At 45.3% G+C, this 57,671-nt stretch carries 41 protein-coding genes, 2 pseudogenes and 1 riboswitch (2 of these 44 cut by a window edge); of the genes and pseudogenes, 40 read left to right on the forward strand and 3 right to left on the reverse strand.

The genetic code is table 11. The features are described from left to right. The 3 genes in view from NST26_RS16390 to NST26_RS16400 are tightly spaced (at most 41 nt apart) and all read left to right on the forward strand, a layout consistent with a single transcriptional unit that may run on beyond the window. A protein-coding gene (locus tag NST26_RS16390; RefSeq protein ID WP_340979469.1) for a sensor histidine kinase crosses the window boundary here: on the forward strand, positions 1 to 1,688 show its 3' portion. 166 nt of this gene lie to the left of the window's left edge; the window shows 1,688 of its 1,854 coding nt (coding positions 167–1,854); its start codon lies beyond the left edge, outside the window; its stop codon occupies positions 1,686 to 1,688. Beyond that, positions 1,669 to 3,297, forward strand: a complete 1,629-nt coding sequence (locus tag NST26_RS16395; RefSeq protein ID WP_340979470.1) for a response regulator — start codon at positions 1,669 to 1,671, stop codon at positions 3,295 to 3,297. The genes NST26_RS16390 and NST26_RS16395 overlap by 20 nt, the downstream gene beginning before the upstream one ends. A gap of 41 nt (positions 3,298 to 3,338) precedes the next feature. Then, on the forward strand, positions 3,339 to 4,688 hold the full coding sequence (locus NST26_RS16400) for an FAD-dependent oxidoreductase (protein WP_340979471.1): 1,350 nt from the start codon (positions 3,339 to 3,341) through the stop codon (positions 4,686 to 4,688). Positions 4,689 to 4,816: 128 nt separating this feature from the next. Here the strand turns inward: NST26_RS16400 and NST26_RS16405 are convergent, their stop codons facing one another. After that, positions 4,817 to 5,560 (reverse strand): suppressor of fused domain protein, encoded by a 744-nt coding sequence (locus NST26_RS16405; RefSeq protein ID WP_340979472.1) that lies wholly within the window; start codon positions 5,558 to 5,560, stop codon positions 4,817 to 4,819. Between the two features lie 183 nt (positions 5,561 to 5,743). Here NST26_RS16405 and NST26_RS16410 point away from each other — a divergent pair. Beyond that, positions 5,744 to 5,878: pseudogene (locus NST26_RS16410) on the forward strand (3'-5' exonuclease); the annotation flags it as partial. A 19-nt stretch (positions 5,879 to 5,897) separates the two neighbouring features. On the opposite strand, the gene NST26_RS16415 reads toward NST26_RS16410, so the two are convergent. Next, positions 5,898 to 6,365 (reverse strand): hypothetical protein, encoded by a 468-nt coding sequence (locus NST26_RS16415; RefSeq protein ID WP_076075093.1) that lies wholly within the window; start codon positions 6,363 to 6,365, stop codon positions 5,898 to 5,900. 205 nt (positions 6,366 to 6,570) lie between these two features. Continuing rightward, positions 6,571 to 6,734, reverse strand: a riboswitch (cyclic di-AMP (ydaO/yuaA leader). Positions 6,735 to 7,371: 637 nt separating this feature from the next. Here NST26_RS16415 and arsC point away from each other — a divergent pair. The 3 genes from arsC (at position 7,372) to NST26_RS16430 (ending at position 15,893) form a co-directional block, all read left to right on the forward strand. Further along, complete coding sequence (gene arsC / locus NST26_RS16420) at positions 7,372 to 7,791, forward strand: arsenate reductase (thioredoxin) (protein WP_076075075.1); 420 nt, start codon at positions 7,372 to 7,374, stop codon at positions 7,789 to 7,791. 467 nt (positions 7,792 to 8,258) lie between these two features. Further along, positions 8,259 to 10,235, forward strand: a complete 1,977-nt coding sequence (locus tag NST26_RS16425) for a sigma-70 family RNA polymerase sigma factor (RefSeq protein ID WP_340979474.1) — start codon at positions 8,259 to 8,261, stop codon at positions 10,233 to 10,235. 306 nt (positions 10,236 to 10,541) lie between these two features. After that, entirely contained in the window at positions 10,542 to 15,893 is a 5,352-nt protein-coding gene (locus NST26_RS16430; protein ID WP_340979475.1) for a sugar-binding protein, read from the forward strand. A 136-nt stretch (positions 15,894 to 16,029) separates the two neighbouring features. Here the strand turns inward: NST26_RS16430 and NST26_RS16435 are convergent, their stop codons facing one another. Continuing rightward, on the reverse strand, positions 16,030 to 16,884 hold the full coding sequence (locus NST26_RS16435) for an alpha/beta fold hydrolase (protein ID WP_339225190.1): 855 nt from the start codon (positions 16,882 to 16,884) through the stop codon (positions 16,030 to 16,032). Between the two features lie 123 nt (positions 16,885 to 17,007). On the opposite strand from NST26_RS16435, the gene NST26_RS16440 reads away from it, so the two are divergent. From NST26_RS16440 to NST26_RS16595, 33 genes and pseudogenes are all read left to right on the forward strand, one after another. After that, positions 17,008 to 17,898 carry a LysR family transcriptional regulator gene (locus tag NST26_RS16440; protein ID WP_340979476.1) on the forward strand — a complete coding sequence of 297 codons (891 nt, stop codon included), beginning with the start codon at positions 17,008 to 17,010 and terminating at the stop codon, positions 17,896 to 17,898. A gap of 111 nt (positions 17,899 to 18,009) precedes the next feature. Then, positions 18,010 to 18,222, forward strand: coding sequence for a hypothetical protein (locus tag NST26_RS16445; protein WP_339225192.1), 213 nt, complete (start codon positions 18,010 to 18,012; stop codon positions 18,220 to 18,222). Between the two features lie 512 nt (positions 18,223 to 18,734). Next, a complete protein-coding gene (locus tag NST26_RS16450) occupies positions 18,735 to 19,598 on the forward strand; it encodes a hypothetical protein (protein WP_339225193.1) in 864 nt (287 codons plus the stop codon). Between the two features lie 68 nt (positions 19,599 to 19,666). Beyond that, positions 19,667 to 19,930 (forward strand): annotated as a pseudogene (locus NST26_RS34050) (GNAT family N-acetyltransferase); the annotation flags it as partial. A gap of 33 nt (positions 19,931 to 19,963) precedes the next feature. After that, complete coding sequence (locus NST26_RS16455; RefSeq protein WP_340979477.1) at positions 19,964 to 20,452, forward strand: NUDIX hydrolase; 489 nt, start codon at positions 19,964 to 19,966, stop codon at positions 20,450 to 20,452. A 786-nt stretch (positions 20,453 to 21,238) separates the two neighbouring features. Then, positions 21,239 to 21,415, forward strand: a complete 177-nt coding sequence (locus tag NST26_RS16460; RefSeq protein WP_340979478.1) for a hypothetical protein — start codon at positions 21,239 to 21,241, stop codon at positions 21,413 to 21,415. 307 nt (positions 21,416 to 21,722) lie between these two features. Then, a complete protein-coding gene (locus NST26_RS16465; RefSeq protein ID WP_340979479.1) occupies positions 21,723 to 21,980 on the forward strand; it encodes a hypothetical protein in 258 nt (85 codons plus the stop codon). A gap of 104 nt (positions 21,981 to 22,084) precedes the next feature. Continuing rightward, positions 22,085 to 23,053, forward strand: coding sequence for a hypothetical protein (locus NST26_RS16470; protein ID WP_340979480.1), 969 nt, complete (start codon positions 22,085 to 22,087; stop codon positions 23,051 to 23,053). A gap of 397 nt (positions 23,054 to 23,450) precedes the next feature. Further along, positions 23,451 to 24,116, forward strand: coding sequence for an NUDIX hydrolase (locus NST26_RS16475; RefSeq protein ID WP_340979481.1), 666 nt, complete (start codon positions 23,451 to 23,453; stop codon positions 24,114 to 24,116). 18 nt (positions 24,117 to 24,134) lie between these two features. Further along, positions 24,135 to 25,004 (forward strand): sugar phosphate nucleotidyltransferase, encoded by an 870-nt coding sequence (locus NST26_RS16480; protein WP_340979482.1) that lies wholly within the window; start codon positions 24,135 to 24,137, stop codon positions 25,002 to 25,004. Between the two features lie 12 nt (positions 25,005 to 25,016). Continuing rightward, positions 25,017 to 26,162, forward strand: coding sequence for a hypothetical protein (locus NST26_RS16485; RefSeq protein ID WP_340979483.1), 1,146 nt, complete (start codon positions 25,017 to 25,019; stop codon positions 26,160 to 26,162). Further along, positions 26,159 to 26,761, forward strand: a complete 603-nt coding sequence (locus tag NST26_RS16490; protein ID WP_340979484.1) for a hypothetical protein — start codon at positions 26,159 to 26,161, stop codon at positions 26,759 to 26,761. The genes NST26_RS16485 and NST26_RS16490 overlap by 4 nt, the downstream gene beginning before the upstream one ends. Positions 26,762 to 26,765: 4 nt before the next feature. Beyond that, a complete protein-coding gene (locus tag NST26_RS16495; protein WP_340979485.1) occupies positions 26,766 to 27,659 on the forward strand; it encodes a hypothetical protein in 894 nt (297 codons plus the stop codon). Beyond that, entirely contained in the window at positions 27,622 to 28,830 is a 1,209-nt protein-coding gene (locus NST26_RS16500) for a hypothetical protein (protein ID WP_340979486.1), read from the forward strand. Before NST26_RS16495 ends, NST26_RS16500 begins: the two co-directional genes overlap by 38 nt. Before the next feature lie 929 nt (positions 28,831 to 29,759). After that, positions 29,760 to 30,362 carry an MBL fold metallo-hydrolase gene (locus NST26_RS16505; protein ID WP_340979487.1) on the forward strand — a complete coding sequence of 201 codons (603 nt, stop codon included), beginning with the start codon at positions 29,760 to 29,762 and terminating at the stop codon, positions 30,360 to 30,362. Positions 30,363 to 31,080: 718 nt separating this feature from the next. Further along, positions 31,081 to 32,061 carry an ABC transporter permease gene (locus tag NST26_RS16510; RefSeq protein ID WP_340979488.1) on the forward strand — a complete coding sequence of 327 codons (981 nt, stop codon included), beginning with the start codon at positions 31,081 to 31,083 and terminating at the stop codon, positions 32,059 to 32,061. Next, positions 32,061 to 32,948, forward strand: a complete 888-nt coding sequence (locus NST26_RS16515) for a carbohydrate ABC transporter permease (RefSeq protein ID WP_340979489.1) — start codon at positions 32,061 to 32,063, stop codon at positions 32,946 to 32,948. The genes NST26_RS16510 and NST26_RS16515 overlap by 1 nt, the downstream gene beginning before the upstream one ends. A 35-nt stretch (positions 32,949 to 32,983) precedes the next feature. Then, the gene (locus NST26_RS16520) at positions 32,984 to 34,498 is read left to right on the forward strand and encodes an extracellular solute-binding protein (protein ID WP_340979490.1); all 1,515 of its coding nucleotides are present in this window, start codon (positions 32,984 to 32,986) and stop codon (positions 34,496 to 34,498) included. A gap of 80 nt (positions 34,499 to 34,578) precedes the next feature. Then, a complete protein-coding gene (locus tag NST26_RS16525; protein ID WP_340979492.1) occupies positions 34,579 to 36,900 on the forward strand; it encodes a helix-turn-helix domain-containing protein in 2,322 nt (773 codons plus the stop codon). 18 nt (positions 36,901 to 36,918) lie between these two features. After that, positions 36,919 to 38,613 carry a glycoside hydrolase family 2 protein gene (locus NST26_RS16530; RefSeq protein ID WP_340979493.1) on the forward strand — a complete coding sequence of 565 codons (1,695 nt, stop codon included), beginning with the start codon at positions 36,919 to 36,921 and terminating at the stop codon, positions 38,611 to 38,613. Next, complete coding sequence (locus tag NST26_RS16535; protein ID WP_340979494.1) at positions 38,613 to 39,593, forward strand: Gfo/Idh/MocA family protein; 981 nt, start codon at positions 38,613 to 38,615, stop codon at positions 39,591 to 39,593. Before NST26_RS16530 ends, NST26_RS16535 begins: the two co-directional genes overlap by 1 nt. Before the next feature lie 486 nt (positions 39,594 to 40,079). After that, entirely contained in the window at positions 40,080 to 40,817 is a 738-nt protein-coding gene (locus NST26_RS16540) for an ABC transporter permease subunit (RefSeq protein WP_340979495.1), read from the forward strand. A 140-nt stretch (positions 40,818 to 40,957) separates the two neighbouring features. Then, a complete protein-coding gene (locus tag NST26_RS16545) occupies positions 40,958 to 42,706 on the forward strand; it encodes a sensor histidine kinase (protein WP_340979496.1) in 1,749 nt (582 codons plus the stop codon). Next, complete coding sequence (locus NST26_RS16550) at positions 42,703 to 44,289, forward strand: response regulator (RefSeq protein ID WP_340979497.1); 1,587 nt, start codon at positions 42,703 to 42,705, stop codon at positions 44,287 to 44,289. Before NST26_RS16545 ends, NST26_RS16550 begins: the two co-directional genes overlap by 4 nt. A 120-nt stretch (positions 44,290 to 44,409) precedes the next feature. Next, on the forward strand, positions 44,410 to 45,393 hold the full coding sequence (locus NST26_RS16555) for an ABC transporter permease (RefSeq protein ID WP_445323325.1): 984 nt from the start codon (positions 44,410 to 44,412) through the stop codon (positions 45,391 to 45,393). Then, positions 45,387 to 46,274, forward strand: coding sequence for a carbohydrate ABC transporter permease (locus tag NST26_RS16560; RefSeq protein WP_340979498.1), 888 nt, complete (start codon positions 45,387 to 45,389; stop codon positions 46,272 to 46,274). The genes NST26_RS16555 and NST26_RS16560 overlap by 7 nt, the downstream gene beginning before the upstream one ends. A 57-nt stretch (positions 46,275 to 46,331) precedes the next feature. Beyond that, the gene (locus NST26_RS16565; RefSeq protein ID WP_340979499.1) at positions 46,332 to 47,981 is read left to right on the forward strand and encodes an extracellular solute-binding protein; all 1,650 of its coding nucleotides are present in this window, start codon (positions 46,332 to 46,334) and stop codon (positions 47,979 to 47,981) included. 205 nt (positions 47,982 to 48,186) lie between these two features. Continuing rightward, the gene (locus NST26_RS16570; RefSeq protein ID WP_340979500.1) at positions 48,187 to 49,698 is read left to right on the forward strand and encodes a response regulator transcription factor; all 1,512 of its coding nucleotides are present in this window, start codon (positions 48,187 to 48,189) and stop codon (positions 49,696 to 49,698) included. Further along, a complete protein-coding gene (locus NST26_RS16575) occupies positions 49,698 to 51,440 on the forward strand; it encodes a sensor histidine kinase (RefSeq protein ID WP_340979501.1) in 1,743 nt (580 codons plus the stop codon). The genes NST26_RS16570 and NST26_RS16575 overlap by 1 nt, the downstream gene beginning before the upstream one ends. Positions 51,441 to 51,582: 142 nt before the next feature. Beyond that, a complete protein-coding gene (locus NST26_RS16580) occupies positions 51,583 to 52,560 on the forward strand; it encodes an ABC transporter permease (protein WP_340979502.1) in 978 nt (325 codons plus the stop codon). A gap of 17 nt (positions 52,561 to 52,577) precedes the next feature. Then, complete coding sequence (locus NST26_RS16585) at positions 52,578 to 53,495, forward strand: carbohydrate ABC transporter permease (RefSeq protein ID WP_340979503.1); 918 nt, start codon at positions 52,578 to 52,580, stop codon at positions 53,493 to 53,495. A gap of 116 nt (positions 53,496 to 53,611) precedes the next feature. Further along, positions 53,612 to 55,186 (forward strand): extracellular solute-binding protein, encoded by a 1,575-nt coding sequence (locus tag NST26_RS16590; protein ID WP_340979504.1) that lies wholly within the window; start codon positions 53,612 to 53,614, stop codon positions 55,184 to 55,186. A gap of 107 nt (positions 55,187 to 55,293) precedes the next feature. Continuing rightward, positions 55,294 to 57,671, forward strand: partial view of a discoidin domain-containing protein gene (locus NST26_RS16595; RefSeq protein ID WP_340979505.1) — the start only. 3,730 nt of this gene lie beyond the right edge of the window; only the first 2,378 of its 6,108 coding nucleotides appear in the window; its start codon is at positions 55,294 to 55,296; the stop codon falls past the right edge of the window.

Genomic DNA, 57,671 nt, shown 5'->3' on the forward strand with positions numbered 1-57,671 from the left:
CCATGAACTCCGCGTTGGAGTTTGTTGACCTGACCTTAAAAAGCATCCACAATCTGTCCACCTTGATCGCAACTGATACCAATTTATCCGCCCTGCTGTCTCATCAGGAGAAGACCCTGACCTCCGGGGCAATTATGGACTTCACGCGTGTCATGAAAGAGCTTACGAATATAACTATGGTCAATGAATATTTAAGCGACACCATGATTTATCATCGTCCTTCCAACTCACTGATCACAACAAAGCTCGGGCTGCTGCACCGTGAATCCCAAGGCCCTGAGCCATGGTACGGTGAGGCTCTGAAGGCAAATGGCGCAAGCATATACTACTTGTCAGAACGCCATGAAGAAAATTTGTCCGGAATCCCGGATCCTATCTATAACCGGAATCAGCTTATTATGATGAGACTTATGGATTTCTATCGCGGCGAACAAGGCGAAAATGTCCTCATGCTGTCGATTTCGAAAAATCAGCTGCTCCGCTCGTTGTCCCATTTGCTGGCGAACAGCAGCTCCAAGGTCTATCTGTTTGATGCCCGGGAGCGGTTAATCGTATCGAGTGCTCCTGCAGAAACATTGTCTTTCGAATGGAGGGACGTCCAGCCAGGCAGTGTGTTTGTCCGGGAAACCCCGGAAACGGATGAGAAAAATTTGATTCTGCGGGTGACTTCTCCCCGAAGCGGATGGTCGCTGCTGCTGATCCAGCCCGAGCGTGAGATTTATGATAAGTCGAGGCCGCTGCAAATTTTTGCGTACTGCATTATTGCACTCAGTGTCGTGCTTGCCGTCTGGATTGCCTGGTTTATCTACAGCGGAATTGCTTCTCCGATATCAAGACTTGTGTCCGGCATGCGGCAGCTGCGTAAAGGCAATCTGAATATCAGGCTGGAGAACGGGCGGCAGGACGAGTTGGGGTATTTAACGGAGGCTTTCAACGAAACGGCGAGTCAGCAGCGTCATCTGATCAAGGACATCTATGAGCAACAGCTCAGAATGACCAAGACGGAGCTCAAATTTCTGCAGGCTCAGATCAATCCCCACTTCTTGTACAACACGCTGGATTCGATTTATTGGACGGCCAAAAATTATGAAGCGGAAGAGATCAGTACGATGGTGCTTAACTTGTCGAACTTCTTCAGGCTGAGTTTGAGCAAAGGGCAGGAGTCGTTTACGGTGGAGGAAACATTCAAGCACCTTCAATACTATGTTCGGATTCAGCAAATCCGTTTTGCCGAGCGATTTACGGTGGAGTACTGCGCTTCTGAGGATAGCCAGCATTTGCATATTCTGAAGCTGCTGCTTCAACCGCTGGTTGAGAATGCCATATTGCATGGCTTGGAGAAACGAAAAAAAGGCGGAGCATTAAGCATTCGCACCGATGTGTCTAATGACCGGCTGATCATCCAGGTAACCGATAATGGAAGAGGGATTCCAGGGCCAAGGCTTATGCGGATTCAACAGGCCCTGGCAAGAATCAGGTTCGGGGATTACACGGCCCCCCCTGAAAAGAAATCCGAGTTTTTTGCGCTGCTCAATGTCCAGGCTCGAATCACCATTTACTATGGGGAGACGGCGGAATTGAAGATCGTCAGCGGGGAAGGGAACGGAACGACGGCGATCATCGATTTGCCGGCAGAGCGCTGCCGGGAGGAGAGAGGGGAACCGGAACATGAATCTCATGATTGTTGAAGATGAAATTCGAATATTGAATAGCCTGGCCAATAATATACCGTGGAATGAGCATGGCATCGAAGTAGTGGCGCTTGCCGAGAACGGCTTAGAAGCGCTGTCCATGATCGGGCGCAGGAAGCCGGATATCATGCTGCTCGATATCGAGATGCCGGAGATGGACGGGTTGACCTTGGCGAAAACGGTGCTGCAGCAGGAACCGAACATGAAAATCGTGATTTTAAGCGGCCATGACGATTTCCCGTATGCGCAGGCTGCTGTGGGGCTTGGCGTCATGAAGTACTTGCTGAAGCCGGCCGGAGACGATGAAATTTTGAAGGCTATTCTTGCGGCTGCGGAAGAGATACGAGAGGAACTGATGGAAAAGCACAGCATGATTGAGCTGGAGCGGAAATGGCAGGATCGCCTGCCTCAGCTCCAGGATGATTTTTATAGAAACTGGATACAGGGCCGGTATGCGGACTGGGAGCTCAAGAAGCATATGGAAGAGCTGAATCTGGAGCTTGCCCTCTATACCTGGTTTGCAGTAGCCGTATGTGAAATTGATCCGATTCACGAGCAAGGAGAACGATTTACGTCTTCGGATCAGGCGTTGCTGCAGTTTTCGCTGGGATGCATAGCGGCTGAATGTTTACAGCATGAAGACTGCCGGGTCTTTAATGATGCGGATGGAGCAACCGTGCTGCTCTTTTTGGGACAACCGGAAGAATCGGCTCCAGATATCATCCAGCGGATCAATGTTCACGTTCCCCGTCTCTTCAACATTGTTAAAGAGTGTCTGAAGCTTACCGCCAGCGCCGGACTGGGGACCCCAGGCTCATGGGATCATGTTTCGCTGTCCTACGGGCAGGCACGCCGTGCGCTGCAGGAGCGGGCCATTTACGGAAATGAGGTGTTCGTTCCTTACCTGGACGTAACCAACATGGAGCAGCCGTTTCACTATGACGCTGAGTTCGAAAAGCAGCTGGAGATCGCGGTTCATACGGATCACGCGGCAACGGTTGCTGAACTGATAGACTGCTACTTCAAGGACGTATACTCCCAAGCGGTCTCAACCCAAAAGGTATACGAGCATTTGCTGTATTTGAGCAGCTTATTTACACGTATGATTCAATCGCGGGGCTGGTCGATGCAGGAGGTGCTGCAAGAGGATTATTCGATGCTTCTATCCTTTGAATCCCTGCTATCCAAAGAGCAAATCGTGGAATGGTCCAAAAGAGTGGCCAGCCGCATTACCCAATACCGGGAACGGGAGCGAAAGCATTCCAGCCATCGGCTCGTTAAACAAATGATCGAGGCCGTGGAGGAAATGCTGGGGAAAGAAGAACTGACCTTGCACACGCTGGCCGAAAGATTATATGTCAATCCCTCTTACCTTAGCCGGCTCTTTAAGCGGGAGGAAGGGAAATCCATTTCGGAATATCTCCTGAAGCGGAGTATGGAGCATGCCAAAGAGCTCTTATACAGCGGCGTTAAGGTGTATGATGCAGCAGAAGCGGCAGGATATCGTGATGTCAGCTATTTTGCCAGAGTGTTTCGTAAATATTGGGGTGTAGCCCCGAGTGAATTAAAGAAACAAGAGCGTTCAGTCTCACCGCGGTTGATGTAAGTTAAAACTACAATGGAAGAAAACAGGTGGAGGTGGTCAGAATGACCGATATGGCACTAACCGTTAAAATACCCGAGCGTGATATCCCTGTCTACACGGAGGTGGATGTTGTCGTTGCCGGAGGAGGACCGTCAGGAGTAGCAGCAGCGCTCGCAGCAGCAAGAAACGGGGCATCTGTATTGCTGATAGAGCAAAGAGGATACCTGGGCGGCATGGCGACGGTCTCTCAGGTTCCTGCATTTTGCCCGTATACCGATCAGATCAAGCCGGTAATCCGTGGGATTGGGCTGGAAATTCTGCTTGCTATGAAAAGCAAGATGGAGGAGACGTTTCAGGAAGCATGGAAGGATCGGCTGGATTGGGTGCCGATTGATGCGGAAATTTTAAAGCGCATATTGGATGAGAAGATGATGGAGGCTGGCGTTAAAGTGCTGTACCATACCTTCGTCAGTCAAGTTCTTCAACAGGACGGCATCATTGAAGCGGCGATCATTAATAACAAGACCGGAACCCAGGCGGTGAAGGGGAAGATATACATTGATGCAACCAGCGATGCGGATCTCACCTATCTTGCGGGCGGGCAGCTCGCCAAAGGTGGAGATGATGGAGAGCTGCAGCCGGGGACGATGTGCTTCGTCCTGAATAACCTGGACCGGAACAAATTTCTCTCAAGTGCTGAGACGCACGGCCACGATCTGAAACATGCGATCAACAAAGCGAAGCACGAAGGGCGATTGCGCGTCGCGAGAGATTGGGCCGGTATTTCCTGGCTAAACGATCATACGGCAGGCTTCAATTTCGGGCATGTATTCGGGATAGATGGTTCAAACACGGATGATCTGACTCGCGGTGCGATCGAAGGCCGCGCACTTGTTGAACACATTACCGGTTGGCTGCGGGAAGCGATTCCCGGATTCGAGAACGCTTTCCTGACGTTGACGGGCGAACAGATCGGCATTCGGGAAACCCGCCGGATCATCGGCGATTATATCGTCACCGCCGACGATTTTCTGGCGTGCCGTTCGTTCCCGGACGACATTGCCCGCAATGCCTACTTTATTGATATTCATATGGCAAAGCCTACGAGCGGCATGACGATGGTACGTCTTTCGCCGGGAGAGTCGCACGGCATTCCTTATCGTGCCTTACTTCCGGTTGGTATTCAGAACGTAATCGTAGCCGGCAGAGCGATATCAACCGATAGAGCGGCCCAAGGCTCCACCCGGGTCATGCCGAATTGCTTTGCCATGGGCGAAGCCTCCGGTACGGCCGCGGCGATTCTGGCCAAGACAGGTTCGCGGGAAACGCGCAGTATCGACATCACGGATCTGCAGCGCAGACTTGTCCGCCAAGGCGCATGGTTAGGAGAGCAGATCAATGAGCGGTACTAGGAAGGTCGAACTAAATTACAGTCAACAGTGAAAGAAAGCTAACTAGTATCAAAAGGCTGAGCCCAAAGTCATATCCTTGACTTAGGCTCAGCCTTTTCAAGCTGTTTCAAACTTGTTCATCCGGGCAGTTATTTACAAGCGTTGTGTCTATTCGGATTCAGAATGAGGAAATCCTCTGGAAGCTCGAACAGCTTGGCGACCAGTTCGTCCATGCCGGACTCCAGCTTGAACTCCATTTCCTCCCGGTACAGCGGAACCAGGAAATAAACCTGAACCTGATTGCCATCTTTCGTATGGACGGTGCTAACCTCTTCCGGCAGAGCATACAGGATCACACCGGACAGCTCCGTGTTATCCGCGTAAGGCTCGTAATCTTCCGTGTTGGGGATCGTATGTCCGTATCCAAGCCACGTCTGATACATATGCGGGAATCGGGCAAGCATCTTCATCAGCCGGATCGGCCAGTAGTTCTCCTCTGCTTCGAAATCCTCCTGCGTAAGCGGCCAGTCCGCCGGCAAAAACATCATCAGCTCCGCGCGTTCCAGATGCTTGTACTCTTTACGGATCTCCTGAGGGAGCGTCAGCGGCAGATCGCTCATCCCATTGGTGTACAGCACCCAGTAGGGCTCATCAGGTGTAGCTTCCATAATATTCACATCAATATGTACGATGTCTGAGATCAGTTCGTGGAACACGCCGGTTTCCCGGTTTGGAAAGACCCGATTGAAATGTTCGTTTAAATCTTCCATGTACAAAATATTGGCGGGAGGTGTAACCTGCTGCTCATCCGAAGCGTCATAACCATAAATGGTGGTACCATCTTCCGATTTGCCCATTTCCTTACCGCCAAACAGTTTTTTGAAAAAGTTCATGTCTTTGCGCTCCTCTGTGTGGGTTTATATTAAAGTGCGAAATGAAGTATTTGAAACCTCACTTGGAAGTATAACAAAAGACATAGCCCCGGAGCGATGGGTCTATCGATTCGAATTTCAAAAGGAGCAGATATGAACTATATCATTTTTGATCTGGAAGCCACCTGTTGGGAAAATGACCGCAAGCGGGGCGTAGGCATGGAGAGAGCCTTGTCTATGCTTGAATTGCCGCTTGAAGGTACTCACCATAGAGGTATCGATGATGCCAAGAACATTGCGAAAATCTTCGTTAAGATTTTTGATCAACTGGAGTTTTGATAATTTAAATTGATCATGTCTATAGCAGTGAATAATAGGATACCGATTCTGCAAATAAAATGGTTGGATTCAGATGACTCTTCACCGTATTAATTGAATGGATTCTTTGCTCTGTCCTTTGATGGCGATACCGCTCCGATCCGGCTCCTACCTTCATTCGGATTTGGTCATTTTGAATGAACATACTATCGAGTGCAGTCTTGATCATGTTAAGTTGATTGGGAGCCCATTCTTGTCCGTGCATCCGGACGTATTCTGTGGCTTCTTCTGCAGTACAATGACATATCTCTTTCAGAAAAGAGCCCCATTTGATTAAATCCACCGCATTGTCACCCGCACAAAGAATGCAATTCCCATAGCTGATCTGTCCTCCGAAGGTTAACTTCAACACCCCATACCAGCATCCGTAAGGCTCTGAAATATGCAGGAAGGAAGGGCGGCAGCTAAATGCGAACAACTCGATTCGTGACAGTCTGGCGTTAATCATGAATAATGCCTCCTAGGTTGTCTATAGATTTCATATAACGCTGCAGATTATGGGTCTGCTCAGCTGTGGCTACATAGGCTGTCAGTTCAGTTTCATTCTCACATACAGCAGCATGCTCAAGCCAAACGGAATATTTGGTTTTCTGTACGATGGATAAGTGTAATGGAAAGGTTTTGCGGGATCGCAGCAAAAAAGCATGGTTAATGCAGGCTCTCTCCAGTGCTTACGAGGTTAGCTGACGGATTCGGACGGTGAGAGTCGTCCTACCAGTGAAGAGTTCAATCTTCTTTGGATTCACCCCATTTCGGCTGGTCACAGCCATTTGGTTCCCCCGCTTCCCGCCTGACGGGAATTCAGCATTTGTTAAAAGGAATCTTACGCTGAGCATCACTGTTTGTAAAATGCTGAAAGTTCTCTAGGAGACTAAATAAGACTCTATAGGATATAAAAATGAAGAAAATCCCTTGTAATCTAGCATTCATCCCCGATTTTCTGAAGTTATCGCGTATTTATTAACTTTTTAATGCAACCTAAATGGGGCTAAATGAATCTTAATGCTTCTTTAATCATGATTATAAAAAAGAGAATCGGAGAGATTGAGACTGGTTGCAGAGAAACTAAGAGGTTTATTGTCTGCCTTTACAGGTGAACATGTGCGAGAGCCCGATTAATTATTTGCTTGTATGGAGTGCCGCCATTATGAATCCAATATTGGAATGGATTGAGAATAAATGTTCTGGTATAATCAACTGAGAACATCAGTTCTGTTATCAAATGCCATTTGCCGTAAGTTGCATGGCAAGAAACATCGGATTGGGATAAGATCCTCAAGAGTGCAAAATGGACGCCTATATAAAGCTTTATGGGAGCAAATGCTAGGGGCGTTGTGCTTACCGATACTTGGACATACTAACACTTTGAACTTGTAGGTTTACCTTTTATTCCGAGAAAAAATGAGTTTATATATAATATTGACCTTATTTAAAATCAAAGGAGAATGCGACTCATGGATAAGAAAACCATTTACTTTTTGTGTACAGGAAACTCCTGCCGGAGTCAGATGGCCGAAGGCTGGGCCAAGAAATATTTGAGCAATGAATGGAATGTGTATAGTGCAGGCATTGAGGCTCATGGGTTGAATCCGAAAGCCGTTCAAGCGATGAGTGAAGTAGGTATAGATATCTCAGGTCAAACATCAGATATTATTGATCCGCAGCTGCTGAACAGCTCTGATCTCGTCATTACTTTATGTGGAGATGCAGCAGATAAGTGTCCCATTACCCCGCCTCAGGTGAAACGTGAGCATTGGGGATTCGACGATCCGGCAAAAGCGCAAGGAACAGATGAAGAGAAGTGGGCAGTCTTCCAGCAGGTTCGTGATCAAGTGGGAGAGCGCATCAAACAATTTGCTGAAACGGGTGAATAGTCACGATAGTGGAGTAACTGCTGCTAATGAGACAGGAGAGAAACTATAATGGTAAATTATCATGAACTGATTGAAGGTAAAGTATAATAGATCTTTTTTGCTAAAACCCCAAATTAAACCCGACCTTTATTACTAGGTCGGTTTTTTGGGTGCGCCTGGCATGGATGATAACTTGGCGGTGAAACGAGCTTGCCACATAAAGCGAAGTTCAATACTGCCCGAATCCCAGCATGTATATGTGGTGGTCTAACAAAGGACTGTGTGTTCTCCAATATCCGTACCGGGCTGGAAGAACTGCTTCAGTTGATGAAGGAGCTTCAGCAGGAACACGCCAAGAGTGACTCCTCTTTGGCACCCATGCTTGCCGCATGCGGGTGGTCCCTTGATCGGTCAGTTCCAGAATAATGTTACATTAATTAAATCCAAACCCCCAAGTTAGCTGTCTATATAACAGGAGGTGAACGACAATGATCGATGCACAGCAACAAATCAACGCCGCACAAAACGGAGATCACGATGCCTTCGTTTCTCTTATAAAGGATCGGACGGATAAGCTGCACCGAGTGGCCCGCCATTATGTACGGGAGTCCAAAGATGCGGAGGATATCGTTCAGGATGCCCTGGTTAAGGCTTATGAGTCACTGCATACGCTGCAGCAAGCCGAAGCGTTTGAGAGCTGGCTTACCAGAATTGTGGTGAACCGGGCACTCAATCACTTGAAGAAATCCAAGCGTGTTCACCTGAGCGAAGACCCGCAAACGCAAGAGCCATTGGTCGTTAATGATATCGATCAAACCCTGGATCTGGAGCGTGCATTGGCCAGTCTGAATCCGAAGCTGCGTCAGCTCCTGTTCTTAAAATATAAGAAGGACCTGACCCAGCAGCAAATCGCCCATCTCCTGGACATGCCATTAGGTACTGTAAAAACACAATTACGGAAGGGGCTGGAGCATTTGCGCAACGAAATGGCTCAAGATTTTCCCGAACGAGACCTGGATACATTACGCCTGCAGTTAAGACAACAGGCAGAGCACCAGTTTGCCGTTTCACCGGATTATGATCTGATCGTCAATGATTATCAAGAGAACACCATGAGGGGAACAGGGAAGGGAGAAGCGGGATTCTTATGGGTTAAAACGGGGAGTGATGACGCCGTTTCTGCTACGCTCTCCAGGGACGGCAACTTGCTAGACTATGCCATTTCCTGGGCCTCATTGGACAACGGGACACGGCTATCTGAGGATGAGCTCAAACAGCAGGCAGAGCAATTCCTGGAAGATCATTATCCCGGCGCACTGCGTAATTTTCCGTATTGTGAGATGGAGTGGATGGAAGGGATGTTTGGGTACACACGACAGCAGAAGGCGATGGGGCTGCCGCTTCCTGAGACGGGATGCCTCATTATGGTTCACCCCAGCGGTCGCGTGGTCGGATTTAGGTACTACGGAACCGTTCCAGGGCCAGCACTCCCAACCATGATCACACCAGAAGAGGAACAGTTGGCGTGTATGAAGGAGAATTTTTTGCTACATGTGGAATATTGCGTATTGGACAAAGCCGTGTACACGGATGGTGACGATCAGGTCCATCTTGTTTACGCCCCCCGAAGTAGAGGACTAATCTATACTGCATCATCACAGGAGGAAGTTCCGACAGACTATAGGGCAGAAGCTGTCCCTTCTGACCCAAGAACTCTGGACGAGTGGCCAGGTGAGTTCCCGCCCGCACGAAGCCTAGAAGAGTGGATTGGCGTAGACAAGGAACAATTTCAGTTAGTACAAGACGACAATATTGGCTCGAACACCAAGTTGATGGTGTGGAAGCAACAGAATGAAGAGCGTCCAGCCAAGAATGACCGGTCTTGGAAGGCCTATTGGGCTGATCAGATGGAGGGAGCGGTTAAGGCGCGAGTAGACAGCCAAACCGGACAACTGATTGACTTTGTTTCGCATGTTAAGCCAGATCAACTAGCTCCATTAACCTGGGATCGAGACGCATGTATAGAAGTAGCTATGGACTATGTCCGAGGACTAGCAGCCGAAATGTTGCCGTATCTCAAGCTTCTAACTGAAGAGACCGACGACGAAGATCGTTTGGAAATCATTCGCTTTGGTGTATATGTTCAAGACGTATCTGTCAGGGATGAATGCTATCAACTAGCTGTTGACCGCTCTAATGGGAGGGTCAAAAGTTTGATGTCCCCCTCCATAAGGCCAGAACAGTTAAAGAAGCTGGAGACCGTGCCTTCATTTGATTCCCAGACAGCCATCCTCCGATGGACGGCACAGGCCAAGCTGCGTCTGCAATGGGAACGGATGCACAATGCTAGGGCGGAAGAGGCCCCGTACGAACTAGTGTATCGGATGATTGGTAGCGAGTACGAGCGGACGCCCGAAGTGCTTGATGCGCATACGGGGAAATTATACGAAAATACTTTTTACTGACGAACAAAAACATCTTTTGTCAGTGGACAAGAAAATAGCACTATTAGAACCCGCGCCCAGCGTGGGTTTTCTGTTTTAAGGGATCAAGTTCTTGTCCTTTTCTCAGGACAAGAACTATAACAACACTGTAGATTGATATTTGAATAAACTGTGAAATTCTGCATAGGGTGAAATAATAACAAATTTATGGAGGAGAAAATATGAAAGCGCTATTATATTCGCTGCGATGAAGTAAGCTGTTGAAGCCTTGGTGTTTACGATATGGGTAAGCCGTGGGTGCACGGATCGAAAAAAGGAGGATTTTCAATGATATCAAAACGATTTGGCAAAATGCTCGTGTTCCTATGTTGCTTGCTAATGGTGGCGTCACTAATGCCTGCCAGCTTTGCCGCCGCCACTGACAACAACGAATATACAGAAGCACTTAATAGCGACAGCAGTTCTACAGATCTTACAAGCTTGCAGACAAATGAAACGCCTACCGCCATTTTTGGCACTCCCGAACTCGGGGCAAACGACCCGCTGTGGGCCCTGACAATGGAGCATCTCATCAACAAAAGCGCTGTGCCCGGCGACCCCAGGCCCCATTCCACAGGTACAGCCAGGATCCTTTGGGACCAAGATTACCTGTATGCCCGTGTAGTCGTGGAGGACAGCAATCTATATCAGGGACCCGGCAATGATTATCAGTACGACGGCCTGGAGTTTTATGCCGGCGCTGGAACCCAAGGCGCGAATCAATGGCGTATCAGCGCGACGGGCGTGTTTTCAGGGCAAAACGCTCCGGGCAGAGCTGCGTGGACTGAGATCACGGACACAGGATATATCGTGGAGATGAGAATACCTAAAAGAACCTTGAACTTGCAGGCAGGCCCTTTTACCTTTGAAGTATATATCAATAACTCGTCGGAAAAGGGCGGTGACCGCTATGAAGTCGTTTCCTGTTTCGGAATTCCGGATGCGGCTTACAACAATGCTGCCTCTTATACAAACAGCCTGAATCTCATTGAAGCCAATGAAGCGGACGAGAGATTCTCAATCACCGCTACGGCGGAATCGGGCGGCCGAATAACTCCGAACGCACCCGGCAATGTTCTGAGAATAGCCAGCGGCTCAGACACAACCTTTACGGTTACCCCCGATTATGGCAAAACTGTAGACACCGTAAAGGTAGACGGAGAGGACGCAGCTCTATCCGATGACGGCACTTATACCTTCTCAAATGTTGTCGCTAACCATACCCTTCAAGTGACTTTCAAAAATGATTCGGCCGCGGAGTTGCTCCCCTTTATTGTATGGAATGACAACTTCGCCCGTGGCGAGTACACGACGGCTGTTATCATTGACTTAGGCGGAGGGAAGTCGGCGGAAAGCTCCAAGCTTAATCCGGACTTGTTTACCGTCTCGGCCAGGAACACGACCCTGAACGGCGACTCGGTAACCTTTGAAGGGACGCGCAAGATCACTAGGGTATACGCCAATGACGAACCGAAGGTACGCGGCTATCTGGGGACGGTAAGCCGTTCACCGGATTATCAGGAGGGACTGGAACGCGGCCGTTACATCGTAGTTGAGTTTGAGTTCTATTCAGAGAGCGGCGGCAATATAACACTGGATGGCAACATGAACTCAACAAAACAGGTTTACAGCGTCGTCCAAAACGGCGAGATCCCACTGACAGAAGGGGATCCGCTTAACTACGCGGTTTTTGAACAGGAAAAAGTTGTGAATCCGATCCTTGATCAATTTACAGCACCTACGGGCAATTCGGTCAATCGCGCGCTCTACCTTCACAAGGATGGAAACGGTGAAGTGTCGCGGGGCTTGCCGCTGTATGTCTATACCCACGGCAGGGGACGCGGCGGCACAAGCGCTGCGACTGACCCAAAAGCGGCGATGAAATCCGCGAACGGCTCGGTCGCTCTGATGAAGAAAATGGAAAAGTCCCCCGAGAAATACGCCAGCCATATCCTGAATATTTCCTATAATGGCACGAGTACTCCCTCCACAGCCAATGTTAAGAAGGTTATAGATGACCTGGTTGCCAGCGGTGCAGTAGACCCTAACCGTATTTACGCGGCGGGCTTCTCATGGGGCGGTCAGTATACGAACAGCTTAATTAACGCTTATCCCGGCTTCTTCGCGTCCGCCGCACCTATGTCTCCGGTAAGCGGCTCACCGAACGCGAACGCCAACTACGTTCACACCAACCTGGCCTATTGGATGTTTATCAATGAGTATAACGTTGGAGTATACCAGACTAACCTCGCTAACTTCATAAACACCAATATGCCAAAAATGATCAACGCGAAAGCTTCGCGCTTTGAGAGCAATGAGGCTCTTGTATGGCCTTACAATCAATTTGATCAGCCGAATCAGAAACCGAATCCGAACCATTCACCTGCCCTGAGTGATTCGGTGGCGCATGAAGTTGAAGCGGCTGTTCTTTACAATGACATAACGATGGGGACTTGGAGCATAGCGCCAACAGCGCAGTCCTCTAACTTGCCGGCTTGGAACAATGATTACACTGACGTCTTTGATTGGATGTTCGCGCAGACCACAGCAAACCATCGGCCTGTTGCCGGATACGGTTCACCTGTACTCAGCACAAACGACAAACTGTGGGAACAAGCTGCGGAGTTTGACATCAACAACAGTAGCGCACCCGACCAGAAGATAGGCCCCAAGGCCACCGGCAAAGCCAAAGTATTTTGGGACGAAGACTTTCTGTATGCACGCGTTGTGGTTACAGACCCGAATGTCTGCGTCGGTCACACGCCTGGCACTGAGTACATGACCGACAGCGTGGAATTTTATGTCGGTGACGGAAGAAGTGGCTCAAACCAGTGGCGTATTGGCGCAAGCGGTATTTTCTCCGGTCAAGCCGCTGCGGGCCGCGACGGTTCGGTTAAACGAACTGACACCGGGTATATCGCAGAAGTGAAGATACCTAGAAGAACCATTGAATTCACGAGCAATTCCCCGATTACGTTTGATGTGTACATCAATAACTCAACTGGTGCAGGGAATGACCGTTATGAGGTTGTATCCGGTTTAGGCCAACCCGACGCGGGTTATGGCAGTTCTGACAGTTTCAAGAATAGCTTGCTGCTGCTTGGGAGCTCCACGGTAACCAGACACCCCGTTAACGCCACGGCAGGATTAAACGGCACCATCTCGCCATCCGGCTTGATTCGGGTAGCTGACGGCGGAAGCCAATCCTTTACATTCACTCCGATCGGCGGTTATGTCGTGGATATTGTAACTGTAAATGGAGAGTCTGTAGAGATTGCAAACAATACCTATACCTTGAATAACGTGAACACCGATGACAAGGTAATCCATGTTACATTCAAACCCGATCCGGCCGCAACGTTACTTAACTTTATCGTATACAACGATAACTTTGCCACCGGAGAATTTACCACAGCCGTTATCATCGATCTGGGTGCGGGAAATGAAGCTGTGGGTGCCGACCTTAGTTCAAACCTGTTTACAGTCTCGGCGAGGAATACTCTGCTGAACGGTAACCTGGCATATCAAGGCACACGCACCGTCAATAGAGTATACGTCAATGACGAACCTAGACCCAGAGGGTATAAGGGTGTGAACCAGAACTCCCCTAATTATCAAGCTGGACTTACTAAAGGCCGCTACATCGTTGTAGAATTGGAATTTTGGACATTAACCGGCGGACAGTCCACTTTGGAAGCATCCAAATCCACCGTCCAGAATTACAACATTGTATCTAGTGGCGATATCAAGCTTGATGGCAAGGCTGCCATTGTTAAGTCGTCTTTCGCACAGTCAGGTACCGTTAATGAAATCATCGACAAATTTGAAGTTGGTCCCAAAATTGACAACGCGGAAGCGATGCAGTATGGACTTTATATTCATAAGGACGGTAACGGCGTTCCGGTAAAAGGGCTTCCCCTTTACATCTATGCTCACGGTTCTACCCGCGGCGGTACACAGGACGGGGATACCTTTGCGCCCATCAGGTCCGCCAACGGAGCCACCGCGCTTATGAAAAAAATGGAGAAGAACGCTAAATACGCTAGTCATATAATCGCTCTGCGGGCTCAAAACAACGTTCAGGCAACACCCGCTACCTTAAAGGCTTATATCGATGATCTGGTAAGTAAGGGACTTGTTGACCCCAACCGTATTTACATGGCAGGCTTCTCTATGGGATCCGCTTATACGAATACTTTCTTGACGACATATCCCGATTTGCTCGCTGCCGCGGCGCCTATGTCTTATCCACCATCAATCAACGCGAAACAAGCCGAAACTCTTAAAAACTTTGCATACTGGTCATTCGTTAACACAACTGATTCTTCAACAATAAAAACAGGGGCGGAAACTTATATAGCGAATATAATGCCCCTATTGGAAAATGCTAGGCACACGTTCATCGACAGAAATGAAATATTCGTTTGGCCTTATGACCAATGGACAAAGGCGGAAGCACCTGTTAATGGAACCAATTGGATTCCTTCCGGCCATGAGATGGAAGCTTCAGTTCTGTGGAACAATATTTCAGGGTACACGGATACTTTGTCCAATGTAGGTTCCAACAAGGAGTGGAGCCTTAAACCTACTGCGCAGTCCTCTAAGTTTCCAACTTGGAACAACGACTACACTGACGTCTTTGATTGGATGTTCGCGCAGAGAAAAACGAGCGTACCCGGTGCTTCTGGTGGCAATACCGGCAATACCAGCAGTTCGGGCAATACGGGCAATACCAGCACCAGCAATACGGGCAATACCAGCACCGGGACAGTCACTGGATCGTTGAAGCCGACCTACACAGTGAACACACCGAAGGATAAGCCCGCGGTCACGGACAAGAACGGCAACACCACCCTGCCCGGCGGCGGCGAGATTGCGACCAAGGGCGGGACGAAGATTAAGGTACCCGAAGGCACGACTATAGACTCAAAAGGTAAGGTGACCCTTCCGGCGGGCAAGAGCGCCGAAGTGACACTACACGGCGGCGCGAGTGCCGGCTTAGACAAAGGCATGTCGCTGAACATCCATGAGGGTACGGAATTTGTATTCGATGACGACACCCCGCTGGGCTTCCTCGTGGTGTCTGGCAATCCTTTCAGGGATGTCAACATGGACGACTGGTTCTACAGCTACGTAAACTCCGCCTACACATACGGTCTTTTCAACGGCACGACGTCCACGACGTTCTCACCGGGCACCTCAATGACGCGTGCGATGTACGTGCAGGTACTGGCCAATCTTGAGAACGTCAACCGCTCCGGCTACACGAATTCCCGTTTTAGTGACGTGACGGATGGGCAGTGGTACACGGCGGCAGTCGAGTGGGCGGCCGAAAGTGGCATCGTCAACGCTATAAACGCAGACCTGTTTGAACCCAATTCACCGATTACACGCGAGCAGATGCTGGTGATGCTGTACAATTACATGAAGTACAAGGGCTATGAGATACCTGAAAGTCAATCTAAGTCCTTCGCGGACGAGAGTCAGATCAGCTCATGGGCGTTGAAGGCCGTTCAGGCACAGCAGGGCATCGGAATTGTATCAGGCAAGCCGGACAACTTCTTTGCCCCCCAAGCCAATGCCACCCGCGCTGAAGTAGCTACTATTTTTATAAAGTTCATCGAATATCTCGCTAAGTAAAAGCGTAAACAGAAACATGCGGACCCTTTCGGCTGGGCAAGATCCAGCCGGAAGGGTCTCTTTTCAGCAATCCTGATTTCTGGAATCTGCTCCGCAGCACCATGAAATCACTTTCACAGTTCATTGGGAGATTGTATTAATCATTTTTTAAGAATTGTTTAATAAGCTCACTGATCTCTTTAGCATGTGTTTCGAGAGCAAAATGCCCTGTATCAAGTAAATGGACTTCCGCAGATGGAATATCACGCTTATAAGCTTCAGCTCCTGCAGGGAGGAAGGCAGGATCATTTTTACCCCATACGGCTAAAAGTTTAGGTTGATACCTACGGAAATAGGCCTGAAAATCAGGATAACGATCCACATTTGTTCTATAATCAAGAATCAAGTCCAGTTGGATTTCCTCAGCCTCGGGGCGCAACATGTAAAAAATATCCAGGGAATAACCGTCTGGTGAAACAAGGCTAGCATCAGCTCCATGTAGATACTGGAAGTTGCGAATGCTCTCGGGGGTCAAGGAATCGCGACATGCTTCACGATTATCAGGTGTCGGAGAGTGCCAATAAGTCTCCCAGGATCCCCATGCATCACTAAATCCCTCAGTATAAGCGTTGCCATTCTGACTAATAATTGCTTGAATTCTTTCCGGGTGAGCCACTGCCAAACGATACCCAACAGGTGCACCGTAATCAAACACATAAAGTACATACTGTTTGAGAGCTAATGCTTCAGTAAAACCATCAATAACTTGGAACAGGCTATCGAATGTGAATTTAAATTGACTGCGCGGTGGGGTTGTAGTATGACCGAATCCAGGGAGATCAGGGGCAATGACACGGTATTGTTCTGCCAGTTTGGGAATTAGGTCGCGAAACATATGACTTGAAGATGGAAAACCGTGTAATAATAAAATAACTTGACCGTCCTTAGGACCAGCTTCACGATAAAAAACTTCAATATCTCCAACCTTTTGCTGATGGTAACTAATCTTCATTCTTACATCTCCTTAGTGTAATTGGCTTTGAACTAAGGTTATCGTATAATAAAACCATGTATTTGACTAACGAATAAATTGAATGTCTACTATTTCAATTTGGAATATAAAAGGGTGATCGATATGATAGATTTATTAGAAGGTCGTTTTTTTCTGGCCTTTATTGCTTTGCTTGAAGAAAAAAGTTTCAGTCGAGCTGCGGTTCGTTTAGGTTATGTTCAGTCCACAGTAACAACTCATATTCAACAGTTGGAAAAAATTAGCGGACAAAAATTGTTTCATCGATATCCACGAGGGATAGAACTTACAGAAGCGGGAAAGGTATTTTCAAAATATGCTTATCAGTATGTTCACTTAAGTCAATCCCTTAAAGAAAGTATGAACGAACTGGATCAGCCATGCGGAACAATACGTATTAGAACACAGGAATCTTTCTTTCTTACACGGATGCTTCCCTTTGTTCAGGAATACACAAGAAATTATCCAAACGTAAATTTGCGTATTGAACAAGGATCGTATCAAGATATCCTAAATGGTGTACTAGATTATGAGTTGGATTTTGGGATTGTTCCTCAAGATCCGAATCGCCAAGATATTCTTTTTTATCCAATTATGGAGGAGACGATTGTTTTTGCTGCATCTGAGGATATAGCTCGGAAAGTGAGAAATGCGGGATTTCAGATTCTAAATGACCAACTTTTTATCAGTAACGGCACATCTTGTTTGTATCATACGTCTGCTGTAGGTGTTTTAAAAAATGCTGGTATTATGGTTAAAGATGCGTTAGAGCTACCAAGTCTTGAGATGATAAAACAATATGTAAGCTGTGGAAAAGGTTTTGCCTTACTCCCTGAAATAGCTATCAACAACGAACTAAAGACGGGTACACTAAAGATCCTTCCGTTTAATTCCAAAATGAGTTTTTCGCATGGTCTAATTGGTCATAAAAATCGTGAGCTTAGTTTTACTGCAAAAAGTTTTCAATCTGAACTCCAGCGTTTTTTATGGGTATAGGGGTTAGTGAACATTCTGTCTAAAATTCGGTAGCTTTTTAAGCTATTATGAATATAAAGTGAGTAACTATTATGTTCAATTGTTAAACTAAAATCCGATGCGGATAAGGGCGTGGGGAAAAAAGAGAGCAATGGAGTTTACATCGGCAAGTACGGATACCTGAATCTGGAAGACAAGGCGAATGCCATTCAATCATTTGATAAAGCTACGGCTGGTCTACGCAAATATATGATGTTGGTGCCGACGGCCGCTAGCGTGCTTGAGGATAAATGGCCGCCTTATGCTTCCGGTGGTGATGAGATGGACCCCTGCAACCTTATATAATTTCAGCAAAGCGTACCGAGAAGAAGGGATATAGGGACTACAAATCGGACATCCTCCAGGTCGACATCGTCTGTTAACTGCAGAACAAGAGCTACAAGTCTATGAAGTTATAACGAATCAAACGCCCGAAGATCAGGGATTTCCAGCTCAGATGAACTGGACCTCTCCACTCGTTCGAAAATGGATCGAACACAAGTGGGACGTTCGGTATTCCGATCGGGTAACATGAGACCTGTTGTACCGTTTAAACCTTAGCTTTACGAAGCCAACTTACACACTGGCTAAAGCTGACCCGCAGAAACAAGATAGTAATAATTTTTTTTTAATGTAAGTCCCCTGAAAGAACGGCTTAATATCATTCAAAATAAAAATATTACTACAACTCAGCCTCCTAAGCTGTATAATATTGGAGGAAAGTAAATTGCTGCTTTTGCTGCCCGCAAACTATTCGTGATATGATCTGGCAAAGATGGTAAGTGCTTTACTATTAATTAAGCGGGGACAAGATTATTATGAAACGAAAGAGTTTGATTTATTCGTTATTACTAGCAATTATAGTATCAATTGTATCAGGGAGTGGTAGTATCCACGCGGCTGCGCGGAACATCAACGATATTGCGAAAGTGACCAAACCTACTGAGATTAAAGTTGGAGAGTGGAAGTCCTACGAAATAGCCATCACTGACTGGACCGATGCAGATGTTACAAACTATGACTTCACTCCAACCTCTTCCGATGAGAATATAATCAAGGTAGTCCGAAAAACACAATGGGTTACTGAACTTCATGCAATGAATAAAGGGGCGGCTACCTTAACAGTTAATATCGGAGAAAAGTTTGAACCTTATGTATTCACTGTTCAAGTAGTAGGTGAGTATACAGTCATTCCTGAACCAACTCCTGAACCAACAAAGTCGGTTGTTGTAAAGGAACTTACCCCAGCAGAAATTCAAGTAAAAATCATGGCACAGGACCTTTCAGATTTTACTGATCAGTTACATCTCATAAATAACTATGAAAAGAAAGCCATAACTACAATTAATCAATATAATAAAATCGTAAACAATTCAACAAGAAAATCTATCTTCCTGGCTTTAAACAATACTGTAGTGCCCAACTATACTAAATATGTATCCGGGTTAAAAAACATTAAACCCAATAAAAATAATGCAGAGTTGAAAGAAATATACAACTACCATCTGGCAGGGGCAAAACTCCAGCTGGAAGCGTTCATTTTAATGCGGGACAGCATGAAGACGACCAAAATAAATTTCACCAAATATAATGCGGGTGAAAAGAAGGGCGCAGAAGGCATAAAGCTATTAAATAAGGTGGAGGCGCTGCTTGATAAGTATACAAAAAAATACTTCGAATGAATTGAATATAAAAGAGCCCTTAAAGTAATTTGAGGGTTCTTTTTTAACTTCACGAGGACGCAGGGTATGTTCATCGGTTATGCGTCTCACGCAAACGGAAGGGAGAAGGAATTGGCCGTGAACTCATTCGCTACGCGGAGAGTTATGTTCGGGCCATTGGAAACAGCCGGCTTCGTCTCGACTGTATGGCCGACAACCCAAGACTGAATTCATACTACGTAAATCTAGGATACGTGTTGCAGGGTCGCTTTGACGCGGGCTCCTGGAGCGCGCACTTGTATGAGAGGGAGATCACCGCAAAAGCAGGAAGGTACAGGAATGAAGTGGAATAAATATACAACTTTATCTTATTTGGAGGTTGTAAAATGACGTTCCCGACACATATTGTATCTGCAGGCGGATTTGTAGAAGATGGAAATGGAAATATCCTTTTAGTAAAAGCCCATGATGATGGTTGGGTGTATCCTGGTGGGATAACCGAAGTTGGAGAAAATTTGGTTGATGGCGTTATTCGTGAAATCAAAGAGGAAAGTGGAATAGACGCCACCGTTAGCCATTTAATTAGTATAGTTTCGAATACAGCAATCCATAAGTGGTATGACGGTGTGTCTGATGTCCCAACGAAGGTCATGTTCGATTTCGTGTGTAAAGCTGTGGGAGGAGAATTAACTACTTCTAATGAAACGAGCAATTGCAGATGGGTTCCAAAGGAACATGTTCTGGATTTGATTACTTTACCTGGGATCCGCATGCGCTATGAAGCGTATTTAAATTTTAACGGCTCTGTGAACTATATGGAGTATGTCACTGCGTCAACGACAGATTTTAATGTCAAGCTTCAAAGGAGTGTTTAGTTGTACAGATCAATAAACAAGATACTTAATAAATTCGAATGTTTAAGTAAAATTTAATGGAATAAAAGGGTCTATATTGGACTACCGTTAGAATAGCGTCTTAGTGCACGCGGGAAACGTTAGTTCAACGACAACAGCGGCAGTCTAAGACTTTATTTATTAAGTCTTAGACTGCCACTGCTTTTATTATTGGATTAGTCTCGTGTTAAATCAATAACTTCATTTACTGCAAGAAAAAAGGGGGTTACTCAAAAAAACGGCCTAAACATAGGAATAGCGTACAACAATGTCGATGGACAAGAACATAGTCCCATAAGAGCCCGCGCCCAGCGTGGGTTTTCTGTTTTAAGGGACCAAGTTCTTGTCCTTTGCTCAGGACAAGAACTTGGTCCCTTTGCCGAAAATGGACAAGAACATGGTACTATTGCCGATTAGATAATCATCTAAAATAAGCTAAGCGCGTAGAAGAGTTGATCAAAGGCGTTAGTGAGCTAGGGTAGAAGTCGAATATCTTTAGAGGAGAGATACTTTTCAGTCACTGAATAACGGAAACCGAAAAGGGGCGGTTTCTTAGATTATTTTCGGAACTCGCTGTCGATTATGTCTGTTGCACTGCGTTCTAAACGTTTTTTGGAGAATTTCGGAGATCGGTATGCGTGGGATGGCCTAGCTTGGAATGAACTCACAGACGAGGAGACCCGCGAGCTATGGCTTGTTTAGTACGATGTGTTTATTGCGCTACTAAATCATTTTCCGTCTCAATATATGGAGATGAATGAGGCGCATATGGATGAAGTAGCAAAAGAGGTGCTCTCCTATGTTGATTATTCGGAACGGATTGTCCAATTGGCAAGCTCTTGGCATCGTTGGCTGCATCATTATAGCGAGCATCATATACCGCAAGATTATGGCATGGGTATTTTGAATTTTTTTATAACCGCAAACGAATTAATGGTGCTCTAGGGTATATCCCCGGTTCAGATTGCTGCGAAATTCAAGCGGAAGGCAGCTTAGTTTTATTTTTTGATGTCCACTTCCTTGACGGAGGTCCAGATATCTCTTAAGTATGTGACTTACTTCAACATGACACATACTTAAAGGGTATCCTTTTTCTCTAGTTTGCGTTTCAGCTTCCCCATAGTTCAATCACATTAGTAATTGATCGTAATAGTTTAGTGGCATCAATACTAGGTATTCTTTTTTTGAAAATTAGGAATAATTACAATAATAACAGTTAATAATTGTATTACACCTGATTAAGGAGACGTTTATGATGGATGATAACCAAGAAAAAGAAAACACAGTGAAAGTTCCAATAAGTGGAGTTATAAAATGGAAATCCAGTCCCACGAAGATAATAGATTTACCTATAGTTGGAGTTGTAGAATTGAAATCGAATTCGTTGAAATTAGATGATGATTCTATAAGTGGATTTGTTGAATGGAAAACAAGGTCATCGGATTTTAATGATATACCAGTTAGCGCTGTTATCACTTGGAAAAAAAGATCTGCAGAAGAATTAGAATAAACAATACTTAAGCTTTATTATGAAAATGCAGCGCGACTCCGCTTGGAGTCGCTGCCAGCATGTAAAGCAGAAAGTATTATTCGAAAAAGGAGAATCAATAAAATATGTATTCAAGACTACTGGAATATTTATTTGAGAAGGGGAACAACAGAAATATTACTTTTTTTAATAAACAAGATTTAGTGTTGTTATTAGAAACTAGATTTTTGGGGATTTCCGCTATTCTAGAAGAGGAAGGTTATATTAAGTTCTCATATGAACTTAAAAATATAATTGAAGAAATAAAAAAAGTCAATTACATTCGTAACATGAATTTATTAAACGAATCATTATTTACTGACTTATACTTCGAAGAATATCAAATCAAAAGAACATGGTTAAAGGGAATAATAGATATCTATTTAACCCCTTCTCTTCTGAGTACACGCAAATTAAGCGACAGCGATGTAATAGTTGATAACGTAGAACTAGCCAGAGAGATATTACTTAATGTTAATTTCAGGCAAGGGAAATTAGATAGGCAAGGAAAGAATTGGATAACGCTGGATGAAGAAGAAATTAAAAAAATAGAGGCTAATCATTATGAAATATTTCCTTTATCAAAAATTATAGGAATCCCTATTTTTAAATCGGACTTAGATGATAGACTTTTGAATCGCTATCGGATATTTAAGGATGAAAATGGATATTATACTCAATTTAGTCTAGATATTCACCATTCTTTTACAATTGGTTTAAGGCCTACATGGATGCTAAAAAAAGGTGAACACTTTCCTGTCATAAACAAAATAGATGACTTATGGTACTTAATAAACAAATCTTATTATGAAGTTATAATAGGTACTTCTATTGATTTACAATTGTTATTTAAAACAATTATGAAAATAAAACAAACAAATTATAGTTTAAAGAGAATTGCAAGCAGGCTAGCAAATAAGGAATTCGAATTTCTTAATGAAGAGGCATTAATCTGTCTGTTTGCTTTAGCACAAGAAGATATTAGTGAAAATCAACTAATTATATATCTTGAAAAGTTAAAGAAAAAAATTACAGCAAGGAAGATAGCAACCTGACCTTCGTTCGAAGAGTAATGTGACACATTCTGCATTATCCACTACATACCGCGTATTAGGCCGCATTGCTTAGGGAATCCTCCCGTATGAATACATGTTTCCACTTCACTAAATTCTTACATAATCTGAACTCCCAAATCAGAGTTATTCGTTCTTTCCCTGAAGTTTATTTTTTCATGGCTGATGGAATATGCAGCATCACAGCATAGCTGACAGGAGGAATTGTGTTCATTTGAATACTGTTGATTATTCAGGGAATTTTTAGTTCACATTACACATATCCTATATAAGCAGAGAAGGAATAATTGAATATTTATCGGACTAGCTTATCTCATCCTCAGATATCTTCCTCGTGACATTTTAAAAGATAAATTCATTAGAAAGGATAAGTCGAAAGATGAACAAACATTTGATTGATATTTATAATGACAAGTACCAGTATATCGGTGTTGCTGAGAAAAATGTGGCACATAGTACAGGTCTGTGGCATAGGGTTTTTACTTGTCTGGTAATAAATAGTGAGAATAATAAAGTTTTTTTGCAGAAAAAATTACCAGGAAGATACGAATTTGAGAGACCAGATTACTTGGATATTAGTGTTGGCGGCCATTATAAGCACGGGGAATTAATAGAACAAGGAGTAAGAGAATTACACGAAGAATTAGGAGTCAAAGTGCCGTTTAATCATTTGATTCCTTTGGGGATCAGACAGACATCAAAAACTCTGGGTCCTAATTATATAAATAACGAATTTCAACATATCTTTTTGCTTGATTTAAATTACTCTTTAAAAGATTTTTATTTAAGTGATTCGGAACTATCGGGACTTGTTGAAATTGATCTCTCAGAAGTCATTGCTCTTCTTACAGGAAAGTGCAATTCACTTAAAGCAAACGGTATGTTCGTAACAGATCCAGCCAAATTGAAATTCTCGGACATTTCTATAACGATCCAAGACTTTGTTCCTTCATACCTTGAAATTGATCAGTTTTATTTAAGACTATTTCTAGCCGCCAAAAGATATATTGCTTCTAAAAACACTGATGTAATTCTTTTGTGGTAGAAAAGAGGAACAAAAAATATGTTAAATACAGCAATTATTGCTGCAGGTGGTTACGGAGTTAGGTTTCTCCCCTTTACAAAGGGAGTTTCAAAAGAAATGCTACCTATTGGAGGTGTTCCAGCTGTTCAATGGGTTATTCAAGAGTGCATTGATGCTGGTTTTAGAACTATATATGTTGTTACTAGACCGGGCTCTAGTTTAATAAAAGAACAATTTCAGAATGATGAGCACCTAGAAAAATATTTGAAAAGGAATCAAAAAAAAAGAGAATTGTTATCTATTAATTATGAGAATTGGATTGGAAGGGTGGAGTTTATTGAAGAGGATAATTCAATTCCATATGGCAATGCAGCGTCGCTACTTACTCTCAAAGATCGGTTAATTGCGTTAGAATCCTTTGCGATTCTTTTTGCAGATGATGTTCTCATAAACGGCGAAGGTATTGCCGAATTAATCCCCAAAAATAGCATGGGGGATGTTGATGCCGCGATAGCTATCAAGGAAGTACAACGCAGTCAAATGCATAGATATGGAAATGTTGAACTATTCCCAGGAACAAAAAAGGTAAGAACTATTATTCAAAAACCAACGGTTCCAGAAAATATTATTTCACCATTTGCACTAGTCAGTAGAATAATATTAACACCAAAGATCTTTGACTTTATTACATTTGAAGATGGCTGTGAGCCTGACTTAGGAATTGCAGTTTCTAAAATGGCACAGAAGGGAAATGTCATTGCAAAAGAATTAAAAGGAACTTGGGTCTCAGTCGATAACCCTGATTCATATACCACTGCTTTGCTAAAATACTGGCTTGTTAGTGAATATAGGCCACAGCTCAATAACTTGATTCGTCAGATTCTTTTAGAGATTAGTGAAATCCCTTAAAGGAGTGAACGTATGGAGTTTTATCCGGTTGTTTATCAACATGCATCTTGGTTATCAGTCAATCCAATACAGGGTTGCCCAAAACAATGTCAATATTGTTTTTTACAATCTATAAACAAAATCGGTGTTAAACCAGAAGTTCTGGCGTCGATAGACGAAACTATTGAGCTAATTTTAACCTCTCCATTTTATTCTGAAACCGTTCCCTTATGTTTTCTTTCAGAGACTGACGCTTTCTCTACTATAGATAATATAAAATATGTTCGTAATTTGTTGTTAGAATGCAATAATAATCAAATCGATAATCCAAAAATATTTATTACAAAGTGTCACATTCCGGATGAAATAATAGATTTATTTTGCGAACTGATTAAGAAAGGCAAAAAAATTGTTGTTTACTTAAGCTATTCAGGGTTAGACAACACAATTGAGCGGGGAGTAATCCACAAGCATATAAGAGAAAATTTTAAAAGATTACACACTAAAGGAGTACCCATAGTTCATTATTGGCGTCCATTTGTGCCTCAAAATTCAAGCTATGAAAAGTTGAATGAAGTAATAGATTTTGTTAAAAACTACGCTAAAGTTTCAGTGGTGGCTGGTCTGAAAGTTGAAGAGAATTACGTTGGAAAATTAACATTTTGGCCTGAATTGATTGAATTAAAGCGTTCAATCACTGATTCTGAAGGTGTATGGCCGGAGCATGTCATTCCATTTTTTAACGATACGGCGCAGGTTAACCAAAACTACCCTATTTTCCAATCAAATTCGTGTGCTCTTTCCTATGTACTTTCTCAACCTGATTACAATGCGTTTTTTGAATCGGAAATTTGTAAAAATTTCAATAAGTGTCCAATTTATCAGAGGAATCGTTGTGAACAATTTTATTTAAATAAAGAAGTGACTGAAGAGGAGATCGTTTCTGCCTTTGAAAAGATCAATCTTGAATATGATGCAAAAAATGTAAGATTACTCGATTCTCGGACTCTCCAGATTGATAATACTGAATTAACTGTTGCTAAACAATCTTTCTTAACACAATACTTGAAAATAAGGGTTAATGCTAAGAAAGATCCAAAAGATATCTATTGGAATACATCGGTTAGTGGGGCTAGACCTTTATTGGTTAGTTCTGATAAGGAGAAGCATATTAAATGAATGATGTTATATTTTATTATAAAGAATATCCACAAAAGGCTTTGTTCTTAAAGCAAAGATTTAAAATAACGGAAAAAACTAAGTGGACAGCCGGTACAGTTATGCAAGAAATAACTGTACAACTTGGTCATTTAGCGACAGTTATCTTCAATCAAAAAAACAATCCGGTAATCTCAAAGATGATAAATGAAGTGGATAGGCCAATTGTTTCATTAGAGGATGAGATTTCAGATTTATACTTGCAAATATTTTATTTATGTCATATTTTTGGCATCGATCCATTAGAGTTATATTTGAGAAAGCTTGAATCAGAAAGTTCAAATATAGTCAACTGGAGTGAGATTAACTACTTAGAGGTCATATTAATAGTTATTGGGCAGGTGACAGAGTCAGTTATGAAAATTGAGGGAACACGATTTTCTATGGAAAGAAGTAATATTTATTGTGGTGAGATAGGTTTCTTACAGGATAGGTTAGGAGTATTATTGCTAATAACATCTAATTTAGCTGATAATTACCAAGTGAACCTTGCTAAATCTTTTGACAGTATGGAGAAGAGCGCAAAACAATTTTTGTCTTTATATAGAGAGCAGGACTAGATTTATGGATATATACTGCGGAAGATTTACAAAGATCCAACACTTTAATGAAAGTTCTTTATTAAAAGAAACGAGGCAGCGAACTTATTTCGACAAATTATTAATGAGCACAATGTGTGGTAACTCACCTAGTGAGTCAGTCCTTAAATACTATAAAGAGCTGTTAAGCGTAGGAATAAATGTTGCATACGTCAAGGAAATCAAAGAAATAAATGACCATTGTTTTCAGATTATTCAGAGTTATGTAACTGGAATGAATTTAAGAAACTGGCTTTCCAAAACAGCCTTGAAGTACCAGAATATTAATGACCCAGTAGGCAGTAAAAAGATTATTGCACTTTTCCGTACATTAGTTGAATGGCAGTACAAGTTGGTACAACTCAACTCTAAAGCATATATTGATTATAATCTTGATAATTTTGTTATTACAAATATTAGTGGAAAATACCAAGCTGTTTATGTGGATATTACTCCTCCATTATACATGGACCGATTCCCACGCATTAGTAGTAAGTTTTCTATAATTGAACAATTGTACACATCAATTGAAACGCAACAAATCGCATTTTTGGGCTATTGGATGCGTACAATTATAAACTCGAAAAGTTTCCAAATAAATCTTATTCGAAATAGGATTAGTGAGCATTTTTTTCAATTGCTTGAGGTTTTAAGAGATGTTTGGGGAGAGTACTTATCATCTTTAACCGACATTTTTTTATTCTCTAGAACAAAAGAGGAGAAATATCAAAAGGACCCTTTTTATGAACGATTATATGTAATAAGTAAATTCTCCAGTAAAGATATCAGTGGAGAAGAATTAATAAAAAAAATTAATTCGTTTTCCTTAAGGGCTAGCATAGATGAATTTAATAAAGAGCATGAAACTGAAGGTGATTAATATTCTACTAAATACTATCACTTACTTAAAAAATCAAAAATTCAAAAAGAAGACTTTAACTCTTCATAACTTGTGTTTCAACTTATATATTCATTCGGATCTTTACAAAGATCAAATAAATTATTTAAATCATTTTATTTACTGCAGTCAGTTCATCCAAGAATCAAATATTACCTATAAGGTTTATTATATTGTCGACGACTTTATTTTTCAAAAAATTGAGGAACAACATTCAAAATATGAAGAGTTTGGCATTGTTGAAAGTTTTGTAGGAGAGTTTCACAAAAAATATAAATATCAAGGTTTTAATATTTTCGCAAAAACATCTGCAAATTCGCAGTGGTCTAAAAAAGATTTTATAGTTATTAAGCACAATGAGGAAATTTTTATCGTTCTTTCCAGTCTAACTGATAATAAAGAACGCCATCTATTGCGAATTATTAGAGAAGCAGTCCTAAGATATTCAGAAGATAACGGAATGTGTATGTTTCACTCAGCAGCAGTGGCTTTACGAAACAAGGGTATACTGATTTCTGGTCAAAGTGGCTCAGGGAAAACCACATTAATGACTCATTTAATAACAGGGCTGGGCGCTCATTTTACATCTAATGATCGTGTCTTACTTTCATTGAATGACAAATACCTTAAAGCGCTTTATTTTCCTTTAGCCATAAGATTAGGTCCTGGTACTGTTAAAGGTAATTCAAGCCTTCGAAAATATATAGATAACCAATTGACTAGTAGAATACAAATTCATGGATTTCAATGTTTAAATGATATCAATATAAATCAACATTTTAAAACAAAACGAAAATACGAATTAACGCCCTTAGAATTTTCAGTTGCTCTACAAACTCAATTATGTGATGAAGTAACACCAGTTTTAATAATTGAACCATGTATAAGGATCAATGGTGATAAGATTTATAGTGAAGTATTATCAGCAGATGAAAAATTAAAACTGTTCTTAGATAATTGTTTTACACCATACGATGAATCCTGGAAGAACCCTTGGATCTTTGAACGCAATACTTCTCTAAAAACTTTGGTGAAATACAGCAATCAAATATATCAGTTTATATTAAACGAAGTTAAAATTATAAGGCTAAATTACACAGTACAAACAACAACGAAGGAAATTGTATGTGAAATAAACAAACATTTCACTTAGTAAGTTCTCGCAAGAAAAGAAAATATAATAAATTATTCAAAAAACACGGTTCAAATATAATAACATGTGGGTTCTTGACAACATTTGTGTGGCGTATTAAATGAGCTAGAAGCAATAAAACAACAAAATAGAAAAGAGATAAGACAACCATTTACATTAAGACATAGGTCTGATTCATTGACATTGTATAAAATACTATGTCACGTCTGATCTATGGGTTGTGACACAATATAATCATTATACAAAAAGAGGCCTTTCTGTGGTATAAAAAATCAGTAAAGTAGTTTAATGATATGGTGTAATATAGGAATAAGTTCGAATATTGTAAATAATGAAGGGAGGGGGAACATGGGAGGAATATCGCACCGTCAATATGGTACAGATAGGTTTGTACATATACATCAAGGAGAAAGCACTAGTGTTCTAGTGTTGTTGATAATCATGGTACGGAACTGTTGACCTAACTACATCTCATCATTGGTCGATCATCATCTAAAGCGTCTAATCGAAGCAGGGGTATTACCGTCTTTCGTTAATCGTCAAACTGCTAAATCACTTGTTCGGCTTTCCAAATATTGAGGCGAACTCATTAATGGGATAAAATAAGAGAAAAGTAGATTGTTAACTGAAAGGTGCGTTGGGTTGAGTATGGATGATATAGATTATTACGAGAAAAGCATTCGAAATATCGCAGAAAACCAAAATTTAAATCTATATGACGCAGCAGTCTATATTTAAGAAAAAATATTATACGATCCTGAAACTATAATGTGGTTAGTCTCAGTTAGGAGGCAGCTTCTAACGAAGAAGAGGTTGATACTGGACTAGCTCATTACATCAGTACATTCTTCCCAGGGCAAACTAATGAAGACCGATCTGCACTAGTCAGAATGACAATTGAAACTGCGAATCAAGACTTGATCAAATATATGCCAAAAGCCAATCAGCTGGTACCCGGCAAGAAGGTGACCAAATTGATTATTTCGCATTATCACTTCGATCATACGGGCGGATTCCGTGCGGCAGTGGCTGCAGGGCTTACCATATACAGCAACAGAGGCAATGAAGGGGTACTGCGCGAGATGGCGAAGCGGCCAACGCCTCATTATAATGACGTGATTGGTCCGGAAACGAACCGGAACTTTGAGTTTGTCCCTGTAGATGAACATCTCAGACTCAGCGACAGTAAGACCACGGTTGATCTGTACCGGGTAATATCCAATAATCACATGGCCGATGCGCTCTTTGCACATATGCCTGAGCAGAAGGTATTTATGGATAGCGACATTGCTACAGCGGCATTCGATTGGCAGCTATGGCCGGATAGCTATATGGACAATATTAACCGTTATGGCATTGAAGTGGAGAAGGTTACCACTGTACATGAGAAGGTTAAGACACATCAAGAAATATTGGAGTATATTGAAGGTGGACTTCAGCGTGTATTAAAGCGGGAAAGTGAACTTCGCTCCAATAATGAGTACCATCCTGGATATCCCATTTTCAAGACGGGTACTACAGCTAACTCATAGTTTAAGATTGAATTAATATGAATTATCAAAAGCCGGGAATTCTTAAGAGTCCCGGCTTTTACATTAGTTAACAGATACACCTGCACAATTATTAGCGATAAGAAGTGATCAAGCGAAAATTTTAAGATGTGGGCGAGAAAAGATATCAGTGTCGCCAAATTCTATGCAGCCAGGATCAATTACATACCCTTGAATTGAACACGCCCATTCTTAATCCGGCATATCTTGTTCCCCCATTAGCACAAGAGGTGTGCAAGGCTACTTTTTTTTGCTCTGATGCTATTAGTCAAAAGAGGGTTTGGTACGAGCGACCTGCTGCTGTATGGGAAGAGGCGCTTCCCATCCGTATTGATACAGAAGATCCTAATATAACTTACGCTTCTGGGGAGGATGGCACGGTGAAGTTGAAGCTGAAGCGGGAAAGGTATATCGTATCACTCCAAAACAGGTATCCGGAACCGTCTAGCTAATTAGGAGTATCGCATAATGGACCTCTATTATCCACACTAAGTCGTGGATAATAGAGGTCTGTTTTTGTGGTTTAACGATCCGCAAAACACTGCTGTAAAGCCTTTTTTGGCAGCGCGCAAAATTTTGCAAGGCCATTCAAGGTAAACGCAAGAGTTTTGTAGTGCAGGCAAACGGGTATCTGGCTATGCTTAGTCACATGATCCTGTAAGCGTAAACAGAGACGGGGGACGAGAGGAGAATAGAGCGCATGAAAAATTTGATGGACCCGCCAATAATGAACCAGGCGGCACTAAATGGATCCAAACGATCAAGAAGCAATCCGTTTGTATCTATCATGAATACAATCAGAAAGGATATATTTCTTTATCTGTTGATCACACCGGGCCTCTTGTATTTTCTAGTATTTAAATATGTACCGATGTGGGGCGTGCTGATTGCCTTCAAGGATTATTCACCTTTCCTTGGTTTTTTGGACAGCGGGTGGGTGGGGCTGAAACACTTTGAGCGGTTCTTCAGCAATCCTGATTTCTGGAATCTGCTCCGCAACACCATGATGATTAACTTGCTTAACCTGATTTTTTTCTTTCCGTTGCCAATCATTATCTCCCTGGCACTGAATGAAATCCGCAACAAATGGTTCAAAGGAATGATCCAATCGATTATTTATTTGCCGCATTTTCTGTCATGGGTGGTCATTGCAGGCATCAGCTTGATTATGCTGTCCAAATCGGAAGGTGTTATTAATGAACTATTCAGCCTGGCAGGATGGGGGCGTGTTGATTTTCTGACGAATCCGAAGCTGTTCTGGGGGGTGCTGACTGTTCAATCTATCTGGAAGGAGGTCGGATGGGGGACTGTAATCTTCCTGGCAGCTATTGCCGGAGTGGATGTTCAGCTCTATGAAGCAGCTAAGCTGGATGGAGCAGGGCGGCTTCGCCAGATGTGGAATGTCACGCTACCGTCCATCCGCAATGTCATTCTCATTCTGCTGATTCTGCAGATCGGACACATTATGGATGTCGGATTTGAACAGGTTTACTTAATGGCCAACGGCGCGGTGTCTGAAGTATCGGATGTGTTCGATACCTACGTGTACAGAGTGGGGATTCTTCAGGGTCAATTCAGTTACAGTACGGCCGTCGGATTATTCAAATCTGTTATCGGTGTCACGCTTGTAGTAGTTGCGAACTGGCTGTCCAAGAAATTCGGAGAGGAGGGGATTTACTGATGAAACGAAAGGGTTCTATAAGTGAAAGCGGGTTTGACAAAGTCTTCAGCGTATTTAATATTATTTTTCTGGTGCTGTTCGCTCTGATGTGTTTTTTCCCTTTCTACTACGTGTTCGCCGTTTCATTTGCGACACCGCATGAGGTTCGGGCCGGCGGCTTGCTTCTGTTCCCGAAATCGTGGACCTTGGATTCCTACAGATATCTGCTGTCAACCAATGCTTTTATCCGGGCAACAGGTGTCAGCGCCTTTCTGGCGATTGTAGGCACGCTGCTGAGTCTGGTTGTTACCTCTATGCTGTCGTATGGATTATCGCGTAAGCGGCTCAAAGGACGCCGGGTGTTCATGATTTTGATTCTGCTGACTACGCTGTTCAATCCGGGAATCATCCCGGGCTACCTGGTTGTCAAAGAGCTGGGGATGATTAACAGCCTCTGGTCACTGATCATTCCTGTGCTGACAAGCGGCTGGTATGTACTATTAATGAAGGGCTTTTTCGACTCCGTTCCAGCCAGTCTGGATGAAGCTGCACGGATTGACGGCTGCAATGATATGACCGTCTGGTTCCGGATTATCCTGCCGTTGTCCCTGCCGTCACTGGCGGCCTTCGGACTCTTCTATGCGGTTGCCTACTGGAATACATTTTTCTCGGCGGTGCTGTTCATCAATGAACCGGAGAAGTGGCCGCTGCAGATCCTGCTGCAAAATATGCTTATTGATTCTTCGACCTCTATGGGAGTTACGAGTGAAGCTATCCTGCAGGATATTCCTTCCCAGACCAAAAAGATGGCTGCAGTTATTCTTTCAACGATACCGATTCTGCTGGTCTACCCGTTCCTGCAAAAGCATTTTGCCAAAGGAGCCATGGTTGGCTCTGTGAAGGAATGAAATGGATATAATAATATTAGAGGGGGCAATAATTCATGTTTACTAAAAAGAGTGCGCCTAAAATGCTTGTCCTGCTGTTATGTGTAGTCCTGCTCATAGCAGGTTGTTCAAAAGGCGGAAATTCCGCCGGTAATTCAGGAGCTGAGGATGGCAAGCCAACGGATATCAGCATCATGTCGATCTTTTATCAGAAAGAACCTCCTGCCAAAGATAATCCCATTCTGCAGGAGATCGAGAGCCGTACAAACACGAAGCTGAATGTTACCTGGGTTACCGCAAATAGTTTCAGTGAGAAGGTTAATGTGACCCTTGCCTCCGGAGAAATGCCCGATCTGATGCTAGTCACCGATACCGGAAACGCGGCATTCCGTTCTATGGCTCAGCAAGGTGCTTTCTGGGACCTTACGGACCTGATCAAGGACTATCCCAATTTAATGAAATTTCCCGATGTCACCATTACAAACAACCTAATTGAAGGCAAGCTGTACGGCGTACCCCGTGTGCGTCCTACAGAAGGGAATGCACAGCCGCTAATCCGCAAGGATTGGCTGGATAAAGTGAACATGCAGGCGCCTGCCAATATGGACGAGCTTTATGCGGTGATGAAGGCTTTTAAGGATCAGGCTCTGGGTGGACAGAATACCATTGGATTATCGGGTTATGTTAATCAGGATAACATGGGGCAGTTCCAGTTCCTGCAGGATGTCTTTACACATACGGCCGGGAAATTCCGTGTAGAAGACGGCCAATTGATTGACGTGACCTTCGAACCGGAGATGCGTGATGCGCTGGAATGGTTCCATAAACTTTATGCGGATGGATTAATTCCTCAGGACTTTGCGCTGCTGAAGCATGATCAGGCCAAGGATCTGTTCTTCTCCGGCAAAGCCGGCATATTCCTGGACAAGCCAGATCAAATTACAGGAATGCTCTCGGAAATGAACAAGGCAGGGATGGCGGACGCAAGTATTGTATGGACACCTAAGCTTGCCGGGCCGTTGGGCGAATACGCCGCCAAAGGGAATGGCCATTATGGCATGTTCGTTATTCCCACAACAGTATCGGAAGACAAGGTTAAGAAGCTGCTCACCTTCCTTGACTATGGTGCGTCGGATGAAGGGAATGAGCTGGCGAATTATGGCCGCAAAGACATTGAGTTTACGGTGCAGGACGGAAACAACGTACTGACGGATAAAGCGCTCGGCGACCCTAGCTTCGGGTTTATGCAGAATGTATTCAAGAAATACGATAAATACGGCAACATTGGAACGGGTCTGTCTGCAGAGCGGAAAAAGGAAGCTGAAGCCTGGATTGATCAGGCGGCTGAAGTAAGCATTGCCAACCCGGTTGACGGACTTGTCTCGGAAACGGCAACTTTGTCCGGACCGGATTACGATAAGAAGATTCAGGATTTGAAAACAAAAGTGATTATGGGATCGGCTTCTCTGGCAGATTGGGATAAATTCACGGAAAATCTCAAAAAAGACGCAACATATATTAAAATTCTTGAAGAGTTCAATCAGGCATACCAGGCGCGTTCAGGCTCGTAAGCTTTCTTCGATTTGACTTGCATAACTTTTCAAAATAGGATAGGACGGGGTATGATAAACATCAATGAGGTGAAGTGCATATGTTCCAAAAAATGATACCCCGTCTGTCCTTGTTCAACCAGGGAAGTTATTTTCGCAAGAGTCTGATCCTTGCACTGCTGATCTCGTGTCTTCCATCGTTGTTTGTTGCCTTCAGCAGCTATACAGTGGGTGTGCATCAGGCGGAAAGAGAATTATTCGAGCGTCATCAGCTTACAATCAATCAATTCTCTGAGCTGCTCGACAAGCAGTTCGAGCAAATATCGATTGCGATGAGCCGGTGGTCCAGCAGTTACTTGTATAGTGAATACTTAAGAAATTTTGTATTTACGGAGAACATCTCAAGGTCACGGGAGCTTATGGATTCTCTGATTGTTGTTGAAGGTTCTAATGTTCTGATTAAGGGAGCCAATCTGTTCCTTATGAACCAGGAGGCCATTATTTCGTCTCAAGGGATTGAGCATTTGACCCCGGAGGAGATGGAGTCTTATATGCATATCTTCAACCAGCAGAAGGGATTGTTCCTGACTTCCGATATACCGCTTCAAAAAGAAGACCGCACAGCTACGAGTGCCATTGCTTTCAAGCTTCCCTGGTATGCCGAGCAGCCTTTTGGCGCAATCGTGGTCACGCTGAATCAGGAGGAGCTAGAGCAGTCTATGGAGCTGACTCAGGATAATGAGCAGGAGACTGCTTTTCTCATCCGAAAATCCGGAGAATGGATCACCCGGCCAGCGGAGAGAAAGGAGCCGCTGGCCGATCTGGTGCGCAGCGAGGTGCTGGCCCGCAGTGAAAGCGACAGCTCTTACTTCACTTACCGCTATGAAGGGGAGACTTATCTGATCTCCTTCAGTCAGATCTCACAGGCGGACTGGGTCTATGTGGCGGCTACCCCGATGAGCGGATTGACGCAGCCCGTTGTGAAGCTGTCAAGATCCATTCTAATATTTAGCATGGTTGGGCTTCTCTCTGCTGTCCTTCTGAGCTGGTTCGCCTCCAGCCGGCTGTATAAACCGATCCGGAGGCTGGTCAGGCTGTTTGACAATGACATGCGCTATGGGCGGCTGAAACATCAGGAGCTTGATTTCATTGAGAACCGCTGGATGGAATTGACACAGGTGAGTGAGACATTGAAAGAGCGGTGGACCTCAACGGTCCCTGCCCTGAAAGAAGGATTTCTTCTTCAACTGGTGCAGGGACATTTGTATGCGGTTCCGGAAACCGCGCTTAAACAGCGACTGGAAAGCCTCGGCTGGAGTTCAGGAGAGCAGCGGTTTACACTGCTCCTGATCCAGTTATCAGGTCTCGACCTTGCATCAGCCAGATTCAAGGAAGGGGACAGGCAGCTTGTCACATTCGCCGCAGCCAATATTGCTGCAGAGCTTGCCGCGCAGCGCGCCTTATCCGCTGAATCTGTCAATTTCCAGAATATGTCTGTTGGATTGCTGTGCTCTGTGGATTCATCTGTGTCAGCCCAAACGGCCAAAACCAGGCTGCTCACATTCGCTCAGGAGCTGATCTCTGCTCTGGGCGGAATACTCAAGCTGAATGTTACGATAATGGTGTCCGGGCAAGCCGAAGAGCTCAGCCGGGTTCCTGAGTTGCTGGAACAGGCAAGGCAGGCTATACGGTACCGGAATTTATCAGAGGCGCATCAGGTGATTGATCTGGAGGACTTCCAGCCTTCACTTACAGTAAATATCCAGTATCCATTCGAGGAGGAGAAAGACTTTTTTCATGCGATGCGCATGGGACTTGAAGAGGAGTCCAAGGAAGCATTCCAGGCATTTATCCTCGAACTGGAAACGTTCAGTGACCAGGAAGTGATGGTGCAGCAATCCATGCTGCAGATGCTTGGCAACTTGCGGCATATGTTTATTGAGCTGGGCTTCATGCAGCATCCGCTGTTCCATGAAGGGAATCTTTTTGAGGAACTGCTGGGGCAGCGGGATCTGCCGTCTATGAAGAAATGGTTCACGTCAAAGATTATCAATCCGTTTCTGGCGGAATTCCAGCGTGTGCAGAATGTAGGCTCCCGAAGAATCGTCGAGCAGGTTACGGGTTTGCTTACCAATCACTACCGGGAAGATCTTTCGCTGGAGGCTTGTGCGGAGCAGTTCCATACTAGTCCGTATACGCTCAGCAGAGCATTCAAGCAGATCCTCGGCATTAATTATGTGGATTATCTGCAGCGTCTGCGTATGGACAAGGCAAAGGAGCTGCTCATATCCACTACGCTGAAAATTCAGGAAGTAGCCGATCAGGTAGGTTATCAGCATTCGTATTTCAACAAGGTATTCAAAACCGAAACCGGATTAACACCTACCCAGTACCGGGAGAAATTCCGGAGCGGGCAAGCTTAAGCAATTGAGGAGGCTATCATGGAAAGGTTATTCAGAACACATAACATCCGAGTATCGGAAGAGCTAGAAGGAATGTGGGATTTCGCTCCGCTGGAAGCAACGGCAGAAGATCCTGCAACAGCTGACTATAAGTACCGCCTGCCGGTACCAGGCTGCTGGGAGCAGCATCCTGAGTTCTCCTCCTATCGTGGAAAGGGCGTCTATCGGCGCCATATCAAAATGAATGTGGAAGGTGCGCTCCGTCTGGTATTCAAGGGAGTCAGTCATACAGCCAAGATATACTTTGACGGCAGACTCATCGCTGAGCATTATAATGCGTACACCTCCTTTGATGCGCTGGTTCTGGGAGTGGAGCCGGGTGTACACGAGCTTACAGTCCTGGTAGATAATTCGTTCAGCGAAGCTTCATCGCTGCATGTACCGAATGATTATTACACTTACGGCGGAATAATCCGCCCGGTAATCATGGAACAACTGACGGGTGCCTTCATTGAGCAGGTGAAATTCCGCCCGTACCGGAAAAATGGGGAATGGAATGCCGAGATAAGTGTAAGAGTCTCCAATACGCTTGCCAGAGATATGGAACTCCAGATTGCAGCAACCTTAGGCGGATATCAGCTTGTTATTGGCAATATACAACTTGGGTCCGGAGAATCACGTTGGCTTAAAGGGGAGTATGCGTTCCCTGATGTGAAAGCATGGTCATGTGCCAGCCCGGAACTATATGAGCTTGCTGTCCGGCTAGAGACGGAAAAGGGGGCGGTGGCGGATGATCTATATGAACGTGTAGGATTTCGGACCGTTGAAGCCCGTGACGGGGCGATCTTATTGAACGGGGAGCCTGTTGTCCTGCGCGGCTTCAACCGGCATGAGGATCACCCTATGGCCGGGGCGGCGCTGCCTGTGTCCTTGATGGTCCGTGACCTGGAGCTGATCCGGGACATGAATGCCAATACGGTCAGAACCAGCCATTATCCTAATGACGAACGTTTCCTTGATCTGTGTGATGAATACGGCCTGTTGGTCTGGGAGGAGAACCATGCCCGCGGACTCAGCATGGAGCAGATGCGCAATCCTAACTTTATTTGGCAATGTGAACAGGTTAACCGGGAAATGGTGGAGCAGCATTACAATCATCCTTCAATCATTATCTGGGCTATTCTTAATGAATGTGCCAGTGATCAGGAAGAGGGCAGGGTCCATTACAAACGTCAGCTGGAGCAAATCCGTGAATTGGATGCCAGCCGTCCATTAACCTTCGCATCACATCAGCGGGAGCGGGAGCTATGCTTCGATCTGGCGGATATCGTATCTTTCAACCTCTACCCCGGCTGGTATACAGATGAGGACCCAGGTGCTCTATGCGATGAGGCCAGAGGCTGGGCTGATCAGAACGGAGGTCTGGGCAAACCGATGATTATGAGCGAATTCGGTGCTGACGGGTATTACGGTTTACGTGATTCCACTGCAAACCGGGGAACCGAAGAGCGGCAGGCACTGATTATTGAGCAGAACCTAGCAGCTTATACGAGCAAATCTTATCTGTCAGGCATGCTGATCTGGCAGTTCTCGGACTGCCGTGTGACTGAAGGTACCGATTGGCTGATTACCCGGGCGGGAACCCAGAACAGCAAAGGAATCGTAGACCGCTATCGCCGTCCGAAGCTGGCCTACCAAACCGTGCAGCATTATTTCGGAAAGCCGCAAGGCTGATGGCTCAACGGATTCTTCTGGTAGGTCACGGCTCAATCAGCAGGACATATATAGAGGCCCTGGACCGACTGCCGGAAGTAGTTATTGCAGGTGTGGTCGGAAGAAGTGAGGAGCGTGCCGCCGCATTTGCAAAGCTTCATGGCATTGAAGTGTATGGTACCTCTATAACTGAGATGGCTCACCGCTCTGCAGCAACAGCTGCGGTCATCTGCACGCCTAATGCAGCCCATTATGATCATGTACTGGAATCTGCAGCAGCCGGGCTGCACTGTTTATGCGAGAAACCGCTGCACATTCACCCGGAACAGCAAAAACAGATGATAGAGGCCTGCCGATCCCAAGGGGTTGTTCTTACGGTGTCTTATATGCGGAGATATACAGAGCACTGGCAGCTGATCAAACAAATCATGGATTCCGGAGAAATGGGCCGTATTCTGAGTGTAGATGCCTCCATTAAACATTACCGCAGCAGTGAATACTATCATTCCTGGCATGGGACGTACAGCGAAGATGGAGGCGGCCCTTTCATGCAGCAGGGCGCCCATCTGATTGATCTGATTCAGTGGCTCTGCGGCGGATATACAGAAGTGCTGGATGCCAAGACGTTTCGACTGCTCCATTCCATTGAGACGGAGGACCATGGGTATGCAATTGTCAAATATGCCAATGGTGCAATAGGAATGATCCAGGCTTCTACGGCCTGTACAGGAATGGCGCGTGAAAAGATTGAAATATCCGGAACAGCTGGCTCCATTTCTGCCGATTTTGCAGGAATTCTGGATTGTTCGCTGCCTGGCCGGGCGGTAAATACGACGGCGCAAGCGAACAATCCAGAGCTGTTTGCCAGATTATGCTCCGACTTTCTGAATGCCTGCAAGACCGGTGCGAACCCGCTCATCAATGCCGATTCGGCTGCCATCACCACGAGGCTTATCCTTGATATTTACAAGGCTGCAGGAATTCCTGTTCAAACGTTCTAACCTTTAATAAGCCAAATCCATCTGTTTCGGGATTTGACGGGAGTGTTCCAGCATTGGCTCGTGATACAAAATAATGATTTCATTCAAAGGGGACTTTTGCCGCTAACAGCAAAAGTCCCCTTTCGCCGTTTCGGCAGACCAGCCTGCAGATTGAATATAGGATGCAAGCGTCATATTTGTCCACTTAAGAGGTTCCTTTCATGTGTGTGTTTCTTTGTGCAACGTTGCTATATTTAAAGTCAACAGCTAAAGAGAGGATGGGAGCCTATGAAGAAGAATTCAGCCTGGAGATTACAAATCCCTGCTGACTCTGCAGACACCTTGGAGGAACGCGCTACCTAGCCGCGCAGAATTGAAGCATAAGCTTTTCCCTCTCTTTCAAGTGTGTATTAATGAAGCAATGTTCGAGGTCAAGTGTAGCGCTTAACGAACGGGGCTGAAAGAGTAAGTTCGTCTATTTTAAGCAATTTATATAGAGTCGTTATTTTGTATAAAAGACTGTTCCAGTCAGATGCGGCATGGCGAATCACCAGAAACACAATTCTTTATAATATCGGCTTCATATTTACAACCGTTGTGTTCTCCGTGCTTATCGCTCTGCTGCTGAATATGGTGACGAAGCGGTATGTGAAAATTTATCAGACCGCTTTGTTCTTTCCGTATTTTATTTCCTTTGTCGTGGTCAGCTATATTTTCATCGGTTTCCTCGATATGGAACACGGCTTTCTGAACACGATTCTGGGCTGGTTTGGTACAGATGCTGTACTCTGGTACAACGAAGACAAGTACTGGCTTTATATCCTGGTAATCGTGAATCTGTGGAAGGGAGTAGGGTACAGCGCCATAATCTACTACACAGCAATCATTGGCTTCGATTCCGATTATTATGAAGCTGCAGAGATTGACGGCGCAACGAAATGGCTGCAAGTACGTTTCATCACACTTCCGCTGCTTAAGCCGCTGGTGATATTAATGATCATGCTGGCGATCAGCCGGATTTTCTTCGGGAGCTTCGACCTGTTCTACAATGTTACACTCGATTCAGCGATGCTGTATCCAACCACAGATATTATCGATACCTTCGTCTATAGAGAGCTGCGTAAAACAGGAGATATCGGCATGGCTTCGGCTGCAGGCTTCTACCAATCCATGGTCGGCTTCGTAATTATCCTGGTGACCAATACGGTTACACGGAAGCTCAGTAAAGAAAACGCGCTGTTCTAGAGCGCAGGATTAGGAGTGACTACGCTTGAAAAGATAACCATCGTTAGGCCTGACTATTGCCCATCGCGCTGTAGCGTTCAAACGTATTCAATTCTGCTTATTTTTGCTATGTTCAACACCATAAGAGAGGAGGCAGAAGAATGAGAGCATCGCGGGCATACGTGCCCTTTTCTTACAAAATCACCATTCCCTATCTGCTTATTATGTTGCTTACGGAAATCTTCATTGGTGTGTATACCTATACACGACTGTCGGAGTCCAGCTCGGTGTTGACCGGAATGAATATGAAGATGACATTCCAGCAGCTCACGAACAACATATCCTATCAATTCCAGGATACCCAGCAAATCTCCGATACACTGTTCCAGTCTACGGAGATCCAGAAGGTGCTCAACTCCGAAGCCGGGCCGTTTGAGATTTACCAGCTTACCCGTGATCAGCTGCTGCCGCTGCTCGCTGCACCTCTGCAGTCTACCCGCAGCAATATCCGGATCATGCTGTATGTCAAGAATGAGAGCTTCCAGGAATACTTCAAGAACCTGAAGCTGCCGCTGCATGAGAAGTCATACAATCTGCTCTATGCCTCACGTATTGAGCAGCAGCCCTGGTTCAGACAGCTTGAAGCAGGCAAGCAGGACAATTCGTGGCTGCAGATCGATACGGATTATGAACAGGGCAACCTGTCTCTGTTCCGCAAGCTGATCTCCTTCAATGATTATCAGACCGAAGTAGGCTACCTGCGGATATCTGCCCGGCTGGATGATCTGTTCCAGTCGCTGAACACGGTGAAGGTTGGTGACGAATCCATTGTGCAGGTCAGGGAGCAAACGACAGGCGATATCCTTTATCAGCCCGACACACGCGTGAAGAAACAGAAGGATGAAGCTTATCTTACCGTTGCCCAGGAGATTCCCGGCACTCCGTATGCTATCGAGATTCTGGTCCCTAAGCAATACTATTTGCGTGATGCCCACAATATCCGCAATGTTACCCTTACCGTATGTATTGCCAGTTTTCTGACGATGCTGCTCCTCGGTCTGATGGTTGCGAAGCTCTACAACCGCAAGATGCAGAAAATTATCAGTTATGTGCGTTCTTTCCGTTCCGGTGAATTTGGTAAGCGGATACATATTCCCGGACAGGATGAATTCGCCCAAATTTCACTCGCCTTCAACCAGGCTGCTTCAGATATGGATAATCTGATTCGTACCGTGTATCTCCAGAAGATTCATGTGAAGGAAGCCGAGCTGCAGGCGCTGCAATATCAGATCAATCCCCATTTTCTCTATAATACCTTGTCTTCAATCAACAGCCTGGCCAATATGGGACAGACAGAGAAGGTTAGCCGGATGGTCACCGGGCTTACGAAGTTCTACAGGCTGACGCTCAATGACGGGCGTAATATGATCCCGCTGGCTAGTGAATTAGAGCAGGTCCGTTCGTATATCAACATTCAAAAGATCAAATATTCGGACCGCTTTGATACACAGATGGAGGTGGAAGCCGGGCTGCTTGGCTGTGAGGTAACCAAGCTGATTCTGCAGCCATTTGTGGAGAATGCGCTGAAGCATGCCTGGTGCCATGACCGGCTTAGCATCCGGATTGTCGGCAGGCGGGAGCTGAACCGGATTCTGCTATTCGTAATCGACAACGGAATAGGGATCCACCGGGAGCAGGTGCGTGCGATTAACGACGGAAGAGCGGTAACCTCCGGGTGCGGCATCCGCAATGTCCATGACCGGATTTCGCTGAAATACGGGGAAGGTTATGGAGTCCGGGTCTTCAGTATATATGGAGGGGGAACAACGGTGCAGTTGACTCTTCCTTATGAATTGCCGTATACAGGCACACCAATTGAACCAAACCGTATTCAGGAGGCTGAGCAATGAACTATCAAATTCTAATTGTGGATGATGAGTCGGTCGATCTGGAGTGGATGACCATTCGGATTCAAAATAGTGGCAAACGGCTGGAGGTGGCTGCATCGGTGAACAGTGCGCTGGCTGCACTTGAGGTGATCCGTGAACGGCAGGTAGACATTGTGCTCTCGGATATCAGCATGCCGATGATCTCGGGTATGGAATTCATTGGGCGGGTGCGGCGGCTGTATCCGCAGATCCGCGTGATGTTCATCAGCGGGCACAAGCAATTTGAATACGCGAAGCAGGCGGTAGATTTCAACGCCTTCTGTTACCTGCTGAAACCGGTAGAGGATCAGGAGCTGTGGGAGAAGCTGGATGCGGTTATTGCTGACCTTGATCAGGAGCAGGATCGTTACGCCGAATCCGTGAGGCTGAAGGAGACCTTTTCTCTGGTCCGTGCAGAGATGATCTTCCGCTGGCTGGAAGGCGGATATCAGGAGCTGGAATCATCAGCGGAGCAGGCATTGGGAGAAGAAGCGGCAGCTTCCGGCATGGCTGCAGCTATCGTTGAGGTCGATCAATTGGACTGGCGGACAGCCAGGAACTACATCGTTGATTGGCAGGCTCTGCCTGGACAAATCCTAGCTTATGTCGAGCAATATGTGAAGGAGTACAAGCTGGGATATTGCATCCAGGGGGAACGCCAGCGAAGAACAATGCTTCTAATTGGCGAACCTCCGGCGTTGCTGGAGCAGACCAATGCATTAATAAATGCCGTAAGCCTGTGCTTCCCGCTCACGATTTCCGTCGGACTGGGATTCTATACAAACGATTATCGCCAGCTTCCGTTGTCCTATCAGGCATCAGTGAAGGCGCTTGGCTCTAAATGGCAGGCAGGAAAAAACAAAATTCTGCAGGCTGATACGGATTTGACAACACTATCAAGCCAGAACTATTCGGCCGACTCCAAGGCCGAGTGGACAGAGCTGCTATACGCGTTAGAGGAATATCAGCTGACCGAAATCGATAACTGGATTGAAGCGTTGTTTCAGCCTTTTCAGGCAGGGGCTTCCCGCAATACAGTAATTCAGCAGCTCGTTCATACCCTTATTCAGCTTAAGGAGCAGTTACATAACCTGAATGAGAGCTTCGATGAGCTGACGGGCTGGGAGACAGCAGTTCCGAATGACTTGCTTGAATGTGAAACACAGCATGATATGAAGTCGTGGCTAAGGAGGGAACTATTTGCCTGTTCTGAGAAGTGGATGCTAAAGAAGCAGAATCATAAGCGCAAACTGGTGGTGGAGATCATGAGCTATACAGAAGCACAGGCCGACCGGACTATCACCCTGCGTCATATTGCTGAGCAGTTCGGCTTCTCGGCCAATTATCTGGGCCACCTGTTCAAGCAGGAAACGGGCCAGCACTTTAGCAGCTATGTGACTGAGCAGTCGATCAGGAAGGCTTGCCAGCTGCTGCAGAACCCTACCCTGAAAATATATGAAATCGCCGAACAGGTGGGGTATAAGAATAGCATCTATTTCAACCGCCAGTTCAAGCAGCTGATGGGAATGACTCCCGCTGTCTACCGCAAACGGCTCGGTATCTGAGTGCAGGCTGTGGAAGTGGAGTGTTGATTTTGTGCTGTTTTTCGTTATTTCGCTCAGTCGTCTGCAGTCGCAGTAAGCGTTATCATTAAGAAAAATAGAGGGAGGATCAATAAACTAGCGATGAAACAGCAGACGGCGCTTACTCCAAACACTAGCAAGCCGGGCCGACTCCGTTCAGGGGGAGGCAGCGGCTTGCGGGGATTCCTGCGGCAGTGGGATCTCCAGACCATGATCTGGCCAGGCTTTCTTTGCTTGATCTTATTCAGCTACATCCCGATGTACGGCGTGATCATTGCCTTTAAGGAGTATGACATTTTCACTGGAATAGGCGCCAGTCCATGGGTAGGTCTAGATCATTTCCAGATGTTCTTCAGCTCTCCCGAGCTGTCGATGGTGATGCGAAATACGATGATTATCTCCACGCTGAAGCTGTTCCTGATCTTTCCGGCTCCTATTGTACTGGCGCTGCTGTTGAATGAAATCAGGCACAACGGGTACAAACGGTTCATTCAGACAGCGACCTATCTGCCGCATTTCATCTCCTGGGTTATCGTCTCCGGACTGGTGTTCTCGCTGCTGTCTGTCGAGAGCGGAAGTGTGAATGATCTGCTCCTGAAGCTGGGGCTGATTGAGGCTCCGGTCAACTGGCTGTCGATGCCGAAATACTTCTACACCATTCTCCTCAGCGCCAGTCTCTGGAAAGAGATCGGGTTCAGCTCCATCGTATATCTGGCGGCAATTGCCGGGATCAATCCCAGTCTGTATGAAGCCGCGGAGATTGACGGCGCAGGCCGATTCCGCAAAATGTTCAGTGTGACTCTGCCCTCTATGGCACCGGTCATCATTATCTTCCTGATTCTGGCCATCGGCAATCTGCTCAGCGCCGGGTTCGAGGATATTCTGACCCTGACCAATAACGGGAAGAACGGTACGCTGACTCAGGTTGCAGAGGTACTGGATACGTATGTATACCGGGTGGGACTCAGTGAGCAGCGGTTTTCTTTTGCCACGGCGGTAGGTTTGTTCAAATCAGTAATTAACATTGTGCTGCTGGTAGGCGCAAATACGCTGGCGAAGCGGGTAGGAGGGAACTCCTTATGGTAAAAAAAGGCGGTGCTGACAAGCTGTTTGACCTGGTGCTTTATACACTGCTGGCAATCCTGGCTTTTACGGCGATATACCCGTTCTGGAATACGCTCGTAATGTCTTTGAATGAGGGCAAGGATACTTCGATGGGGGGCTTGAGCTTCTGGCCCCGTGCATTTACCTTTACCAACTATGAAGTGATCTTCAGTGACGAGCGTTTCTTCCGCGCTATGGGCATTACGATTGCCAGAACGGTAAGCGGAACCTTCTTATCCGTGCTGGTCACAGCACTGATGGCATTCGCCCTGGCCAAAAAAGAATTGAAAGGCAAACGTTTCTTCATGATTATCGGGATCATCACGATGTACTTTCAGGGCGGCCTGATTCCAAGTTACCTATGGCTGAGAGAACTCGGATTGTTCGATAACTTCTGGGTACTCATCATTCCCGGCATGCTTAGCATCTGGAATATGATCGTGTTCCGCACTTTTTTCCAGGGCTTGCCGGAGGAGCTGGAGGAATCGGCAAAGCTGGACGGCTGCAATTATTACAGTCTGTTCTTCCGGATTGTGCTGCCGGTTTCCGGTCCGGTCTTTGCCACTCTGTCATTGTTCACCGCTGTGGGTCTATGGAATGAATGGTTCAACGCAGGGATCTATATCAACAACCCTGATCTGCTTCCCGTGCAGAATTATCTGATGAATATGATTAATTCAAGCTCAACGGCAGAGATGCTCAGCCAGATGGGCAGTGGAGTAAATGTAGTTACCCAGACCTTTACACCGAAATCATTGCAGATGACTGCTGTAATGGTAGTTACCCTGCCTATCATTGTTGTTTATCCATTCCTGCAGAAGTATTTCGTCAAGGGTGTGATGATCGGCTCGTTGAAGGAATAGCCGGGTCCATCAAGCAAGTTAAATCCGTTAAATTTAGAGAGGGGTAATCATGTGTTAATGTTCACCAACAAGCAGTACATAGGCGGATTGTCATTTCTGCTGGCCGGCAGTCTGATTCTGGGGGCCTGCAGCAGCAATAACAACACTCCGTTGGAAGCCGGAAATTCAGCAACGGCCGCGCCGACAGCGACGGAGAACTTGCCACCCTTCGGCGAGCAGCCGCTGGAATTCAGCTATTATATGAATTATGACTGGGCTTCGCCAAGCGGCTATGGAACCACGGATGCTGTTACCAAATGGCTGAAGAGCGAGAAGAAAATGAACTGGATTGAGATAGGCTCAAGTGGCAACGCCAAGCAGAAATTCGGTACTATGGTAGCTTCCGATTCGCTTCCGGATGTCATTGCACTGGACCCGAACACCCCTGAATTCGAAAACCTGGTCAAGAACAAGAAGATGGTTCCGCTTGATGACTACTATAAGAAATATCCAAATCTGCAGGAACTGATAGACCCAGATGCCATGGAGATGATGCGGGCTTCGGATGGACATGTCTATGGGATGCCAAGCTGGTTCGGCAGCTCCAAGAACACGAATCAGATGGCCAGCTTCGGCTGGATTGTTAATCGCAAAATTTATAGCGAGCTGGGCAAGCCGAAGCTGGAAACCTATGATGATCTTTATGCTTATCTGAAGCAGGTTAAAGAGAAATATCCGGATATCACACCGATGCAAGATCCGTCAGAAATGATGATTTATGGGGGCTACGGGGATGTTCGCTGGGCGGATTCACTGAAAGAGGTACCGGTGTATGTCAATTTCAAGACTCAGACGATTGAATCGATCTTTAATGATCCGGCCTATAAGCAGACGAAGGAATTCGCGAACAAGCTGTACCGGGAAGGATTGATTTCTCAGGACTTTCTGACCCAGAGCGGAGAGCAACAGACCGAGAAGCTGAATTCGGGACGGGTCGCCATCCAGTCGGGCAACAATATGACTGGTGCCGGAAGAGCTGCGAACGATATTCTGAAAGCAAAGGATCCAGAAGCTGGGTATGATTATATCCCTTATCTACACGCTGAGGGGGTAGATCCGTCCACTGTCGCACCTGTTGGTTATGGCAAGCTGGGCTGGAACCAGACGGTTATTACAACGGCTGCCAAAGAACCGGAACGCATCTTTCAGTTCTTCGACTGGTGGGCAAGTGAAGAAGGGCAGCGAATATCAGCATACGGACCACCGGGGATTCTATGGGATGAAGTGGATGAGAACGGCGCGCCAATAGACAGCGAGAAAGGCAAGGCAATGTCTGCCGAAGACAAGGCCAATCTGAAGCTGGGCTGGAACCCGCTGGGCACCTGGAAATTTCATCAGCTCGGCGCAGCCCGGGTGAAGCAGAATCCCGAAACGGCTGAGTGGGATGTAGTAGCCAGCTTGTTCTATGGCAAATATGTACAGACGAATAATGACCAGTTCAACGGTATCATGAACATTGACTCCAAATCGAAGCTTGGCATCAACTTTGCCCGGATGAAGCAGATTGTGACGGATTATAACGCCAAGCTTGCTTTTGCCAAAGATCAGGCCGAATTCGACGCCGTATTCAAACAATATGAGGAGGCGCTGAACAATTCGGGCTATCAAGACCTGGTTCAATATGAAACGGAGGTATGGAAGAAGAACCGCGAGAAGATGGGAATCTAGCTTGGCGGGAGATCATGTAACAAGCGCGTAACCGGAATTCCGGTTACGCGCTTGTTGTGCGCTTGGACAGCATAGTATCTTCGTTTTCTACTATAAATCTTGTGAATTTAGCATATGACTTCAGCAGATGAATGAATAAAATAATGTTATACTATCTGTAAACGCTATCATTGTTTCATGAAATAACAGCAAGGAGTAGATTTATATGCAGATTCTGATTGCCGATGACGATGATTATACCAGAGAAGGCCTGATTGAGTCCGTCGAGTGGAGCCAGTATGGAATACTTAGTGTATTAGAGGCCAGAGACGGGGCGGAAGCATTGCGGCTGGCGGCCAAATATAAGCCTGAAATCGTGCTGACAGATATACGGATGCCGAAGCTTAACGGGATTGCTTTTGCGGAGAAGCTTGGCGAAATATGTCCGGACTCCAAACTGCTGTTTATGAGCGGCTATTTGGATGTCGAATACCTCAAAAGCGCCATAAAACTGTCTGCTGTAGATTATATAGAGAAGCCGATCAAAATAAGCGAAATCAAAACGGCTATTGCAAAAACAGTCCAGTCTGTTGAGAAGAGTCATAAGCTTGAGAATGATCTCTCCACCAAACGGAGTCTTCAGTATCAGAAGCTGACCCGCTTGCTGATTGAAGGGGATCATGAGATAGAGGAGATCCTGAAGTTTTGTCAGGAAGCCGGCTATCCGGTTAACAGCGGTTATATGTGTCTGCTTATTGTTTGCCCCACGCTGCCTGAATCGGAGAATGCGTTCCTTGAAGAGATCAATGCGTTCTGGAGGGGACAATCAGCCTTTTCAATAGGGGAAAATCTCGGCAAGGGAAGATTCATCTTTGTGCTGGAGCTGGGTAAAACCAAACCGGAACGCATTGAGACTGCGGCGAAGCTGCTGCTCAAGTCCTTCGATGAGATATATTTGGCTACCGGCAGCAAAGTGAATGATCTTTCCGGGATCAGTGACAGTTACCAAACAGCGCAAAGGGCAATGGAGTATTCTTTCTATCATCCCGATGTTCGTCTCTACCGTTATCAGGATTGCCAGGAGGTCACTGCAGGCATTAGTCCTGAGCTGTTTGTGGAGTTCTACCGGCTGTTAAAGACGGAGCCTGGGAGCCTTGCAGGATGGGTGAAGTCCATCTGCGGCAATTTCACTGAAGGAAGTCATCCTTCCAAGGAACAGGTCTCTGCATTGTTCTCATCCATTTGCGGGGCGATGCTGCAGGAGATAAGCTCGGTGATTGCAAGGATAGACCGGATTTGTACCGTTCATGATGTAGAAGCAATAATCTCAGAGTGCCGCACAATTGCAGAACTCCAGGAGTTTGTCATTCATATATGTTCAGCCTATTGCGCTGAAGTCGAGAGCACCTCACAGTATTCCCGGCTGGTCAGTGGAGTTATCAATTATATTTCGGCTAATTTCAGCAAGGTGGATCTGGACCTGCCGGAAATTGCTCACCACATGCATCTGTCCAGTCCCCATCTCAATATGCTGTTCAAACAGGAGACAGGAACGACAATTAACCAGTACATCAGGGATTACCGCATTGAACTTGCCAAGAAATTGATTTCAAATGAATACAATAAAATGAATGTAATCTCCGAGCTATGCGGCTTTTCCAGTGCCAGTTATTTCGCCAAGGTCTTCAGGACCTGCACGACATTAACGCCGGTAGAGTACCGGAGAATGAAATTGTAATGCGGGGGAGTCCGGATTTTAAGAACCTGTCGATCCGTAAAAAAATGCTCTTCCTTTTCGGGATTGTCGGTATAGTACCGCTTGTGGTTACCTTCTTTGTTTCCCAGCATGAGATCCGCAAATATGCGCTCGACGGACAAAGCTATGCCAACAATCAGACTTATGATCAGACGTTGTCTGTGCTCAGCGGGCGGGTATCTCATATTGAGGAAATCTCTTCAATGATTGTAGTGAACAAAACGATTAACTCGGTATTCTCACTGAAGCCGGAGCATGTAGAAATATGGAAGCAGATTTCCTTGTTTGAGCAGATTACAGCCTATACGCAGATTCTGGAATCGGACTCTCAATTTGACGGGATTATGTATTTCGTTAATGACGGATTCGTAAGTGCCGGCAAGAGCTCGCTGTATCGGCCCCTCAGTCAGGTCCAGGGTCAAAGGTGGACCAAGACCTTCCTTGAGGCTCAGGGGAGGTCCACCTGGTTAATCTTCGAAGATGATTATAAATTTCCGGCTCCGAAGAAATATCTGACTCTGGGCAGAGCACTCTGGAACGAGAATGATTATTCTGAATCCGTAGGCTTTGTCATGATCAACATCGATCTGAAACAGATTACAGAGGCATTGAGACAATCCGTACCCGGACAGCTGGTGTATGTGGAAACTGCTGAAGGAGAGATTGTAGCCAGCAGCGGCAGTGAGGAGGATATGGCCAAGATGCGGCTCCCCGGTAAACTTAACAGCAACGGGAGTTATTCCGAGGTCCAACTTGATGGTGGAACATATCTGGCCCGGGGGAATCAGATTGGCTCAACCAACCTGTATCTGACCTCTGTTATTCCATCCAGTGCAGCCATGTCGATTATCCAGAAGATTCGTGTACAGATGCTCAGCATCTATCTGGTACTCGGCCTATTAATCATTTTATTTATTTTCCCAATTACCCGATCGATTACACAGCGTATCTTCCTTCTGATGAACAAGATGAGCCAGGTACGGCAGGGCAGGCTGAACACATTGGACCTGGAACCACGGACAGACGAGCTTGGGCATCTGATCTCAAGCTATAACTATATGATAAATAGCGTGCAAGAACTGCTTGAGGAGCAATTCCGCTTAGGACAAGAGAAAAAAGGGGCTGAGCTCAAGGCGCTGCAATCCCAGATTAATCCGCATTTCTTATATAACACTCTGGATATGGTAAGCTGGATGGCCCAGAAGGAAGAGGGCGCCAAAATACAACAAGTCATCTATGCGCTGTCGGATTATTATAAGCTGGTGCTCAGCAAAGGCGAGGACTCTGTCACTGTGGAAGAAGAGGTGCGGCTCTGCAGCATTTATATGGAGATTCAACGGAACCGCTATAGGGATCGAATTCAGCTGGAGACTTTTATGGAGAGCGGGGCAGAGCAGTGCCTGCTTCCCAAGATCACGCTGCAGCCACTGGTGGAGAATGCAATTGTCCATGGAATTATGGAGAAGGCGGAACGGACAGGGACAGTTACAATCAGAGTGAGTATTGAGGACGAACGGCTTAAGGTATCGATTGAAGACAATGGAGCAGGCATCCGGAAGGAAGAAGAGCGACATGCCGGTTATCAGGGAAGCGGATATGGGATCAAGAACATTGATAAACGGCTGAATTTATTCTTTGGCGATGAGGCCAAGGCGATTCAGTTCATCAGCATAGAAGGCCAAGGAACCTGTGTTCTACTCGACGTACCTGTCGTTAGACGCTGAAGGCTCCCGGCCTTCTTTTTTTGTTGGCGTAAGCGTTCTCGGAAGGCAATCCTGTAGCTTTTTTACGCGAAATCTTGCGAATTTGCGATATTCCAAGCATGAGCACAGCGGTAGAATAAGTGATGAAAGGAGAAGTGATGGCATGAATCAGGTATCACCGGCTGCTTCGAAAGCGCTTAATAAGAAAGCGCTTAAACGAAAATATCAGCCATTTGCGGACTTCAGAGCACATAAAACCTATTATTTTATGCTCATTCCGTTGTTCGCCTATTTCATAGCATTTAATTACCTGCCGCTTGCTGGATTGTACAATGCGTTCACCAATTATGATTTCAGTAAAGGCATATTAAGTCCGTTTGTAGGTCTGCAGAATTTCGAATTCCTATTCAAAGGTGGGGCAGACTCCATCATCTGGAAGCTGACGCGGAATACGATTCTCTATAATGTGGCTTTCATCATCCTGAGCAATGTATGCCAGATTGGAATGGCTGTGCTGCTCAAAGAGATTGCGTTCAAGAAATTCGTGAAAACCTCACAAACCTTGATGTTTATGCCGTATTTTGTCTCTATGGTTATTATCGGCTCCATTATTTACAACCTGTTCAACTTTAACTATGGAGTCCTTAATAATATGTTCACCTCCTTGGGGATGGAGAAATTCGATTTCTACCGGACTCCGTGGGTCTGGCCCATCATCATTGTTGTCGTGGAAATCTGGAAGAGCTTAGGTTATGGAACCGTAATCTATCTTGCTTCTATTATGGGGATTGACGAGAGCATTTATGAAGCGGCTTATGTCGACGGCGCCTCGAAATGGCAGCGTATTCGTTACGTTACGCTCCCTCTGCTGAAACCTACAGTAATCATATTGCTGCTGTTCTCCATTGGCGGGATTTTAAAGGGACAGTTTGACTTGTTCTGGAACATTATCGGCAACAATGGGCTGCTGCTTAACGCCACAGATATCATCGACACCTATGTATACCGTTCATTGACTGTTAATTTCAGCATCAACTTGGGTACTGCTGCGGGATTGTATCAATCTGTATTTGGACTTCTGCTGATCCTAACCGTAAATGCGATTGTCCGAAAAGTAGACCGGGAAAATTCATTATTCTAGAAAGGGGATAACCAACCGTGAGTTCTCTGACTTCAAATAAACAGAACAGTAAAATCCGCGATGATGTCGGAACCAGGGTATTTAACGTATTCGCCGTGATTATCGTATCTATTGGAGCCCTAGCCTGTGTCATACCATTTATTATTATGCTGTCCGGTTCCTTTAGCACAGAGTCTGAAGTCGTAAGAAACGGCTACTCTATCATTCCCAAGGGCTTCACATTAGAAGCTTACAGAGTCGTGTTCACTGCCTTGGGTGGAACGATCGGCAAAGCATATATGGTTACAATGTACGTGACTGCGTTAGGCACATTTCTAGGTTTGTTATGTACATCTATGGGCGGTTATGTTCTATCACGTCCGGATTTCAAGCATAGAGACAAGGTTGCATTCTTTGTATACTTCACCACGCTCTTTAGTGGCGGCCTAATTCCGACTTACCTGGTCGTAGCCAATGTGCTGCATTTGAATCACTCGTTATGGAGTGTCATTCTGGGAGGGTTGATGTCTGCTTTCAATGTATTCCTGTTCCGGAATTTCATCAAAGGCATCCCTGATGCGCTTATGGAATCCGCCCGGATTGATGGTGCCGGAGATTTCCGGATTTATTGGCAGATTATTGTGCCGCTGACCAAGCCGGCGATGGCCACTATCGGATTGTTCACTGCGCTGGGGTATTGGAACAACTGGTTTACTTATAGTCTGTATCTGATCACAGACAAGGATAAATGGGGCCTGCAGTATCTGCTCTATCGGATGTTGTCGAGAGTAACCGATGCGGTAAAGGGATCGGATGTGCTTATTATCCAGCAGCTGCCCAGCGAAACGATGAAGCTTGCCACAGCAATGCTGGTAACAGGGCCGGTACTACTATTCTACCCGTTCGTACAGCGTTACTTCGTCAGTGGTTTAGTAGTTGGCAGCGTAAAGGGCTAAGCAGATTTAGTCAGATCATTCATTCTTGCAGTTTAGACTCGGTGTCAAGTTGGTGGAGACCGTATTTACGGTTTCCGCCAGTGCACATATAATGAATAGCTATGGAGGGGATTAGATTGAAAAGAAAGAATCTCAGAAAGACGATGTCCATTTCATTAATGTCATTGATGCTTGGTTTATCTACAGCCTGTTCGAATTCCGGCAATAATAACGCTGGAAGTGCGCCTGCCAATTCCGGCAGTCCGGCTGCTGCCACAGAGGCCCCCAAAGAAGTCGTAGAATTGAAAGCCATTACTATGGGGAATGAGCCAAAAAGCGGCCTGGATAACTTCTACAAACAGCTGGATGAAATGACAATCAAGGACCTGGGCATCAAGATCAGATTTGATTATATCCCCTGGGGAGACGAGAAGAATCAGATCAGCAGAGCGATTGCCGCCAAAGAATATGATATTTATGTAGGCGGAGTCTGGTCAGATTTCACGAATTTCGCGACCAAAAATGCGTTTGCTGATTTGACGCCTCTATTGAATGAGGTACCGGATCTTGTTGAGCACTATAAAGGCGCCTTGGATCGGGTGAAGCTGGATGGTAAGGTATTTGGGATTCCTCAATTCAACAAGCCGGGTGGCGGCTCGGACGGTATGCTCTACCGGGAAGATCTGCGCAAAGAATGGGGTCTTCCTGAAATCAACAGCCTGGGCGCAGTAGAGCAATACCTCTATAAAGCCAAAGAGGTCTACTCTTCTACTCCTATGCTGAACGATAAACGGTTCGGAAATAATCTGTGGACATTGATTGGCGGCAGCAAATATCTGACGGTTATACCTGATTATGCAGTAGCCTCTGTGGATGACCCTTATAAAGTGATCAGTATGTATGACACTCCAGAATATAAACTAGCCGTCGAGAAGGCCAAGAAATGGTACGATGATGGCATTGTCGATCATGACGTGCTCGCTGCACAAGGCAATGCAACTGGGGAAACGCTTGAATTGATGAAGGTTGACCAGAAGCCGCTTGAATTCAATAATCATTTTGGCGCGGTAAGCGGCAATTATATTAACCCGCTTAAAGAAGCTTTGCCGGATACGGAATATGGCTGGTATGATTTCTACCTGAACAATGTTCCAAGCTTCCTGCCTAAGATGTCTGCAGGCTCGCTGACAATGATCTCCATCGGGGCTAATTCTAAATATCCGGAGCAGGCTCTGAAGCTGATTGAGAAGGCTCATACAGACCAAACTTACTATAATCTGCTGTCCTATGGTGTAGTTGGTGAGAACTATAATGTGGACAGTGCAGGATTCATCAACTACGAGGGGATTCCGTCAGAGAACATTAAGCCGTCTTGGACAGGTCTGGCTGACGGGTATATGAATCTCCAGGTGAATTACCCTGGTGAATGGAAGGCAATTTACGACAACATCCAGGCCGAAGGAAGCAAGGCTGCGGAAGCTGGCGGAACAGACCCGTATGAAGGCTTCAGTTTCGACACTTCTTCCCTGGCTACGGAATTGTCTAACCTGGAAACTGTAAAAACACAATACATTCAACCGCTGTCTGTAGGAATGACCAATGATATTGATGCGGATTTGGCTACAGTACAAAAACAGCTTAAGAGTGCTGGCTATGATACTTATCTGGCTGAATTGCAGAAACAGCTTGATGCTTTTGTTGCAGCGAAATAAGAAGTAATTATACGCCTCGTATAGTGTTGTCTATGCGGGGCGTTCTTTTTGGAGAAATATAATGCATTGCTTTGCGAAAAATATCCATGTGAAGGAGTCTGTTAACTATGGTGAGTTCTGTATACAGGCCCAAAGCCAATCGAACAAAACGTGTACACCGCCTAGGGGTCACGCTATTAGTAATGATTCTGCTGGCGGTTAACCTGCTGCCCGCTTCAGAGGTGGAGGGAGCAGGCACGGAAACGGCAAGCCAGCTTTTGCCGGATGGCACGCTGGATTTCCCTTCACTCGCAACCGTTCTTCCTTCTACAGTGAATCTGGCGAAATTAACAGATATGAATACCTCCAATACCTCTTTCACAGGTGATCTTAGAGATGACAAGGCATTCACGCTAGATTTTGGTGAAGGCTATGGAGTGCAGGCAACAGCTTTCCGCTTGCAGGCAAGAGAGAGCTTTGGCAACCGCATTCTGGGCGGAACGGTGCTGGCATCCATGGAAGGAAGTATTTGGACCGAAATTACAACAGCTAAAGCGGTTAATTCGCTTGAAATGCAGAACTTGCCTGTAAAGGCAGCGAATCAGTCCAAACCTTACCGGTACTTTAAAATCACCGGAGAAGGTAATGGAGGCATATTTAGTCTGAGCGAGCTTCGAATAAGCGGGGAAAGGATCAAGCTTTCAAATCTGATTGACACCGTTTCCATACAATCCGGGAATACGAATCCTACTATAGCCATTGCGGGAGACATCCTAACAATCACTATAGCAGCCCATAAGGCGATTGATAATGTTGATTTATATATGAATGGTGGAATCATTCCAGCCACTGTGGTCCCAGGCTCAGACAACCTGAATTGGATCGCTGAATATAAGGTAAGTGAATATCAGTTCCCCGGCATAGCTGAATTTTCTGTTATCTATACAGATTTGGAGGGGGGCTATGGGACGCCTATAAGAGCTGCGACAGATGGAAGCGCTGTATCCATTGCTGAGGGTTCTGATTTCGTCGATATGTTGCATAAGGCTGATTTTGCCAGACCCGTAAAGGATGCAAGCGGAAATATAGTGAATACTTATGATTCTTCAGCAGATAATTATGCCTCAACTCTTATGGACAAGAATGTCAACAGCTTCACGGAGTATCACTTATCCGGCGGAGCAGGGGGATATTTGGTTATGGATCTGGGTCCGGGAAATGCTGTCGCGTTGAACAGGGTCTATATTCTTGCACGGCAAAATCTGTTTACCCGATTGAACGGAACGTATATTCAGGCTTCCAATGATGCTATGAGCTGGAAGACGATCAGCAGTACAGCACAAGGGATTCAGCCTTGGCAGACGTTTACTATTACAGACAAAACTGCTTACCGGTATTTGAGAATGACTAACAATTCTAACTGGTACATGAACGTTGCAGAGCTCAAATTCTACGGACGCTATAGAACAGCCAGTGAGATTTACGCTTATGATCTGCAGGATAAGATCGCAGAGGGCGGGCGGATCACGAAGGGGAATTATACGGAGGCAAGCTGGGATGTGTTACAAAGTGCCCTGGCTGCCGGCAAGGCTGCGCTGGATAAGCTGGCTCAGAATGAAATTTCACAAGCTGATATCGATAACGCTACAGAGGGATTAAGTACGGCAATAAGCAACCTGGCAGAGCCTCTTCCAGAAATTATCGGATTAACGGATATGCAGCTATCCCATCCGGGCGTAGGACAGAATGCTGAGGACCTAAAACGGATCAGAGGGCATATTCTGGCGAAGGCAGAACCTTGGTACACCTACTATCAAGCCTTCCGTACAACCAATTACGCCTCGAAATCCTATTTAATCCAGAATGATCTCTACCCGGAGACAGCTACATTGGCTCCCAAATATAGCTACAGTAATTATAATACGAATCTATTCAACAACCAGCTTACAAATGATTCAAAAGCAGCCTATTATCAAGCGATTATGTATTATCTGACCGGAGATGTCGAATACCGAGCCAAAGCGATGCGGATTATTCGCTTATGGTCCATGCTGAATCCGGATGAAGCAACAATGGTGGTCGATGCCCATATCCAGCTCGGTCCGCCTATGTTCTACATGAACTCTGCGGCAGAACTGCTGCGGTCCACCAGTACATTTAGCGAGAATCTGAAGTGGACTCAGAATGATACCGACCAATATATAACCAATTTCCTGGAGCCCCCGCTGAGACTGTACATGCATCAGAAGAACTACTGGTTTAATCAGCATCATACTGCCGTCATGGCGAGCATGTCTTCTTATATTTTCATGGATAATGCAGCTGCTTACAATGAGCTGGTGGAATGGTACACCGTCAACAGTTCGACTCCTGCAGGGGCCAGGTATTGGAATGGCGCTATTCAAAATGCCTTTCTGGAGACCACTGCGGACAATGAGGGGAACCCTCTGGAGCATCCTCTTGTCGTGGTAACGGAGATGATGCGCGATCAGCCACATGCGGCAGG

It is taken from the genome of Paenibacillus sp. FSL R7-0128 (assembly GCF_038002245.1).
Classification (GTDB): Bacteria; Bacillota; Bacilli; order Paenibacillales; family Paenibacillaceae; genus Paenibacillus_AQ; species Paenibacillus_AQ silagei.

Excerpts from the sequence above, each read along its gene's own strand:
- NST26_RS16395 (WP_340979470.1), top strand. The coding sequence starts at position 1,669 with ATGAATCTCATGATTGTTGAAGATGAAATTCGAATATTGAATAGCCTG.
- NST26_RS16400 (WP_340979471.1), top strand. The coding sequence starts at position 3,339 with ATGACCGATATGGCACTAACCGTTAAAATACCCGAGCGTGATATCCCT.
- NST26_RS16405 (WP_340979472.1), bottom strand. The coding sequence starts at position 5,560 with ATGAACTTTTTCAAAAAACTGTTTGGCGGTAAGGAAATGGGCAAATCG.
- NST26_RS16415 (WP_076075093.1), bottom strand. The coding sequence starts at position 6,365 with ATGATTAACGCCAGACTGTCACGAATCGAGTTGTTCGCATTTAGCTGC.
- arsC (WP_076075075.1), top strand. The coding sequence starts at position 7,372 with ATGGATAAGAAAACCATTTACTTTTTGTGTACAGGAAACTCCTGCCGG.
- NST26_RS16425 (WP_340979474.1), top strand. The coding sequence starts at position 8,259 with ATGATCGATGCACAGCAACAAATCAACGCCGCACAAAACGGAGATCAC.
- NST26_RS16430 (WP_340979475.1), top strand. The coding sequence starts at position 10,542 with ATGATATCAAAACGATTTGGCAAAATGCTCGTGTTCCTATGTTGCTTG.
- NST26_RS16435 (WP_339225190.1), bottom strand. The coding sequence starts at position 16,884 with ATGAAGATTAGTTACCATCAGCAAAAGGTTGGAGATATTGAAGTTTTT.
- NST26_RS16440 (WP_340979476.1), top strand. The coding sequence starts at position 17,008 with ATGATAGATTTATTAGAAGGTCGTTTTTTTCTGGCCTTTATTGCTTTG.
- NST26_RS16450 (WP_339225193.1), top strand. The coding sequence starts at position 18,735 with ATGAAACGAAAGAGTTTGATTTATTCGTTATTACTAGCAATTATAGTA.
- NST26_RS16455 (WP_340979477.1), top strand. The coding sequence starts at position 19,964 with ATGACGTTCCCGACACATATTGTATCTGCAGGCGGATTTGTAGAAGAT.
- NST26_RS16460 (WP_340979478.1), top strand. The coding sequence starts at position 21,239 with ATGGATGAAGTAGCAAAAGAGGTGCTCTCCTATGTTGATTATTCGGAA.
- NST26_RS16465 (WP_340979479.1), top strand. The coding sequence starts at position 21,723 with ATGATGGATGATAACCAAGAAAAAGAAAACACAGTGAAAGTTCCAATA.
- NST26_RS16470 (WP_340979480.1), top strand. The coding sequence starts at position 22,085 with ATGTATTCAAGACTACTGGAATATTTATTTGAGAAGGGGAACAACAGA.
- NST26_RS16475 (WP_340979481.1), top strand. The coding sequence starts at position 23,451 with ATGAACAAACATTTGATTGATATTTATAATGACAAGTACCAGTATATC.
- NST26_RS16480 (WP_340979482.1), top strand. The coding sequence starts at position 24,135 with ATGTTAAATACAGCAATTATTGCTGCAGGTGGTTACGGAGTTAGGTTT.
- NST26_RS16485 (WP_340979483.1), top strand. The coding sequence starts at position 25,017 with ATGGAGTTTTATCCGGTTGTTTATCAACATGCATCTTGGTTATCAGTC.
- NST26_RS16490 (WP_340979484.1), top strand. The coding sequence starts at position 26,159 with ATGAATGATGTTATATTTTATTATAAAGAATATCCACAAAAGGCTTTG.
- NST26_RS16495 (WP_340979485.1), top strand. The coding sequence starts at position 26,766 with ATGGATATATACTGCGGAAGATTTACAAAGATCCAACACTTTAATGAA.
- NST26_RS16500 (WP_340979486.1), top strand. The coding sequence starts at position 27,622 with ATGAATTTAATAAAGAGCATGAAACTGAAGGTGATTAATATTCTACTA.
- NST26_RS16505 (WP_340979487.1), top strand. The coding sequence starts at position 29,760 with ATGCCAAAAGCCAATCAGCTGGTACCCGGCAAGAAGGTGACCAAATTG.
- NST26_RS16510 (WP_340979488.1), top strand. The coding sequence starts at position 31,081 with ATGAAAAATTTGATGGACCCGCCAATAATGAACCAGGCGGCACTAAAT.
- NST26_RS16515 (WP_340979489.1), top strand. The coding sequence starts at position 32,061 with ATGAAACGAAAGGGTTCTATAAGTGAAAGCGGGTTTGACAAAGTCTTC.
- NST26_RS16520 (WP_340979490.1), top strand. The coding sequence starts at position 32,984 with ATGTTTACTAAAAAGAGTGCGCCTAAAATGCTTGTCCTGCTGTTATGT.
- NST26_RS16525 (WP_340979492.1), top strand. The coding sequence starts at position 34,579 with ATGTTCCAAAAAATGATACCCCGTCTGTCCTTGTTCAACCAGGGAAGT.
- NST26_RS16530 (WP_340979493.1), top strand. The coding sequence starts at position 36,919 with ATGGAAAGGTTATTCAGAACACATAACATCCGAGTATCGGAAGAGCTA.
- NST26_RS16535 (WP_340979494.1), top strand. The coding sequence starts at position 38,613 with ATGGCTCAACGGATTCTTCTGGTAGGTCACGGCTCAATCAGCAGGACA.
- NST26_RS16545 (WP_340979496.1), top strand. The coding sequence starts at position 40,958 with ATGAGAGCATCGCGGGCATACGTGCCCTTTTCTTACAAAATCACCATT.
- NST26_RS16550 (WP_340979497.1), top strand. The coding sequence starts at position 42,703 with ATGAACTATCAAATTCTAATTGTGGATGATGAGTCGGTCGATCTGGAG.
- NST26_RS16555 (WP_445323325.1), top strand. The coding sequence starts at position 44,410 with ATGAAACAGCAGACGGCGCTTACTCCAAACACTAGCAAGCCGGGCCGA.
- NST26_RS16560 (WP_340979498.1), top strand. The coding sequence starts at position 45,387 with ATGGTAAAAAAAGGCGGTGCTGACAAGCTGTTTGACCTGGTGCTTTAT.
- NST26_RS16565 (WP_340979499.1), top strand. The coding sequence starts at position 46,332 with ATGTTCACCAACAAGCAGTACATAGGCGGATTGTCATTTCTGCTGGCC.
- NST26_RS16570 (WP_340979500.1), top strand. The coding sequence starts at position 48,187 with ATGCAGATTCTGATTGCCGATGACGATGATTATACCAGAGAAGGCCTG.
- NST26_RS16575 (WP_340979501.1), top strand. The coding sequence starts at position 49,698 with ATGCGGGGGAGTCCGGATTTTAAGAACCTGTCGATCCGTAAAAAAATG.
- NST26_RS16580 (WP_340979502.1), top strand. The coding sequence starts at position 51,583 with ATGAATCAGGTATCACCGGCTGCTTCGAAAGCGCTTAATAAGAAAGCG.